General features: G+C 53.7%; 46 protein-coding genes (2 of these 46 cut by a window edge). 11 read left to right on the forward strand and 35 right to left on the reverse strand.

Annotated elements, in window-relative coordinates:
- The 9 genes from QVF59_RS13575 to QVF59_RS13615 form a co-directional block, all read right to left on the reverse strand.
- Positions 1 to 447, reverse strand: the 5' portion of a protein-coding gene (locus tag QVF59_RS13575; protein WP_159876817.1) for a hypothetical protein. Its footprint begins 438 nt before the window's first position; only the first 447 of its 885 coding nucleotides appear in the window; it begins with the start codon at positions 445 to 447; its stop codon lies beyond the left edge, outside the window.
- Entirely contained in the window at positions 444 to 2981 is a 2538-nt protein-coding gene (locus QVF59_RS13580; RefSeq protein ID WP_287880620.1) for a hypothetical protein, read from the reverse strand. Before QVF59_RS13580 ends, QVF59_RS13575 begins: the two co-directional genes overlap by 4 nt.
- A 1000-nt stretch (positions 2982 to 3981) precedes the next feature.
- A complete protein-coding gene (locus QVF59_RS13585) occupies positions 3982 to 4794 on the reverse strand; it encodes a hypothetical protein (protein ID WP_287880622.1) in 813 nt (270 codons plus the stop codon).
- Between the two features lie 275 nt (positions 4795 to 5069).
- Positions 5070 to 5306, reverse strand: coding sequence for a hypothetical protein (locus QVF59_RS13590; RefSeq protein ID WP_287880624.1), 237 nt, complete (start codon positions 5304 to 5306; stop codon positions 5070 to 5072).
- A 553-nt stretch (positions 5307 to 5859) separates the two neighbouring features.
- Positions 5860 to 6834: a hypothetical protein gene (locus tag QVF59_RS13595; RefSeq protein WP_287880626.1), complete on the reverse strand. Its 975-nt coding sequence runs from the start codon at positions 6832 to 6834 to the stop codon at positions 5860 to 5862.
- 371 nt (positions 6835 to 7205) lie between these two features.
- Positions 7206 to 8051: a DUF7281 domain-containing protein gene (locus QVF59_RS13600; protein WP_287880628.1), complete on the reverse strand. Its 846-nt coding sequence runs from the start codon at positions 8049 to 8051 to the stop codon at positions 7206 to 7208.
- The gene (locus QVF59_RS13605) at positions 8048 to 9283 is read right to left on the reverse strand and encodes a hypothetical protein (RefSeq protein WP_287880630.1); all 1236 of its coding nucleotides are present in this window, start codon (positions 9281 to 9283) and stop codon (positions 8048 to 8050) included. The genes QVF59_RS13600 and QVF59_RS13605 overlap by 4 nt, the downstream gene beginning before the upstream one ends.
- A gap of 4 nt (positions 9284 to 9287) precedes the next feature.
- Entirely contained in the window at positions 9288 to 9911 is a 624-nt protein-coding gene (locus QVF59_RS13610; protein WP_287880631.1) for a hypothetical protein, read from the reverse strand.
- Positions 9904 to 13590, reverse strand: coding sequence for an ATP-binding protein (locus QVF59_RS13615; RefSeq protein WP_287880632.1), 3687 nt, complete (start codon positions 13588 to 13590; stop codon positions 9904 to 9906). The genes QVF59_RS13610 and QVF59_RS13615 overlap by 8 nt, the downstream gene beginning before the upstream one ends.
- 150 nt (positions 13591 to 13740) lie before the next feature.
- On the opposite strand from QVF59_RS13615, the gene QVF59_RS13620 reads away from it, so the two are divergent.
- Positions 13741 to 14559: a helix-turn-helix transcriptional regulator gene (locus QVF59_RS13620; RefSeq protein WP_287880634.1), complete on the forward strand. Its 819-nt coding sequence runs from the start codon at positions 13741 to 13743 to the stop codon at positions 14557 to 14559.
- 171 nt (positions 14560 to 14730) lie between these two features.
- Positions 14731 to 15312 carry a hypothetical protein gene (locus tag QVF59_RS13625; protein ID WP_287880636.1) on the forward strand — a complete coding sequence of 194 codons (582 nt, stop codon included), beginning with the start codon at positions 14731 to 14733 and terminating at the stop codon, positions 15310 to 15312.
- Between the two features lie 83 nt (positions 15313 to 15395).
- On the opposite strand, the gene QVF59_RS13630 is transcribed toward QVF59_RS13625, so the two are convergent.
- The 5 genes from QVF59_RS13630 to QVF59_RS13650 form a co-directional block, all read right to left on the reverse strand.
- On the reverse strand, positions 15396 to 17642 hold the full coding sequence (locus QVF59_RS13630; RefSeq protein WP_287880638.1) for a TniQ family protein: 2247 nt from the start codon (positions 17640 to 17642) through the stop codon (positions 15396 to 15398).
- Positions 17639 to 18565 (reverse strand): TniB family NTP-binding protein, encoded by a 927-nt coding sequence (locus QVF59_RS13635; protein WP_287880640.1) that lies wholly within the window; start codon positions 18563 to 18565, stop codon positions 17639 to 17641. The genes QVF59_RS13630 and QVF59_RS13635 overlap by 4 nt, the downstream gene beginning before the upstream one ends.
- The gene (locus QVF59_RS13640; protein WP_287880641.1) at positions 18565 to 20532 is read right to left on the reverse strand and encodes a TnsB C-terminal domain-containing protein; all 1968 of its coding nucleotides are present in this window, start codon (positions 20530 to 20532) and stop codon (positions 18565 to 18567) included. The genes QVF59_RS13635 and QVF59_RS13640 overlap by 1 nt, the downstream gene beginning before the upstream one ends.
- Positions 20516 to 21484 carry a TnsA endonuclease N-terminal domain-containing protein gene (locus tag QVF59_RS13645; protein WP_287880642.1) on the reverse strand — a complete coding sequence of 323 codons (969 nt, stop codon included), beginning with the start codon at positions 21482 to 21484 and terminating at the stop codon, positions 20516 to 20518. Before QVF59_RS13645 ends, QVF59_RS13640 begins: the two co-directional genes overlap by 17 nt.
- 667 nt (positions 21485 to 22151) lie before the next feature.
- On the reverse strand, positions 22152 to 22427 hold the full coding sequence (locus QVF59_RS13650; RefSeq protein ID WP_287880644.1) for a hypothetical protein: 276 nt from the start codon (positions 22425 to 22427) through the stop codon (positions 22152 to 22154).
- Positions 22428 to 23434: 1007 nt separating this feature from the next.
- Here QVF59_RS13650 and QVF59_RS13655 point away from each other — a divergent pair.
- From QVF59_RS13655 to QVF59_RS13665, 3 genes are all read left to right on the forward strand, one after another.
- Complete coding sequence (locus tag QVF59_RS13655; protein ID WP_014087061.1) at positions 23435 to 23680, forward strand: helix-turn-helix domain-containing protein; 246 nt, start codon at positions 23435 to 23437, stop codon at positions 23678 to 23680.
- Positions 23681 to 23809: 129 nt separating this feature from the next.
- On the forward strand, positions 23810 to 24568 hold the full coding sequence (locus tag QVF59_RS13660) for a hypothetical protein (protein ID WP_287880648.1): 759 nt from the start codon (positions 23810 to 23812) through the stop codon (positions 24566 to 24568).
- On the forward strand, positions 24526 to 26802 hold the full coding sequence (locus QVF59_RS13665; RefSeq protein WP_287880649.1) for an MBL fold metallo-hydrolase: 2277 nt from the start codon (positions 24526 to 24528) through the stop codon (positions 26800 to 26802). The genes QVF59_RS13660 and QVF59_RS13665 overlap by 43 nt, the downstream gene beginning before the upstream one ends.
- A gap of 328 nt (positions 26803 to 27130) precedes the next feature.
- Here the strand turns inward: QVF59_RS13665 and QVF59_RS13670 are convergent, their stop codons facing one another.
- The 9 genes from QVF59_RS13670 to rluD all read right to left on the reverse strand — a co-directional run bounded on the left by QVF59_RS13670 (position 27131) and on the right by rluD (position 39904).
- Complete coding sequence (locus tag QVF59_RS13670) at positions 27131 to 28372, reverse strand: patatin-like phospholipase family protein (RefSeq protein ID WP_287880650.1); 1242 nt, start codon at positions 28370 to 28372, stop codon at positions 27131 to 27133.
- Positions 28369 to 30693, reverse strand: coding sequence for an anti-phage 6A-MBL system cap2_3 protein (gene cap2-3, locus QVF59_RS13675; protein ID WP_287880652.1), 2325 nt, complete (start codon positions 30691 to 30693; stop codon positions 28369 to 28371). The genes QVF59_RS13670 and cap2-3 overlap by 4 nt, the downstream gene beginning before the upstream one ends.
- Positions 30686 to 31879 (reverse strand): anti-phage 6A-MBL system MBL-fold protein, encoded by a 1194-nt coding sequence (gene mblB, locus QVF59_RS13680; protein ID WP_287880654.1) that lies wholly within the window; start codon positions 31877 to 31879, stop codon positions 30686 to 30688. The genes cap2-3 and mblB overlap by 8 nt, the downstream gene beginning before the upstream one ends.
- A gap of 511 nt (positions 31880 to 32390) precedes the next feature.
- Positions 32391 to 33470 (reverse strand): ribonucleotide-diphosphate reductase subunit beta, encoded by a 1080-nt coding sequence (locus QVF59_RS13685; RefSeq protein ID WP_159876810.1) that lies wholly within the window; start codon positions 33468 to 33470, stop codon positions 32391 to 32393.
- Between the two features lie 18 nt (positions 33471 to 33488).
- Positions 33489 to 33761, reverse strand: coding sequence for a hypothetical protein (locus QVF59_RS13690; RefSeq protein WP_287880655.1), 273 nt, complete (start codon positions 33759 to 33761; stop codon positions 33489 to 33491).
- Between the two features lie 74 nt (positions 33762 to 33835).
- On the reverse strand, positions 33836 to 34228 hold the full coding sequence (locus QVF59_RS13695) for a DUF6841 family protein (RefSeq protein ID WP_287880657.1): 393 nt from the start codon (positions 34226 to 34228) through the stop codon (positions 33836 to 33838).
- A 471-nt stretch (positions 34229 to 34699) separates the two neighbouring features.
- Positions 34700 to 37573, reverse strand: a complete 2874-nt coding sequence (locus QVF59_RS13700) for a ribonucleoside-diphosphate reductase subunit alpha (protein ID WP_287880659.1) — start codon at positions 37571 to 37573, stop codon at positions 34700 to 34702.
- 485 nt (positions 37574 to 38058) lie between these two features.
- The gene (gene pgeF, locus QVF59_RS13705; RefSeq protein WP_287880661.1) at positions 38059 to 38814 is read right to left on the reverse strand and encodes a peptidoglycan editing factor PgeF; all 756 of its coding nucleotides are present in this window, start codon (positions 38812 to 38814) and stop codon (positions 38059 to 38061) included.
- Entirely contained in the window at positions 38801 to 39904 is a 1104-nt protein-coding gene (gene rluD, locus QVF59_RS13710) for a 23S rRNA pseudouridine(1911/1915/1917) synthase RluD (protein WP_159876800.1), read from the reverse strand. Before rluD ends, pgeF begins: the two co-directional genes overlap by 14 nt.
- On the opposite strand from rluD, the gene QVF59_RS13715 reads away from it, so the two are divergent.
- Positions 39903 to 40694 (forward strand): outer membrane protein assembly factor BamD, encoded by a 792-nt coding sequence (locus QVF59_RS13715; RefSeq protein ID WP_159876798.1) that lies wholly within the window; start codon positions 39903 to 39905, stop codon positions 40692 to 40694. The genes rluD and QVF59_RS13715 overlap by 2 nt on opposite strands.
- An 89-nt stretch (positions 40695 to 40783) precedes the next feature.
- Here the strand turns inward: QVF59_RS13715 and QVF59_RS13720 are convergent, their stop codons facing one another.
- Positions 40784 to 41122: a P-II family nitrogen regulator gene (locus QVF59_RS13720; protein WP_045846995.1), complete on the reverse strand. Its 339-nt coding sequence runs from the start codon at positions 41120 to 41122 to the stop codon at positions 40784 to 40786.
- Between the two features lie 147 nt (positions 41123 to 41269).
- Between QVF59_RS13720 and purL the strand changes: the two genes are divergently transcribed.
- Entirely contained in the window at positions 41270 to 45229 is a 3960-nt protein-coding gene (purL, locus tag QVF59_RS13725; RefSeq protein WP_287880664.1) for a phosphoribosylformylglycinamidine synthase, read from the forward strand.
- A gap of 100 nt (positions 45230 to 45329) precedes the next feature.
- Here purL and QVF59_RS13730 read toward each other — a convergent pair whose 3' ends face one another.
- The 6 genes from QVF59_RS13730 to QVF59_RS13755 form a co-directional block, all read right to left on the reverse strand.
- Complete coding sequence (locus QVF59_RS13730; RefSeq protein WP_287880666.1) at positions 45330 to 45755, reverse strand: cytidine deaminase; 426 nt, start codon at positions 45753 to 45755, stop codon at positions 45330 to 45332.
- A gap of 78 nt (positions 45756 to 45833) precedes the next feature.
- A complete protein-coding gene (locus QVF59_RS13735) occupies positions 45834 to 46736 on the reverse strand; it encodes a LysR family transcriptional regulator ArgP (RefSeq protein WP_287880668.1) in 903 nt (300 codons plus the stop codon).
- A gap of 113 nt (positions 46737 to 46849) precedes the next feature.
- Complete coding sequence (locus QVF59_RS13740; RefSeq protein ID WP_287880669.1) at positions 46850 to 47746, reverse strand: pirin family protein; 897 nt, start codon at positions 47744 to 47746, stop codon at positions 46850 to 46852.
- A gap of 46 nt (positions 47747 to 47792) precedes the next feature.
- Positions 47793 to 48104: a putative quinol monooxygenase gene (locus tag QVF59_RS13745; protein ID WP_287880670.1), complete on the reverse strand. Its 312-nt coding sequence runs from the start codon at positions 48102 to 48104 to the stop codon at positions 47793 to 47795.
- A gap of 13 nt (positions 48105 to 48117) precedes the next feature.
- Positions 48118 to 48864: an SDR family NAD(P)-dependent oxidoreductase gene (locus QVF59_RS13750; protein WP_287880672.1), complete on the reverse strand. Its 747-nt coding sequence runs from the start codon at positions 48862 to 48864 to the stop codon at positions 48118 to 48120.
- Positions 48865 to 48947: 83 nt separating this feature from the next.
- Positions 48948 to 49676, reverse strand: a complete 729-nt coding sequence (locus QVF59_RS13755) for an isochorismatase family protein (RefSeq protein WP_287880674.1) — start codon at positions 49674 to 49676, stop codon at positions 48948 to 48950.
- A 199-nt stretch (positions 49677 to 49875) separates the two neighbouring features.
- Between QVF59_RS13755 and QVF59_RS13760 the strand changes: the two genes are divergently transcribed.
- Together QVF59_RS13760 and QVF59_RS13765 are read left to right on the forward strand one after the other, a co-directional pair.
- Complete coding sequence (locus QVF59_RS13760; protein WP_287880676.1) at positions 49876 to 50817, forward strand: LysR substrate-binding domain-containing protein; 942 nt, start codon at positions 49876 to 49878, stop codon at positions 50815 to 50817.
- A 124-nt stretch (positions 50818 to 50941) separates the two neighbouring features.
- Positions 50942 to 51565: a LysE/ArgO family amino acid transporter gene (locus QVF59_RS13765; RefSeq protein ID WP_045846986.1), complete on the forward strand. Its 624-nt coding sequence runs from the start codon at positions 50942 to 50944 to the stop codon at positions 51563 to 51565.
- A gap of 64 nt (positions 51566 to 51629) precedes the next feature.
- Here QVF59_RS13765 and prmB read toward each other — a convergent pair whose 3' ends face one another.
- From prmB to QVF59_RS20850, 5 genes are all read right to left on the reverse strand, one after another.
- On the reverse strand, positions 51630 to 52550 hold the full coding sequence (gene prmB, locus QVF59_RS13770; protein ID WP_045846985.1) for a 50S ribosomal protein L3 N(5)-glutamine methyltransferase: 921 nt from the start codon (positions 52548 to 52550) through the stop codon (positions 51630 to 51632).
- A gap of 195 nt (positions 52551 to 52745) precedes the next feature.
- Positions 52746 to 54122 carry a phosphomannomutase/phosphoglucomutase gene (locus QVF59_RS13775; protein ID WP_287880680.1) on the reverse strand — a complete coding sequence of 459 codons (1377 nt, stop codon included), beginning with the start codon at positions 54120 to 54122 and terminating at the stop codon, positions 52746 to 52748.
- A 78-nt stretch (positions 54123 to 54200) separates the two neighbouring features.
- Positions 54201 to 55229, reverse strand: a complete 1029-nt coding sequence (gene trpD, locus QVF59_RS13780; protein ID WP_287880682.1) for an anthranilate phosphoribosyltransferase — start codon at positions 55227 to 55229, stop codon at positions 54201 to 54203.
- Between the two features lie 89 nt (positions 55230 to 55318).
- Positions 55319 to 55888: an aminodeoxychorismate/anthranilate synthase component II gene (locus QVF59_RS13785; protein ID WP_287880684.1), complete on the reverse strand. Its 570-nt coding sequence runs from the start codon at positions 55886 to 55888 to the stop codon at positions 55319 to 55321.
- Between the two features lie 65 nt (positions 55889 to 55953).
- Entirely contained in the window at positions 55954 to 56157 is a 204-nt protein-coding gene (locus tag QVF59_RS20850; protein WP_353851344.1) for a helix-turn-helix transcriptional regulator, read from the reverse strand.
- Between the two features lie 606 nt (positions 56158 to 56763).
- Here QVF59_RS20850 and QVF59_RS13790 point away from each other — a divergent pair.
- Both QVF59_RS13790 and QVF59_RS13795 read left to right on the forward strand, forming a co-directional pair.
- A complete protein-coding gene (locus QVF59_RS13790; RefSeq protein ID WP_287880686.1) occupies positions 56764 to 56997 on the forward strand; it encodes a hypothetical protein in 234 nt (77 codons plus the stop codon).
- Between the two features lie 571 nt (positions 56998 to 57568).
- A protein-coding gene (locus QVF59_RS13795; protein ID WP_287880688.1) for a methyl-accepting chemotaxis protein crosses the window boundary here: on the forward strand, positions 57569 to 57671 show its 5' portion. The gene runs 1811 nt beyond the window's last position; 103 of the gene's 1914 nt are visible here — the first part of the coding sequence; its start codon is at positions 57569 to 57571; its stop codon lies off the right edge, out of view.

Genomic DNA, 57671 nt, shown 5'->3' on the forward strand with positions numbered 1-57671 from the left:
ATTGCCGTCTATGTTGGATGCAGTCCAGTCTACGCTATCAGTAATTGGCATCTCGGTTTTTGCTAATAAAATATACGATGACCGTTTTTGTGTTATTTCCAGTCCAAAAACACCAAGATAGAGTTCCGAGCTTTCGTTTGAGCAGCCATCTGCCGGAAGATTAAGTTGATGCCTTGAAATACCATCCTTTGTGGTGCAAAGTGCAACAATGAATTTTCCATTTTCCCCTGGCCACGGCTTGATGGCTGCACCAACAAATGCTGATTTGCCCTTTCGGGGCGCTATTGTTCGGATCAGGAAATCTGAACTCCAGCCTGTTGGCAATTTTTCTTCAAAAGATTTGTAAGGATTTTTGATAGGATTTTGGGTGACTTTGATTGTTTTGGCATGGTTAGGATTGCTCAGCATGGCAAAAAAAATCACACTGACTTTTATGAAGTGGTTCATTTTTCATTCCTTTGTGGAGAAAAATCAACGGTAATTGATTTTGTAATCAGATTTTTCCCACTATTTCTCGTTATGTGTTTAATAATGTTTCTATCAGCCAGTCTGCCGTTAAGCAAGAAGTTCGCAAGAAAAGTAGCGAAGCCTTGCCTGTCAAAATATCCATTTCCACCACCATTTATCATTACAGAAACACGGCCAACTGCATCACTCGATAGCCCTCTGTCCGCATGGCGTGATATATTGATCTGCCCAGTTTTTCCATTTATTGTCTTTGAAACCCAATACCACCCTCCGCTATCAGCGCTGTTGTAAGGAATTTCCACTAACTGGGCTGGGTCGTATCGCGGGTACCACTGTTTTGGTATTGCTTTCTTGTTGGTTCTTCTTTCTTCATCTTTTGGATTGCCCCAATAGTGGGTGCTGGATGTTGTTATTCTTTCATCGGCGTAAATGCCTTTCGTATTGTCTGGTAAATTTTTCTTGGATCTATAGTCTCCGTACTTTTCATAATTGTCAGGCCATGTAAGCTGCATATGCCCGCGACCGTAAAATGACTGATAATATTCCATTGCGGGTTGTGGCCATACCAAGTTGCCATTTTTCAATTGTTGGCGGCCTCTTCCAATTTCTTCAGTTGTTGATGCCATGAACATTTCTGTAAGTTCTTGTGCCAATAAATGGCTAAATCTGACGCGCTCTACCAAGCCATACTTTCTTACCATTTTATTGAAAGCATGGTTTCTATTTAAAATGTGGCAGATTCGATGAAGTGCAGTTGAATAGTTTAAAAGTCCTTTGCTTTCATTGCTCGCATTGTATGAGTAGTAAACTCTGGGTATTAGCTGTGCTAATTCATGATTGGATAGCCATGTGTTTTTATGGAAATGCGCAATAAATGAAGCAGGATTGAAGAAGAATAGCTCCTCTCCAAGTAGCGTGCTGTATCCTTTAGCGTAATTCTTGATTTCAGTATTTATGCTTTCTATGGATGCAGCCAGTTTTTTCCCGGCTTCATTGAGTTGGCTATTGTTGTTTTTGAACTTTTTAGTGATAACATTTTCTGGGTTTATCTGAAAACTACATAGTTTAGCTGCAGGAATTATTGTGTTGTTTCTTTCCATTAGCACTCGCCAGAAACAAAGTTTTAATGAGTCTGACTTGAAATTTCCATTGTATTCATTGATTGTCATTGGTTCAGGATTGGTTGAGGATTTGATGGTTCGCCAGTATTCCATCTTCATGATGTAATTTTCATTCCATTCACTGCGTCTTTTGCATATCATTTTCGAAAACTTCTTGTTCACTTCATGGTTCATTAATCTTTCTGCAATGGAACTTTTACTAATAGTCTGCCTATCTTTTTGTAATAAACTCAGAATTTCTGAATTTTTGCATTGACTTGTTGCATCTTGTGTTCCATCAATTAGCTTCCATCCCGTCCATGGCGGGAAGTCGCCATCACTAAATACCTTGATATCTGCCTGGTGCAAGTTAACCCATTTTTGACTTTTGTTCGGCATGGTTATCAAGTGCCAATGTGGGACATTGGCTGAAATGTTTGATTCATTCTCTCTATTAATGACACGACCAAAGCGTAATAATTCGTAGATGCTGTTGCATGCATTTTCAGGGTGCTTTCTTTGTAGTTCTCTGGCTAGGAGGTACATGTCATATTCGTAATCATGGTAGCTAAATGAATAATTTGTGATTGTATTGGCGGGTGGCTTTCCTGAGGCTCTTCTGTCTGCTGCTGGTAATATTTCTATATACTCATTATTTACTTTGATGCGTGTATGCAATTCAACCTGCCCCTTTGCAAAGCGCATGGTTAAAAACAGTTCAACCCCAATTTGAACTCCACCGGATGCTGGTTGGGCTTTATCCAGAGGGGGGATGTCATTTGTAAATGTGTATGCATTGGTCTTTGCAGGAATGTAGAAGTGCACATCTCCATATATTATATTCATGCGGCCATTTTTGTTTCTATAATCGAGGTCGCCACTGGTTCTGCCAGTTATCTTCTTTAAGTTGGCGTCTGTGCAAAATATTTCCATGTGTATGCCTGGTTGAGCGCCAACTCTTCCGGGATATCCTATCAACTCTTTTCTATAAATTGGCATTCCTAATTTTTGCGCTTTTTCAGATATTATTCCAAGGTGATGATATACAGAGTAGTAAACAATTTTACCTTCGTCTCCCTCGCCGATTTCAGTCTCGTGACGCAACACAACCACTCCGCGAGAATCAACTCTTCTGTACGTAGCTCCAGGTTCAGCATCTTCATTAACATCAGGTTGAATGTCACCACTATTTTGGCTGATCATGACGATTCCATCCGCAATCGCGCAAATATCAATTTCGCCCGTACGGCTACTGCCAACAATATTTGTTAGATGTAATCCAAGATGCCATTGCCCATATGAGCCAATTGGAAATCCCCCTCGCGCTGTCGATGGCATGAAGTGGTTTAACCACTCTTCGTAACTCTCATTTTCGCCTTGAGGAATATTTAATCGCGGTGGACTAATCAGCATGAGGGGCTCCTAGCACTTTATTGGTAATGCGGCATACGGTGCACGGCCTTGAGCGCCATTGCAATTGACCATAGGTGTAGTCTGGTCGTCGTTGCTCACATCTCAAGACGTGATAACGAGATTATTTTTTTGATTTGTAAGGCCGGTTCTACAGCCGTGAAAAATACTGCTTAAGAAGAAATATTGGTGATATGGAAGAAGTGGACTGATTTGAGCGGTTGTACGAGGCGGGAAACCGCTAATGGCATTACCATCGATTTCTGGAGGATGATGGGAAGAGTGATTTGAATTTGAGTCTTGTGACGTACCGTACGGATCACGCTACAAACACTGACAATCTGCTATTCGGTGGGCTAATTTGGAAAATGGAAAGTACAAGGCAGAAATTCGCTGCTCGGATGATGTTTTGTGTTGCCGTTTCCGCGCGGCGGCGGGGAAGGGGCCTTTGCTTGGCCAAGCCCTCCTTCACCTCCAAGGCCACCCGTCAAGCATGGCCTGCGGCTGCCCGACAGGGCCCGACCGGGGCGAGGCGCGCCTGAACTCGCGATTTGCTAACGTCAAATCGCTCAAACAAAGCAGGCGCTTAAAACCTCGCCCCGGCCACCCGTCGGCATGCTTGACGGGGCTAAGGGTGGCAACGGTACGATGGAAGCGATGTAAAAGGTAAAGGAACCCGGTTTTATCCGAGCGGGCTGTGGGTTCGAATCCCACGGACTTTTTTTTAAGGGTGGCCAGCACAAACCCGGCGCTACCTAGTCCCGTCAGCGCGAGCCGACGCAGACGTGCCGCTCAGGGTCTTAAGCGGTCGGCTGTTTGCAGCGGCGCGACGTTAGCGCGCCGCAAGTTCCGCCCGCGCCCTGGGCGGTGCGGCTGTGGCGGGAATTCGACGCGCTGCGGGTCGCCTTTTCTTTGGGTCCTTTCTTTTGGCGAAGCAAAAGCAAAGGACCTCGCCGGCGGGGCGAGACCCGCGAAGTTTACTTACGATCAAATGAAAGCTAATTTAAATTGCATTTTTTTTGCTTAAATTCAGTTCGTAAAGTTCCCTTATTGAACGGAATTTCATTATCCACCGTATGTAAAATAATAAATAGGGATCTAATATTTGTAGTCCTTTGTCATCATCCCACTCAATGTAGTCATTGAAATTGTCATACTTTTGCGCAATGGCTTGCATGTGCGTCAAGGATCTGAGTATGCTGCTTGTGTTTGGGGAATCGCTTTTTGTTAAAAATCCAACCCTATCTATAAGCTGAGATTTTTTAATTTCAAGCCAAGGAGGGTTTAGTGCAATAGCTGCCAAGATGCAGCCATAAACATCTAGAGTAGTTCCATCAATCATCTCGAAGCTCAATCGATCAGTGCCGTGTGTGGGTGGGCCTGCTTCGAGTCTTGTTACCAGTCTATCTCTGTCAATCGCTTCAATGCATGATGATATTACCGTACTGATGTCAATATTTTTTGCGTGAAATTGAATTTTTTCTTTTGAGACTGTGAGAGACTTGTTTTTAATGCATGCGGACAGGCAAATTGATTGCATGATTTGAGGGGAGCCCCCGGATTCTGTGGCAAATGCATCAACAATTGAATTGCTAACTTCGATATTTAATAGTTGAAACCCATGGGCGATTTTGGCGATATCTTCTCTTGACCATAAGTCAAAGTCTATATTGGTTAGTCGTCCAGTCAAGTCTGGGTTCATGCGTATTACAAGATCATTTTTATGGCGAACTTGTGCAACGCAAATTGAAAGAAGATCATGTTCGGCTGCGTGTTTTACTATTTCAGCAGTGGCTTTTTGATTTTCCTCTGACATGTAGTGAAAATCATCAATAAATAATGTTTTTCCATTGTCTTTTAGGCTTGAGACCGCTACTTGATAGTTGGATTGAAATGTATTGGATACTTCGCTTGATTTTTCATTTGCATCTTCCCCTGATATTCCTGCTGAGCCTTTCAGTAGTGGGTTTCCAATTTCAATTTTTGTATCAATTTTAATCGACTCTTTGTCGGTTTCTTTTTGGACTGTCTTTTTTTCAACTGGAATTTCTAGCTGTTCTAAGACTAGTAACCAAATGGAGTCGGGGTCTTTTATCTGAGCTCCGGATATTTTAACAATATTTTTTTACCGACAACAGTTTCAACAAGTGCTGTTTTGCCAGATTTTGACGGTCCGGCTATGCTCACAACCCTGCCGGGGATTGCTAATTGTTCAGAAAGCTTTTCTTCTGGATAGAATTTATTACCAGCCTTATCTGCTAATTCTCTTCTGACGTACGTTAATGTCGGAACCCCATTGGGTGTAAATATTTCGTATGCAGTTGACATCTTTATGTCCGTATAAATAAAGAGGGGTATTCTTAATACCCCTCTTGTTTACTGTTAGATGCACCAAAAATTGAAATTGAAACGACTGAAAAATCAAAGACTTATCCTGACGTTGATGTGTAATATTTTAAATGCCACAAAGCCAAAAATTGGCATTATCGTATTTTGAAGCCAAAGCTTGGAGTTTTTTGATCGTAGGGAGGTAAGATGACTCAACAGCCAATTTTCCAGGTTGGTCCAAACGGACCACTACAATTGGACGTTGCTTGGCGTTCATCAGTGTCTGAATTTTGCTCAGGGATGAAGAAAGCGGTTGGTAAGAATGCCAATAGCCAGTTACGCCCTTACCGATTGGGATGTACCTGCTATATTGCCTTTGATGTACGAGGGGAGGCCGGAGAGGTCAATGTGACTCTTGTCGAGAGTGGTGCTAACAGACTCCCGGACGCTGCAACCATTTGCAGCGTCCGGGAGGTAGAATGTGAGTTAGTCGATCTCATTGACGCTTACTACTTGGTAACAAGAGTTCTAGCCTCATTAGAGGCACTGTAGCCTACCGGGTAGCCTTATTTTTTGTTGGTCCCAATACAATAGCGAGATGACGCAAGTGTGATATCACGAGATTGAGGCCATCGCTCTCGCCTGGGGCTTCTTCAAAGTGCCCCAGTGCATAGACTCTAAGGAAGCGGACTTCATCCACTTTGGAGAGTATTCCATCAAGGTACTTTCTATGTCGGTACTCTTTCATCATGGCGGGGCTAACGTATAAAAAAACAGGCTTTCCTTCTACAGTGTCGTAAAATTTTAGCCGGAATCCTTGTCCATAGCGTTTATCCAAGATTGCACCGCCATATATAATCCGATGCGTCGACCAAGTTTTGGAATAGTTTAAACGCTGAAAATAATGTTTCAGCTTAATTTTGCCAATTCCTTTAACTTGCAGCTCTAAAGTGGAAAATTCTTCGTCAGAAAGTTTCTCCTTTGCATCCCTAAAGCTCTCTACTAATCGTTCCAAGTCATTGGTTCGATTTACTCCAGTCAACTCAGAGTCGTTGTTTCCCCGTGCCTGGCCGCCACCAGATACAGGTACACCAATACCTCCATAATCAATAGGGGACTTCTCTGTTTCTGCCGGTTTGGTTCCGTCGTGATCAGTCGGGTCAAAGACATCAATAAAGTCGTTCAACTTGCGGCGTGCTTTGCGTTTACGTGCGGTATCTTCAGACTCACCAGGGAGCAGGCCGTCAGGCCCCTCAGTGTCTTCCTCATGTTGCCATTCACAACCAGGCAGGTGCGTATCCTGCTCTCGGTAGTGTGCCGTTACGTGCTTAACTGATTCTTGAGCGTTCTCACGGTAATTCACGCCAATGACGCGCACTCCTTTCTCACGGCATTTTTCATCGGAACACAGGAAGTGGAACCTTGAGAGAAGGGGTTCTCTAGACAGAAATTCTATTCTGGCTTGAGTGATCGTAACTACTTCGCGGAGTTCGATGCAGTACGCACGCATGATACGGAGACTGGCCATTTATATTACTTCAACGTTATTGAAATGCTAAAAGAATAATTCGAGCCGACTTTCTTGTTGCTAGCTTGCTTACAAGCTCTCACCATCTATAGGGCAGGATTGCCTACAGGAGCCTGGGCAGCCCATTGGAGTACCCATGTTGTCAACAAAATGTGTGATGACCTTATAGGCGCGGTATAGAAACTGTGGTGAGGGATTAAAAAACATGTAAGCGACCTAACGTCTGAGATCACTGGCGCAGCGTGGCTTTATTGCGCAGCGCCCGGTGGATTGGTGGGTTAGTTGTGTGCTCATCTCTCACACGGTGTTCACACATAAATTAGGGTACGCCCCCCTTTTATGGAGTAGGCCACTGGTTGCAGTGGTAAGAGCTATCTATTGCGCTTACACAGCACCTCTTGGGGAAGAGCACTTTTGCTACCCAGCACAAGCCGCCAGAGCCGTTGGATATCTGGGTCGGGAGAGGCCTCAATGGTTGTTACGGAACCTGCCAATTGGCTATTGAAGCGTGCATGCAACCTGGACCTCCCAAGCAAAGTGCTCAGGATATCATCACCTGGTGCCAACACCCCGGTCAGGTTGGGTAATCTGGCTGCAATTGCCAGCCCGGCAGGATCGTAATCGGGCGCAGACCATACCGGGCGACCATAACTTTCAAGAAAACGTTGGGCAGCGCCAGTCGTCGAATTCAAGGAGCCGCCGCGCCACAGAATAAGTGGATTACTTGACACTCGACTGATATCAACCTGAAGGTCATCGATGTGCTCAAATGTCTCCCAATTTTCAACGAGAACCACATCCTCATGCTGAAGGTATTTGATAGCCTGCGGGTAACCCCATTCCAGATTGGCCCCCGGAGGAAGGAATAGGGGATTCACACCGACATTCAAGGGCTTCCCACGAAAGGTCTTGATGGCAATCCGCTCGCTTCTTACTGCAGCACCAGCCCACTTCTCATCGGGACCGATCTCCATGGAGTCCGAACGACTTGCACGCCCCCAGGCATCAGGTGAGGAATTTGGATCAACCTGTTCGGCTGCCAGCCATTTACGGATCCTCTCCTTATGGCCTTCGTTGAAAATGACCTTCCGACCACTTACCAGGCCTATACCGCTATCCAGCACAAACCGTCGCAGCACATCAGATACTGTGAACTCAACGCGTTCAGGAGCGCTCTGGACAACCCTGAGCAGACTGATGGCAGTGGTCTTATTCATGTCGAAATTCTCGATAGGCGGATATCGATCAAGGGGATGTTGCCGCACATGCGCGGTGTTAGCTGCGTGACATGCTCAAAACGGACATCGGCATTACGAGCGAGATCATTCTCTTCTTCACGCAGAAGGCACAGCAACCATATATCATCATCGATGGCAGCCAATTCCACCCGGTCAGCTTTCCATGCCAAGGCCGAGACTGGTTCAGTATCGAGCTCATTGAGCAATGCCAGGATAGCCAGTTCCCATGCTTGGATGGCCATCACGTTTTCATCGGCTTCGATCGGCGTGTCAGGAAGCAATGCCCCGATACGAGGGGGCGGCAACTCCTTGAGTTTGATATCCGGGATGCTGCGGGCAATCTTTAGTAGGGCCTCATCAAACTCGGGATTCTGCACGCAGGCATGTGCCTTCAATGGCAGGCTACGGGCCCGCATGGCGCAGTGAGGGAGCGCTATCGTATCGTCGAGCTCATCAGGCACAAAGCCTGGATTGCGTTTCAGAAAGAGCTCGAAGGCCCGCATTCGTCGGGCAACAAACTCAATTTGTCGGGTCTTGTGGAGATACGCCTGCAAGATAGCAGTGATGTCCAGCAACTGGGCTCGCCACTCCGGTAGATGTTTGGCGATCTGAGACTGATAAGTCTCCAGCATGCGCCCACCTTCTGGGGTGGTTTCCAGGTTATGTGTAAGGTTGCCGGACTGAATGGCACTCAGGGTCTCGCTGATCCGGCTTGCGCGCTCTAAGTAATACTCGTTTTGACGTCGCTTCTCAGCCAGCGTGCTCACGTTGGCGAAATTGTTGTCGCATTGGAACCGCAGGGTAAGCAAGACGCTCTGCACGCTATCTGCGATCTCGAAGACCCTGATATCGAACTCGTCGATGTAGTGGTCTACATCATCGTGTCTGCCTTCATAAGCCGCATCCGCCACCATATGGGAAATATCAGGTAAGCGTTGTGCCAGCTCAGAGAGATCGGCGCCGGACGAGGAGTACAGCCGCTCCTTTTGCAGGGTCTCATCCAGATGACGCATAAGCGACGACGACAAACGGTAGGTACCCTCGTTGCGCGGCAGTAGGATACCGGCCTGCTTGAGGGTCTCGATGCCCTTACCGCCAGCGGGATCGTCAGAACTGTCTACGGCCCCGTGGTGATAGGCAGCGGCTACCAGAACACGGTATTTAGACAGCGTTTCCAGATGGTGAAGTACGAGATCAGATTTGTTCGTCATGGCTTCAGATCAGCGAATCAGTGGGGTCCTGTTCTTCCACGATGTCATCGGAAATGTTGTTCGTGGTCATAAGGAATTGTGCCACCTCGGTCAGGTACTCGATCTTGCCTGTCACCTGGTAGATTTCCCGCTCCGCATTCGCCACGATCAGATAGCCATCATTGACCAGCTCCTTGAAATAGCTTGCCAACAACGAGCGTAGCTTCCCGTCACTGGTGCTGCCCCCCGTCAGCCTGCTGAGCGCCTGAAACTCGGCACGCAGCCCAGGGTTACCATCCACGGCCGCCATCAGCGCATGGAATTCGATTTTGTCGCCACGGGAGTAGTAATCCTCTTTATTCGAGGCTCGCATCGCCTTGCCAAAGAATTCCACCAGAAAACGGGTTCGTTGCCAGATCCGGGTGAACTCGGACTTGATCACTTTCCTTTCTTCATCGCCAATGGCTGAATATGCCGCGTACCACGATCCACCTTGCTCAGTGGATGCTAGCGTGCGGCCGATGCGGGTCAGGTAGGCATTGGCATCCTTCTGGTTAGCATCGCTAGCCAGGTACCGAAACGCATCGGGGTAGCGCACCTCACAAATAAATTCTCCCACCAGCAGCAGCGTCATTGTCTGATCAAACATGGCTCGCCTCCGTCGCCGCAATGGCCTTGACGCTCGACCAGCCATGCTGGTGAGCGGGTTCGTAAATTCGCCGGTCACTGCTAATCGCGCGCCGGCTCCTGAATGTGGCCAGAACATCCGGCTTCGGATCAGGGCAGGCCGTAACCAGCGTGATGTTGTTCCGCTTCAAAATATTGACCAATGTGACTGTATTGCCCGTATCTAGGGACCCGATCTCATCCAGCGCCCAAACGATGTTGACCGGAGCATCCCCACGGACCCGATTGATGAAGGCCATGAACAAGAGCACCATCACGATATAGGAGAGGCCGTTGGAGGAAATGTGCTCCAGATCCTCAGCTTTCTTGAATGGGCGTCGCTTGCCGTTCTCAATCACTTCGCCCTGGATGCGAACCAGATTGGTCAGCTCGGCCTGTATGCCCTCCCTGAGCTGCCAATGCTCCAGCAGATCTCGCAAGGCCAGTGCAAACTCAGGCGGGGGGAGGTCTGACAGGTCACCAGCCATCCAATCCAGACGAGATTCTGCAACCTTATCAACGGTAGGCCAGTATTCCAGCTCCCGAATGGAGGACACAATCTCAACCGTCAGGCCGCCAATACTCTTGAACCCTTGGTTGGCATTGATGTTGTCCTGCAGCTCACGGTTGAACTGTTGCACCTTGTTGTGGAACACCGCCATCCGGTCACGGAAGTCACCCACCGCATCCGCGATGGTTCTCGCCTCGATATGCAGCAGCCGGCGGCATTCCTTGTGGACCGTCTGGTACCATTCCTTGAAGGCTGGAACCCACTCGCGGGGATGCTCAGCCCGGTCTGGGCCGATCAGCTTGCGCTGGGACTCGTAATACTGGTCGGCAGGGGCGTGGCGGCTGGCACTGAACACCCGTTTGAGCACAGTAATGTCCTGCTTCAGGGCCTCCTCATGCTTATCCAGGTTCCTTAGCTGGTTGCCGGCCTGCTCAACCAGCACCTGCAGATTCCAGGAAGTATTGTGGTCAGGCAGTGCACCCAGATTGGGCGGGTAGTCAGCAAGCACTTGCCGCTGGCGAACAATGTGGCTCTGATCCTTCTCAATCTCGCTGATAGCCTGAGTCAGGATATGGATCGACTGCCTGCGTTGGTTTTGCTCGTCAAACCACGCCTTGCTCAGTTTGTCCTTGTCGCGGGAGAGGCTATCTTTGCGCTGGCTGGCCTGGTTCATCGATTGCTCGATTGCCGCCTTCATCGACCACTCGGATTCCAGCCACAGGCGCCATTGGGCAACCAGGTTGCGGGAAGTGTCGATTGTGGTCAGTTTGTCGGACACCGCGCCAATCTGCTGCTCAAGCGCCTGCAGGATCGCGGTATCGACACCGTTGTCTTTGAGTTTGGCCAGGCGCTCCGTCTCGATCTGCTTGCATTGGATTTCATGCTTTACCGCTGTATCGGTTTCAGCTTTATCGATGTGGGTCAGCGTTTCATTCAAGGCCGTTTGGTACTCCATCTGCCGCTCTTTCTGACGAAGCTGAATAGCCTGTATGTCTTTCTGCAGCTGGTTGCGATGGTTACGCAAAGCTTGTTTGGCCTGTTCCGCAATGTTGGCCGCATGAGCATACTGTTGTTTAGCCTGTTCGCCGGCGGACTCACGACTGCGGCGCACCGCAAGCCGGGCACCATGAAGTGCAATGTTTTCCGACTCCAGCGCTTTGCTTGCCAGTGAGGTATTGGCCGACATCTCAGACAGCTTGCTCTCCGCAGTTTTCAGGGCCCGGCTGAGCTCGGTCAACTCGGCTTCCTGCTCGGCTAGCCGGCTGTTGAGTTCCTTGATAGTGGTTCGCACCAGCTCAATTTCCGTCTGCAGGGCGGTTTCGTCTGCGACGAGCGGGCTGCTAAGCGAATCCAGATCAAGCTGCAGGCCATACAGGCTGTCCTGCATGGCAACCAAGGTCGGGGAAAGGTCGGTACGGGCTAACAGATCTTCCCGAACCACTTTGGCAATATCGTGAGTCCAGTCCGATCGGTTGCGACGGAGGTAGTACAGCAAGCTGTTCTCATCCGGGGCCGCCTTCTTGAGCAGGTCATTGAGCCGACCTTCCTCAACTTTGATCTGATGGCGCAAGCCATTCAGCACCAGCTCCGCTGCCCCGAATTTGTTGCGGGCCGAATTGAAAGTCTGCCGTACTTCGTCCTCCAGCGTGATTGCCGCCGCATGAGCCTTCCGGAAGCTCTCCACCTTATCTTCCTGCGCTTCAGCGGCGGCGACCAGGGTAGGGTCGGGCTGCGGGTTTGTCATCTTCTCTCGCGCCTCGCCAACGGTCTCGTTCGCCGTTTCGATTGCCAGCTCCAGCGCGGCCTCGTTCTCGGTAGACGCTTGCCGTACCGCCGCTTCCTCCTCCCAGCATTCTGCCTGGAGGGAGTTGGTTTTCACTTGATAATCGCCCTTCGCCGTCGAGCGTTCACGTTCGAACTTGGTCAGCCCCGTCTGGTGACTTAGCTTCAAGTTGTCGAGAATCTTCTGGTATTCCGCCTCAATGTTTGATTGTTGGTCCAGGAGGGTGGCTTTGCGGCTAGTCAGCTGTCCCAGCTCCTGCGAAAGGAGCTGCTCTTGACCCTGCAACTCAGCCAGGCCCTCGATATCCTTTTCCTTGAAGAGGCGTTGCCTTTTTGTCAGGTCTTCCAGCTTGAGGCGGTAGTCACCAATCTCCCTATCCAGGGAAGAGATCTGTTCAATAAGAATTGCTCTGGATTCCTTGAAGGCAGTCTCTGCATTCTCGAGTTCTTGCCTCGCCTGCCCAAGCGCCTTGGCTTTCTCCTCCTTCTGCTCATCCAGCGCTATATTGGATGCCGCAAACCGACCGTGGATATTGCGCAGCTCCTGCTCCGCCCCTAGTACATCGTCGTAGGATTGCTGGATGTCCTCCATGCGGGATGCTTCCTGCATGACGGTCAGGTAGCTATCGCAGGCATCCGGCCAAGCTTCAATTTTCTTGCGCTCGGCACCGAGAGAGATGTTGGTATTGGTATCGGTGACCGTCGAAACAATCATCCGCTGCAGGTCAGTGAAATTGGACTTGCGAGCAAACATCCCGAACACAATCCGCTCGATGTGGGGGAGCGGACGCGAGCTGGGGCAAAAGGCGTAATCGATGACATCCTGGCGATGCTGCTTCAGGCTTGAGCCATGAGCTCGTTTGCCCTGAATGATGGCCCTGTACTGATCAAGGGGCATCTTGCGCGAGCAATCTGCCCCCAGCTGCTTCAGGCGCTCCGGCAAGTTGCTGTTGGCTATTAGCATGCTGTCCTCGTTGTCCACAAACCAGTCACGCTGGTAGCCACTGCGAACAAATCGGTATTCAACGCCTTCGCCGGTTGGATCGGAAGTCAGCAAAGCGCAGCACAGGGTATTGTCACGCCGGTATTCAAAAACGATGTAGGAAGTCGAACGGGGAAGGTAATAGTGCGCAAAATTGCCCTGATTGCTCACCGGCTTGACGATCCGATCGGGGCGCTCGCCAAAGAAGGCCGGTATCAACTGTAGCAGTGAGGTTTTGCCCCGACCGTTCCCGCTGACTAGTGCAGTTCCACCCTCGATGGGTAGTTCAGTGATCCGCCCGTCAGTATAGGAGTCAACGAGAATGACTCTGATCAGCGCATATCGCGCCACCTGATCTACCGCGTGCGAGGCTGCCTGACGGTCCATTCCTACCCCCTAATTGCATAGGCAATCATTTGAGTTGATTTTGAACGAATGTAGCAATAAGCTACCTATAGTCAAAAGTAATAGTCTTGTATTCATTTGTCAACTACTGGTCTGGCCCGCGCCTCGGGGTTTTGGGGCAGGATGCAAAGAATGTCTAACGTACCCAATAAGGTAGCTTCGCCTAAGACCAGAGAATGGTCCCTGACCGTGATGAAGCGCATGCAGCACATTGAGCGCTGTTTGTTCTGGCGAGGTGAGTTGCAGCGGGCAGATCTGATCAATGAATTTGGCATCAACCCAATTCAGGCGGCTAAGGATTTCCGGGCGTACATGGAGCAATTTCCGGGAGCCATGGTGTACAGGGCTTCGATTCGGCGATATGTCCCGATGTCCGATTTCAAACCGAGTTTGATTTCACCTACTACGCTCGACGAATTCGTAGAGATGCAATCAACGTCGGTGCCAGTGACGGGCTGGCCGCTCCCGACTCGCAATGCAACACCATCGGTGTTGCAAGTAATGGTCTCCGCCGTGAGGGAGCACCAAATGATTGAAGTGAAGTACCAGTCCATGACGGGTGAGCGTCCTGAATGGCGATGGTTGTCCCCCCATGCGTTTGCCTCTGACGATGAGCGTTGGCATGTGCGAGCGTACTGCCATACGCGAGGTGCATTCCGGGATTTCGTGCTAGGGCGGATTCTTGAGACCAGAGGCCTCAAAGGCTCAGAGGTTCGTCATGAAGATGACCTTGACTGGCACACCCAAGTGGACGTGCTGATCATGCCAAATCCGAATCTGGCGTTGGATCAACGCAAGGCCATTGCGACCGAGTATCAGATCCCGCATGACAGCTTGGAGGTGATGTTGAAGGTCAAAAAATCTATGCTGTTTTATTTGATGTCCAAATTTGATCTGGCTAACCGGGGCAATCCGGCAGCACAGCAGCTATTTGTGACCATTCTGAAGTGAGAACAAACCTTGAGTTGAGGTCAGACGTAAGCATCATTTGTACCAATACTAGCCAGTCGTTCTGTTGGTGAGGGGGATTGAGAGTAAAATCTTGCTTGGGGAAATCTTGCAGGTTGCCAGCGCGTCTACTGGAACGATCCCTAAGTGCGTCGAGATATAACAGGATTAATCATGGAATTTAAGAGTTTGTATGAAAATGCAAATTTTTGCATTGATAGATTTAAATTAATTATTAGGTGGACTGCATCATCTAAACAAAGGGTATTGGGTGTTTTGCTAGCAATTGGATTTTTTCTGATTTCAATTGAACTTGGAGGGCCTCTTTACCTTTTGTATCAATCGGAAGCTGAAGCCAAGGCGCACATGGAAAGGCTTAATGAAAAATCAAAAATGGCAGAGTATGAATTGACGCTGGATGCAATAGATGCGTGTTTGAAGTCAAAAATAAATGAGCCACTATTGCATGAGTGGTATTGCCGCAGTGCCTCTGAGCAATATAGAAGACTCAATGCCCCAAGACTGCCGGCACGAGTTAATGAAGTAATTGAAAAACATGCTTATCTTGCGATGCATATTGATGTAAAGCACTATATAAGATCTATGGAGGTTAGCTCCATAATCAATGAGCCGGAAACCGCAAATGAAAAAATTATTAAAGTAATAACAAGTAAGACTTTCTTGGCGGGGTGGGTCATTTTTAGTATTTCTATTGTGTTTTCATTTTTGTCTTTAATGAAAAAGAAAGGTGGATAAGTAAAAATATTTAATTTCCCCTCGTTGGGAATTCATATTTTATGTAAATGGACCGTCACAAGGATCTGTGATGTTTATCGCAATTATTTTCCTGTGCGGCTACTCTGGGGGCTTCTCTGTTTTTTAAGTACAAATAGTGCTGCTTTTGGAAAAAATAGCTTAGGGTAGCTATTGCTTGTTCGAATTACTGTATCTGCAAGGCAGCCATATTTTGCTTCCCATCTGATCATTGCTTTGCAAATCCCGGATGCTTCCGAGAGCTGCTTTGTGCTAAAAATAGTGCTTCGATATTTAATGGCTTCGGCTAGCTGATCTTTGTAGACATATCGCACTATGCCATCAGTTATTGGCCTAATGAGTTCCAAATTTACAAGATCGTTCCAGAGGGTAGTACTTATTCGCATTTTTAATTTAACGTCCTCAATTCGGATGAGCATATTATTGTTCTTATAGTTTGCCAGATATTCCTCTAACTCTATTTTGTCAAGACATGGCTGACCTTCACTTAGCAGCTGTATTGGCATCAGAAATCCGAGATGGTACAGCCGATCAAGCTGACGGGGTTTAACGTCAAGAAATTTACAAGCGTCTGATGGCAATAGCAGATTAGGCGCCTGGCTTGTGAGTTGACTCTTATGACCTCGCCCACATCGGCTTTGGTAGTTGGACTGGGAAACAGTAACCAAGTCTAGAGTTTCAACTTCCTGCCGTCGGAAAACATATAACAATCCACCATCAATGCTGGGGCCATGCACAGGCATGACTCCTGCTGAAATAATTTTATCTGCTAAGTTTGTGGCATTGCAGCTTAACTTGTCTGCTATCTCACGCGTAAAAATAAAATCTTGATGAAATTTTCCTAGGTCATTAACATCGATTTTAATTTGACGTGCCAAGTGTGGGGTGTAAGGTAGTAACCCTGACTTGGCTACTCGGTAAATAGCATCTGGGTAAATTTTGAGAATTTTCGCTGCCTCACGTACGCTGAGGAATTTGGAACTTGCGGCTTGTTTTGTAGGAATTATCAATTCAAGGCTAGGAAGGCCAATGCACGGGTTGTAAGCTAGACTCGTTGCTTTGCCTTCTAGTAAATCATTTAACAAATTTAATCTTGTGGAAAAATCGATTCCATAATGATCAAAACTCACTGATTGCCCTTGTGTGGCTGAATTTTTCTGCACCAGAAAATGTTGTAGCTGGCTTAAGCTTTTGCCACTGACGAATAGATCTTTGCGTGAAAGTCGCGCAGTGTTTGCCAAGCAGCCAGATTCTGAAACGGATACAAGTACTTTTTTCTTGATCAAGCGATGAAGTATATGGTGGGAAACATTCAGAATGTACCCTGCGACTTCAATAGTTAGATTTTTCTGCGATTGCGGACTTCCTGTTTGTACGTGAATTTCTGCAATTACTTTATCCCTGGCCAGCCAGCGATTGGTAATTTTGATCAGTTCTTGATCAAAATTTTTATCAATTTTCAAACCCTGGGCCAATGGGGCGGTGGCATAACGTGGCCCAAGTGTTGGCTCGTTCCTGTACCTTTCTTCTAGGTGAAAATCGATAGCGTTATAAAAGGATTCATGGTCTCGTAAGCTTTGAGTCGATATTTGGCCAATTTTTAAATTTAACTCTTCTGGCGTAATTTCAGAAAGACTCTTTGTAGAAATAGCCCCGCTTGGGGTTTTTAGTATTAATAATGCAAGGATTATGTAACGCTGGATCTCTGTCGCTGTAAGTGTACATATTTCGATAGAATCATAATATTTTTCTACAGGTATAGATTGTGCCGTATGCAGTGGAAAACCACAGTTACAGCGATTAAGTGAGGCATAGCGCCAACTTACCCGCTTAAAGCATGCCGGACATCTATCAAGCAAAATCGTCTGATGCTTGTGACAGCAAGTGGATAGGTGCCAATCCCAGTCAGCCCGATGCATTAATCTTTCAGATAAGCAGTACGGGCACCAGGCACGATAGTCATGACGCAATAATTCAAGTGGCCAGGTTAGGCCTTGATAAAGAAACCGACGGTGTTTGCCGACGCGAATATCAAGTGGCCATGCCATTGCAACGATCTTTTCCAATGGCTGTTTCAGCTGTTGGGCAAGTGTTCCCAGCGAATACACTCCTAACTGTGGTGTTAGTGGAGCCCGGTAGATGGTTTCAGCTTTCTGTTCAAGGAAGTCTAAGAGCTCCTGTGGGTGCTGTAAGCAATTTAGATCCGCGACCCGGAGCAGATAGCCTGGCAACGTTTCGAAGTCTTGTGGTTGGGGATGGAACAGGAGTTGCCTAGTATTTTCTATCAATGTCTCAGGAAGCGTGCTCATCATTGGTTCTTCCTCAGTTGGTAGATCCAGCGTTCAATCGCTGTATTACTCTCCTGAAACGGATTGGCCCTTAAGCGCCGATTGGCCGCCAAGAGGGTGTTAAAACTACGAATCAAATGCTCCCGTTCAATCCGAGCGCAGTCTTGCATCAGTGCGGAACGCGATGCGTCGCGAATAAGTGTCGTGAAAGAGCGGAAATTGCCACCCGTAGCCAAGTAGAAGCGTGCTGGCATGGTCTCGTCGCCAAACCCACTGGGTTTGGCGAAGGGCAGCGCCTTCTCGAAGCAATTCAGCAGACGTTCAAAACTGGTGGGCTGCCCCAGCCAGTCGAACAAGGGGATCTCCACCGACAGGGGGAAGCGTCCAGCGAGTTGTGGGCTGTACTCAAGAACAGCACAGGCCGCGGGCATACCTACGAGGATGAAGGGTAGCGCTGTTTGGTTGATCAAGCTTTTGATTGCGTCGGCGACAGTTTCGATGCGTTGACGGGTGCCTCGCTCTACCAGGTGTTGGAACTCATCCAGGATGATCAAGCGTACATTGCAACGTTTGAGCAGTTCGAACAGTCGTAGACGCTTGTATTCGATCTTTCCCCGATCTGGAAAGGGAGCGCCTAGTGCTGTAAGTATGGATGTATATAGTGCGCCGATGGTTGCTGGTAGTGGGACAGAGGCTACCAGTACTGGTGTATTGACTTCTTCAGATGTTTTTATAGAAGGGTGGCGATCTGACATGGTTTTAATAATAGTGCTTTTGCCAACACCGGTATCGCCCGTGATGATCATGCAAAGTGGCTCAGCCAGATCGACCGACTCCTCAAGACAGCGTTCCATATTAGCTAAGATTGCGCTAAAAATTGGATAATGAACGCGAATCTCTTTTATTGCTTGTAGCTTCTGCTTAACATCCTCGTATTTTAGGTCCATCACCGTTCTCCTTTGGCTTTGGAGGTTTCGACAAACCAGTTATCGCAATCAATATTATCCATTTCGGAAGTAGAAGATTGAGGTGAACTAGGCTTCTTTTGGCTGATTGCTTGATTTTTGGGGCGATTTTTATATTTCTCCCGAGCCTTTTGTCGCGTTTTACGTTCAAGTTCATGCTCTGCATCTTGGTAAAGCTGATGCACCTTTCTACGAAGTTTGGCCTTCTCTTGACGAATGGTATCGACATGGGACTCCGAGTATTCCGGCGCATCAGAATTAGTTCTTTTGCGTGACTGTTGAAACACAATCCAGCTTGTGTTGGGCTCAACATCTGGCGTCAAGCATTTCAACTTGATTAGTGCTTTGTTAACTGGGTCAGCGATATAGGCTTGGGTTACGTCTTCAGGATCAATTCGAAGCATGATCAGCTGCTTTTCAGGTAGTTTTTCTTCCAGGTGAACCAAGTACGGGTGGTGATAGATCAAGCCTTTTGTGCCAATGCGTCCATTGCTGATCTTCCGCTGGAAAGTAAGACCGGTTTCCGCCTCTAAACTAAGGCTATCTGGTAAGGGAGGAATAGGGTGCTCCTCTATCAAGCGCTTCCAGCACTGGAGCGGTGTTTCCCCCAGTTCACTATGCCGTGTATTGTGATACTTAACGACAACCCATTGAAAAACGAGCTGCCGTAATTCATGCAACGTCAAGAACGCTAGCTTCTCTGATGGGTAGTCACCGCGTTCAACTGGGTTTGACCAAGTGGTGCCTGGTAGTCGGTGAATTAATTGATGGTTGAGGGTGCCAATAAATCGCTCAACCGCCGCCTTGTACCATGGTTTTCCCGGAGGGCAATATTGCATATCGGCATGCATGTCTGCACAGAACTGTTTGTGAGCATTGCCATGAAATTCGGGTCCGTTATCCATGCAAATCAACCTAAACTGACCGTCTACCGGCCAAGTTAGATTGATGTCAATTGCTAGACTATCGACGATTTCTTGCTTACCCATCACGGCTTGACGTAAACACATCAACACAGCTATGGATGATGGCGGCTCAAGATCTATATAAATCCCACAGACCATACGAGTCCTGCGATCGATGGCAACGGTACAAGTCGGTCGTCGTAAATACGCCTTTGTGATCGGATGGATTAGAATAATATCCAGTGTGGTATGGTCAATCTCCACCCGTTCTAAAGGAAATAGGGCAGAAGGGCCACGATCCCTTGTTCGGAAATACCGGCGTGCAGCTCGTTCGCCGAGTCGTCTTGCCATCACGATAAAGGGATCAAGCAGACGCTTGACTAACTTGCAGAAGCCGGTATAGCTAACGGTGCGGAGCCAATTTGTTTTGGACCGATTCTGATTGGCTTCAATCACTCGGTCAGCCAGTTCTGCATAGGCCTCTCTCAGACTTAGCCTGGCCTGGGTCAAGTAGTAGGTGTCGATGGTTTCATAGAATAGCTCGATTACATCTGGATCAATTTGGCCATGGCGTCTTCCGCAATTAGCCGTTAATGGAGCAAGAGACATAACATCTTCGCCACTCTGTACGTAGCGGTGGCACCAGCGATAAAGGGAGGAAGGGCTAGGAGGCTTGTCGTCATGAATTAACTTCGCGACAGACGCCGAAATGACCTTGAGTTCACGTGTACACGAGAATGTGGATGTTTGATTCAAGACAGCTCTGACATAGCACAGACTGCGTTGCAGTTTCAGTCTATGATGAGCAGGTAACGCAGCAGGAATAGGGGGCAAGCCATCCTCCCTAAACAAGATGTCTTGTCCCTCGATAATTTTCAGTAGCCCTTGCTGGCGGTAAGCTTCAATTTCATCATGTTTGAATGTTTTTGCATTCGAAGTTCGCTCATTTAGTAACGTCACAGTCCGGTCTGGCTGGATGTCAATAACTCGGAAGTGATGGCCATGCAAACTAACCGAGAAGCCTTCCCTAAACGGAATAGTCATTTCTCACCCCCTCCGCTAGATATACTTTTAACAGTGGGTTGATAATTTTTTGCTTGTCATATTCCAGCCAACCCTCCCAAAGAAGGTGATAGAGGCCGCAAAGGCTCAGATATTTACTGTTCAATCGAATCGTGAGCCAAGTCAGGGTGCATGGCCCTGCTTTTAGTAGATAATCGGCAATGAGCTGGCGGTCACGATGAGTAACAAAAACATCTGCGTAGTGTTTCAAATAATTTAAATTCTTTAAATTATTTCCATCTCGAATAATTTTGCGGTCAACAACAACAAATTCATAGCCTAGCTGCGCTAGTTGCACTCCTATTGCATTTGCCTTTTCATTAAATGCATTATCTGCCGATATCTCCTCTGGCTTGACTTCGTAAATGGTCGGCAATCTATTTAATGCATCCTTCCAATGCACTTCGAAGTCTGGAGTGTATAGGTGCCACTTGCCATTAAGACAATAATCAAATCGCTGTGGCTGGCTTTGGATGGTTTTGACTGATGGATTTGCTTCTAAATGTAGAAGCCAGTCACGCTCAAGTGTGCTTTCCCATGGAATAAGTCCATTCATCCTATGGCTATATGAGAACCCAATCACTTTGTCACTATTGTGGTTGTGAATCTTGCGTATAGATGGAATGAGCATGACGATTCCCCGATCATTATTACCGTTGTCACACTTAAAAAGCATGACGAGCTCGGTATGACTGATTAGCCTTGCTGCATTGTTATGAACAACAAGGACCCACGACTGAGCCAACACGTCGGGAGGAAGAGCGAGGCTAGCAAGAGCCTCTGTGAAGGCTTGTGGTCCGGCTAGGCAAGCGACAATTGGCTTAAGTGGGGAGGGTGACCATGAGCTGTGTCTATGGGCTTTGGTCTTGAAGTGGCGTAATAACTCGGGGCTAGGTCTGCTGTGCCTGAGGACAGGCAGGCGGCGATGTTTCATGGCTTTTCCTTTAGGGCACCGGTTCAGCAAGGGCTGAACCGGGATGCCAGGGTGTGTTGGGACAGCCCCGAGCAAAATGCCCTTGACTGTCCGCATCGGAAAAGCCAAGATGAGATTGACGAGAGCACAATCGAGTCAACTCATGAAGCCCCCTGGTTTTCGTAGAACCGTGGGGGCTTCGCTCTTCCGCCAGTAGTAATAACTTCAGGCGGCTATGGCATGTTCATCTCCTTCTCTGCTTTGGGTTTGTGAGTTCAGGTGTTCATTGCATCTGTATCGCGCTCAAATTTGCGCTCCAGCCATTCTTCTACCCGCTCAGGATCCCAGCGTCGTACTCTACCGAGCCAGATGTGCTTGGGGGCTGCATGTCGTGCAATGAGATCCTCAAGCAAGCGCAGGCTAATACCCAGTCGGTCTGCCAACTGCTTAGCATTAATAAGCCTCGGCATGCTCCCCTCCGTTTTGTTGCTTGATGCAGAGTCATGCAATCTGGAGCGCTCTGCAGAGTGGCGATGTGATTGTCTGAAGTCTATGCACGGAAATTTAAAATTACAAACAGTAACTTTTGTTCAATTTGTTTTTGCTATTTTAAAATAACGAAAGTCAAATTGAAAAAGGCAAGGCGAACCAAATCGACCTTGCCTTTTTAATGCACTGAACAGACGAGCTACTTCCGTGCGTGAATTTCTTCCATCAACGCCTCTGCCTGGTCGGTGAACCATTCAGCAAGTTGATGGTAGGTTTCATCACCAAACCCCTGTACGTCAATCATGTCTCCGCGTTCATGCGAGATGCCGCGCAGGTACCAAAAGCAGTCTGAAGTGTGCAGCTTTTGAAGAAACTCTTGGTACAGCGGCCAGAGCTCTGGGATCAGCTCTACGCTCCAGTACTGGTTAGGTTCTCGCGGTGGCTGCGCAAGAGCATTGTAATTTTCACTCCCCATGAATGTTCACCTTGCATGTGTTGGTTCAGCTTGCCCCTACAGTATTTCAGGGCTTGCGCTCTTCTGAGAGGAGGGAACCAAGAGACGTTCTAGCCGTTCTTCGGCTTTACTGAGGTTCCGCCGGTACTGTCCCGTTCGACGATGCTGCCACAGCGTACAGATGAGTAGAAATGATATACCAAGGCCATTCACCCAGAGCAGGGCATTACGTCGGTCTGCGGCGCGCGCTGCTGATAAAGCGGGATACAACTCTTGGGCCTGGCGCTCCAAATCACGACGAACGCGTTGGCTTGAGGCATCTATTGATTGATGCTCCAGGACGCGAATCTCATTCTGTACCTGTTCAGCCTTGCTGGGGGCGACTATTCCAAATCGGTAGGCCCCCATGGAAATGAGTAATGCCAATAACCAACTTACCAGGCCGAATGCAAGAATGCGGACTACCTTCGCGCTGATTGAGAAATCTAACCAACGGGGACGGGGTAGTACTGCAGCTTGGTGAAGCAGCTGCCCCCAGCTTGCCATCATTCTCTTGCGATGACCGGTATCCGTGTTTCGCACCTCGACCAGCCAGGATTGCCCATGTGCTTCGATGCCGGCGACTGTTACGCGATGTCCTACCCGGACCGCTATGCCTCCGTTGTGTAGCCGCAGCGGGATTTCTTTGCCATGCTCATCGCGCAGCCAGATTTCTTGCTGCTCCGAGACATGTGTAACTAGCTGAGGGGCATTGGCATAGCCCCCATACGGGCCAACATAACCGCCGCCACCTGATAGCTCGACCTTTGTTTTGCTCCACGTCTGCCGGTCGGCGACCTCCCAGGTATGACTCCGTACTGTGACCGATGTCCCATTGACATTCACACGCCCGCTAACACCCCTTGTAGCGCTACTGCTGTCCATAAGAGTCTTTCTATGCGGTATTGATAGCAAATATTCACTTATAGTTGTCTATTTTGCAACTATAGGCCGTCGAGCAAATTCGTGCGCAGCCGGATGCTCTCCGTATGGAAAAAGTATCCAAACCACATGCTGCACGGATGGTCTTTGCTAAAAACCTGCGGCAGGTACGACGCTTGAAAGAAGTGTCACAGGAGGCATTGGCTCTACAAGCCGGCCTGAGCCGAACGTATGTGTCAGAGGTTGAGCGCGGGGAGCGAAATGTCTCAATCGATAATATGGGGCTGCTGGCTGATGCGCTTGGAGTGAAGCTCAAAGATCTTCTTGACCCAGAAATGCTCAAGACGCTGTAGGTGCGTCTAATGCGGCTTCTGGAACTTCGGGCAGGGGGAGGGCTGGTTGCTCGCTCGGAAACCAATCGAGCTCGCATCCAGACAATGGCAAATGCTGACCGACTGCTGGCGACCGGCACGAACTGATTCATGGAAAAGACAATGCCCAACATCCGATCACTTGATGTGAAGCTTGTTGACGACCTCTTTGAGATGGGTGGCGGTTATGTGCTTGATTTTTCCGACCGCACAATGGCAGCCTTCTTCGCCGAGGAGCTGAACGTTGATATCAATGATCCCGCGTATCGGGAGCAGGGTACATCGAAGGCAAAACGGTTGCGGTGCTACCTGAACAAGGTTGAGTTGGCAGCGTCGATTAAGGCACTTAAGGCCTTGTGGGAATACCGCGAGGCTACCCGGAAGGGCCTCGAACGCGAAGAGTGGGTTCCCAATGCGGAGGGGCGCTTCTTCTCTTTGCTCAACCGTATGCAGGGCAAGCCTGATCAAATGCCCCCAGAGGGCGAGCCACCCAAACCTGCGTTTGATCGTCCGAAGCTCGTTGCCTTGAAGCAGCGGCTCATTGACCTCTCCGCCTTGGAGCCTCAGCCACGGGGCAATGCGTTCGAAACTTGGCTGCGAGACATGTTCGATCTATTTGGCCTCGCAGCCCGTGAGCCCTTTCGCCTTCGTGGCGAGCAGATCGACGGGAGCTTTATTTTGCAGGGTGAGACCTACCTGGTAGAGGCGAAGTGGCAGTCAGCACCGACCGGAGCGGCGGATCTTCATGCTTTTCATGGAAAGATTGAGCAGAAAGCTGCATGGGCTCGTGGTCTCCCGCACAGTAAATTAGAGGAAAAGAAAACTCAATGCCGAAAACAAGTAAGTCGTCCAATTCAACCATTAAAGTGAGAGATCGTATTGATGTCCTGACGTTTGGGGTGGGGCACGGAGACTGTCTACTTTTAGAATTCATCAAAAACGGCTCTGTAGCTTTTCGTCTTTTATATGATGGCGGCGCAAGACTGTCGCCGGCGCTTCTTGAGCATTTAAAGGATTCGAGACGGCAAGAAGATGCTGATGATCTTGATGTTGTCGTTCTAAGTCATGTAGACAACGATCACCAAGGTGGGCTCCATGAATTGCTTGCAGACGATACTGTAAGTATTGGAGAACTGTGGCTCCCCTGCCTTCCTGCATTTGAACGTTTGAGTTGGCTGTTTGCTGATCGAGTTGCTACTGCAGTTGCCAAAGCCAAAGATCTAGAAGAAGCGGCAGTTAAACGCGAAATTGAAGTAATTTACCCGATGGAGGGGCATGTACAGCGCTTTGTGGATGGCGCTGCGGTTACGGTTTCAGTTATATCTCCTGCGCGTCGATTACTTCAGCGGCTGTACTCAGGCTCTGAGGTGGAGGTCGAAGATATGCTGAATCGTATACCGCTACCGCTCGAATGGCTCATTCGCGGCGATTCAATTGGCGAAGGCGACAACCAAGGGGATATCGTAAGTTCTCCGTTCAATGGCACAACAGCTATGAGCCGTGAACTGCTGCCTGCTGTACGTAAGCTTAGTACTAATTCAGACTCTGCAATAAGAGAAAATAAGGTTGCGGAAGTTGCGCGTTCTGAAAAATTGGAGTTTGAGCCCAATTTTTTTGGGAATAGTGTTCTTAATGATACTTCCTTAGTTCTCGTCGTCGACGCAGTTCTTGATGGGCTATATCGGCGTCGGGTTGTATTATCTGGGGATCAAGAAAACTGGTCATATATCTGTTCAAAGCATCCCATGGGTCTGGGGCCTGATGTTTTGAAGGTACCTCACCATGGAGGGCATGTATATTTAGCCGATATCAATCGGATAAAAAAGGGCGAATTGCTGTCAAATGGACTTGGTCAGTTCTTTATTTGGATGCGACCCAGGATTGCAATCGTAAGTGCTAAAGGCATACATAACCTACCTAAAATAGAATTTCGTGAAGCTGCGCGCTTAATAGGCACAACATTAATATGTCCGAACAAACGGGGGCGGGAGGTGATTTTCTCTGGATCTGAGGCTTCAGATCAAAAATCTTGTTTTCAACAGTTCAATTGTGGACAAGAAGCGCAGCATGATCTGCTCAAACTAAGTCTCTCTGCGCAGCAGGAGGATCTCAATGCCTCGGCCTGCTTACAGGGGAGTTGCCATAGAGGCCCTTCGCCTGTAGTGGTAATGCAGCAAAGGCTCATTGAGCCTGACGAATCTTTTGTCCGTTGGACTTCGGCTGAAGTTCGGAAACAGGCGTACTGGCTCGAGGGGTTTCTACGCCGTGAACGCGTTGCGGTTCTTGACGCTACAGTGGAGTCAATATTAGCAAAACTTGATTTTCCATTGATAACTTGGAATCGCATTTATGCAGAAGCTAAAGCGGAAGGATTTGTGCAATTTGCAGCGAATCCTGAACCTGTACTTCGCTATGCTGCGGCACATGGTTTGATTTGGGGCGAAGATGAGCTACGTTGGGGGCGGCCATGTGACCTTGTTGCTGCACTTTCCGAAAAGGAGTACCAAAAATTGGTCAAGAAATTGCGGCAGTGTCAGGGCTTTTTGCTGCTTATTGAGAGTCTGGATCAGAATACACTGCAGCGTGGGGACTGGTTTGAATTGTTGAGTAGCGCTGACCTAAAACCCCTGATGCAACTCTGTGCTGCTTGGTCTGGAATTCCAGTCAAAATTTTTGACAGAGAGGTGCGGCCACGTCTTATTCGAGATTTTAAATTATTCTACGCAGGACGTCTGGCTTCTTTGAAATATCCTGACCGTGATGTAATAAATTCGAATGGACGAGCCTTGTTGCACCTTTACTCCAAAAGTACAGATGTTCAAGACTTTTTCGAGGAGGCCTGGCTAAGGATGATGCGAGGGGCATTTTACGCACTTGAGGAGCAGGAGCTGAAGCACATTCTTGATAGTGCAAAGGATATGGTTTTACCGCCTCTTTCCACAAAATGGTTGAGTAAAGGATTCTCACTTGATTTGAAGTGCCTCCATCCTTTTATTCGACCACCTTGGTTCAACTATAACAGTGAGGATATCTGCGTGGAACCCGGCGAATTCCCTGAAAAATTTGCTAAAGTGTATTGGAGGCAGCTTTGGGGGGGCACGTAGCAGGAAAAAACCGATGTCAGTCCAGTAGTACCTTGTGAACGCATTTTTGATTATTTTGCATACTGGGTTAACCTAAAAGTAATTTCTTGCCTAGCTTGGTGTCCAAGCGCTTGAGGTTATAATCTTCCTCAAGCAGCTTGGGACGACTAGCCTCCGACGCGCATACGGCCGAACCTTGAGCATCACATTGTATAATGTAGTTTAGGAAATACCAAACTTGCAGCACTGCTCTGCAGCCGACAGAGCTGTCTAGGCTTCCATGAGGATGGTAATAATCTGTTGTTCTGTGAAGCGGAACTTACTCCAGAAGGTCCCTTTGACTGTTATGCTAAATAATGTTTGGTATATCTGCTGGGTGGGTGGCTACCACCTCCTGCCAACTGAAAGCCCGTCGGTTTACTAGTGCCGTTTCATATCCATGTTGTTCGACCCGCTTGAAATCGGCTTCTGGCATCCTCCGTAGTCGTGTCGGGTAATCTTTTGCAGCCCGGCGCTCTTCACTGCTCAATTTCAAGCCACTCTCGTCGGCCCCTGGGGCATACTTGGCTAGGAATTTGAACGGGTCGGTTCCTATCTGCAGATACTGGCCACGCCCGACACCACCTTTCAGGTGGTTAACGAAAGCACGCACTCGTAACGCCCTTGTTTGCTCCGAAGCGATATCGAACATCCGCATAGCGGAAAACCATCCGGTCTTGCCCGGAGTAAAGGGCTTTCCTGCGTCGGACACCACCAAATAGTCGACATCTGATAGCTTGGGCAACTGGCTGCCGCAGTCGAAGAACGGTTCCAGGCCCAGATTGTCATACACTCCCCCGTCGTACAACTTGACAGAATCGAACTTGGGTAGTTTGGGGACCGCGCTACCATCGGCAATGGCGTCTACCAGATTGGCTTTCCACTTGAACCACTTTCCGTTGGGGGTAGGCAGTCGTAGTGGCCCGATGATGCCAGGGACTGCCGAGGAGACAGCCATTGCCTCCGCAAGTGGAAACTGTCCCGATAAGGCATACCCCAGTTCGTAGTCGCCCATGTCGTCGCGCTTGAAACGAAACCGTACCCCGTATTCCGCGGTTGTACCATTGATGCTCCACGTCGGCTTTGTGGGTAGCGACCCTAGTAAATCGGTCACTCCCCAGCAGCGACGATATGCGGCAGCCAAGCAGTGGGGGCGGGACCGGATAAGCCAAGGTCGCTTTACCAGCTCACGTATCGCGGTCCAGACAACGTCCTGAGGCGCCAGAGACTGCTGCAACGATGCCCGCGCTTTTGTTGGGCGCCCCTTGCACAGCCACCACAATGCCCGCCGCAGCGGCGTGCGATGACGGGTTAACAAGGAAGTCAGCTGGGGCCCGACATGGTTGAGATAGTCCAGGGAACTCGGCCATTGCCCTCCGGCCAGTTGCATGATCAGCCCCGCCACTAGGCTACCGCCCGATACTGTGGAGATTTGAACCACCTGTTCGAGCTCGCCGTGCTCGGCCATTTCGCGCAACACTCCCGCATGGAACACCATGGCGCGTATGCCGCCACCGGATAGTACTAGCCCGATGCGCCGTTCGCGTCTCATGATTGAACCTCGACCAGAACGGAAATATCACCTTCCTCGGCACCTACGATGATCATCACTGACGGCACACCATCCGGAGCCAGCGTCTTGGACAGCCCGACCAGCGTTTCCTGGTCTTGTGAAGAGGGGGCCGAGTCAGCAGGGTGGGTATGCCATTCGCCAAGGTAGCTGACTTGACCTTGACTGCAGTGGTAATACGTTGTCAGTTTTTCTTTCAGACCAACATTGCCGCGCTCAAAGGAAGTGTGGGTGGCTTTACTGTCAGGTGGTGCAGGTAGGGCATCTACCACGAACAGATGGTTGTGATTGAAGTCGTGGTAGCCGACTAGGATGCCGCCGGTTTCGTTCGGCAGCTGCTCCTGACGCCATTGGCGCATCTTGGCGAGAATGGCCTCGTCGATGACTAGTACGAACTCACTGCGATGGTCCTCGAACCTTCGAGTATGTGCCACAGCAATAACCTGAGTTGTAACTGTTCCGCTTGTTGGATCGAGAGACCAGACTCGCAGCGCCGCCTCGGGGGACCGGCTCAATTGCGGCAACTGACGGGCCAATGTACCGGCCAATACCGCGACGTCGGCCTTATTTAACACATGCGAGATATCGCTGCAGCCATAACCAGTCCGGAATCGGCCATCGGCCGGTAAAAGATGGGACTCCCCCCAGACCTCGTTGATGACCGCGCGCAAATATTGCGCTTCCAGACCATGGACTGGCACATGGCGATCCTGATCCTCCAGCATCAACACTGCAGCCGTTCCCCGCGGGTTGAAAAAAAGAGTCGTCAGACGTGGACGTTGACCAGCATACAAGCTAAGCGCCCGGGCTGCATCCAATGAGGCCGTGGCATCCACCACCAAGCTGGCTTCGTCAAACACCTGGGGAGGGGCCTCGGTCGCATCGAACACCCCCGTTTGGATCATTCGATTCGGAACCAGCAGGGCGGTCATTTCAGCTACGACTTCGGCCTTTGAGCGCCCTACCTGCGTAGCCAATGCGGTATGCCGGACCAGGTTGTGGGGTTTTAAGGTATCGGGGTCCACCAGGCGCCAGCGCCCCCAGCCCATACGCACCCAGTTGTCGAGCAGATGACTGCCGAGCGCCCCTAGCCCGAACAGTAGGCGAATCTCGTCGCCACCTGACTCGGGCAAACCGGAAAAACGACGCGCCATTGGTGCATCTAGCGCTCGCTGCACTTCCAACTGCAAGCAGGCCACCTTGCCCAAATCGGGCAGGCGCTCGAAAGCAGCCCCAGGTAACGGCAACAACGGAGCCCAACCAGAAGGGTCTGTATCCTTGGGGTTGGCACAGGCAACTACCCCTAAGTCCCTGCCCAATTCGGCGGGCGTCTGGATAAGTAGGAATGCGTACATCCGGACATCAAGCTCCGACCGGGACTCCGCAATCGTTGCGGCTTGACTGCGCAACAGCGGCGCTTTGATTAATAACAGCGTCAAGTCAAATGGTTTAGATGAGGAGGAAGTCTCTGGGGCTGGCTTGCGTAATGCACGCTCGAGATAACCCTCTGGGGCGGACTGCAGGTGCAGATACAAAGCTTCTTCGAGCGCCGCATACAGATCGAAGCCCCGCGATTGCAATGACGCGGCGAGGCCGCTCAGAGTCCACTCGGGAGCTTCTATCAGTCCGTGTTCGATAGTCGGAAGCTCGAGCAGAATCGGGCGGAGCCCCTTTTTCGACGGATCATCAGAGCAGAGGAGCGTTAAATCACCAGCCCGTTCCTGGCTGTACTGACTGGCTTTATTCACCGTGAAAGTCAGCGGAGGCATCTGTCTGCCTGTTACGCCATAATTGGTGGGTAGTACTACCGCCAATGACGACGGAAAGAACAACGGCTCCAACGGCTGGTCCGACGTATGCAAGGTACCGGTGGCCGTGGCCCGCAGCCAATGCTTGATACGTGCTAGGAAGCGCGGCGCGGTCAAACTACGCATCACCGCCGTAGGCGGTTCCTCGAATAAGCAAAGGCTACGCGGCGTTCCTGGCAGACTGTGATTCAAGTGCATCAGGTTCGGGAAGTCGCGTCGTAGCACCAAGGCTTCTGGCTGAGCCCGTTTACTACAACAGACCTGCAGGGCCAGCAGCTCCCGACAGCGAATCCCGAAGGGGTTACGGCTGGGAACTCCATCGGGCTGGGCGATTACCATTAGGAGCTCGAATTCCTCTTTGTCCTCGACATAATGACGAAGGCCGAGCAGCTCGAACTCGCTATCCTTGAGTACCGCGGCGAGTAGCTGCCGGCTCCAGGGGGAGCGCAAAGCCGATTCAGCTATCGGCTCCCCTAGCGAGAACTCTTCACTCATCACTGGCGCCAGAGCGAGGGTTGGCGTATACCGCTGCCTCCTGAGCGGCGCTAATGCCATGATGGCTTGCGGTCGATTTCTTCGCCGCAGGGAGCTTGGACAAACCGTACTGGCCTACTTCAAACACAAGCGGCTGCGGCTCATCAATCGAAGGATGCTCCATCGTTACCCAGAATGGTGCGTGCAGACCCACCGTCTCACGGTAACCTCGCTTGGCCTGGATGTGAGGTGGTAGGGTCCGGTTATGCGCTTCTTCGTCTTCACGGATCGGATTGCTAGAGCTCACCAAGTGCGGATTTGGTGCAGCATGCACTTTCAGCAGCTCACGAATATGCGCAGTCGGCAGGGTGATACGATCACCATCGCGCTCGGGGTCTTCCTTAGTCTGGTTCAGGCACTCGTAGCTGCAATGATGGGGAATACTCAACAGATCCCACTTCAGGCGGTCGGTATTGCCATTTCGCTTGGACAACAGGACGATATCGTCGATGGCGTCATATATGGAGTCGCCGAAAGCCATCAGATTGATCGGCTCCTCAGAAGCAAAACGAATTTGGAAAATCAGCGAATCTTCATTGCGATAGACGTTTTGGGCCGTACTCTCGGAATCCGAGAACGGCGAATGAGTAAAGAACTCGATTCCATCTCGGTCCAGTTGGAAGCAGTTGACCACTCTGCCGGCATACTCGAACAAATGCTCTCGATCTTCGTAGCTCAGACCGTCCTTTTCCATCCAGTCGAGTAACGCTTGCGGGCGGGAAAACACCTTGATGCCCTTGCCATCGCGAAAACGCTGACGCAACTCGCGACGCAGCACTTCGTAATCGTTCCCACGCTGCTTCTGTTTGACCTCCTCAAACAGCATCGCGGCTGGCACCCAGAACTCGTGCACCTTGATACGTCCATTGCCGGTGTATGTTTGGGGACCTGCACCAGGCAACTCGAAGAATTCGTGGCTATTGCGGATATGGTCGAGGTCAGCATGGGTGAATATCACCACGTCGAAATAATCACGTCCAGCTTCCTTCAGTTCCTCATTCAATCGTGCGGCCAAGTCGATGACCTTGGTACCTTCATCCTCCCCAGCGGTGAGGTGACGGAAGTCCATCAGGATACGGCGGCCGTCATCCAGCACAATCTGGCTTGTATCGCCCGTGCCAACGGGATAAAACGTAATAGTCGCCATCGATTTGTCCTCAATTAATAAAATTCTTGGATATGCCAGGCCTCGCACTAATGACACACCATGTGACCATGTCAGTATATTTGGATGCGATGCTCGATTTCTCAAGCACAAAGGCATGATTTTTTTATGTAAAAGGCTTGCCCATGCCCTCGTCAGACTCAGAGTCCTTACGGCGAATATTTCTGTAAACCGTGGGCAAAGTCTCACACCGCCCCAAGCTTTGCGCTAACTGCCCGCGCTACCAAAAGCCACTAAAGCGAACAACAAAGTCATTCGCTTCCCCGAGCTAAGCCCTGATGCGAGAGAGTGAGAGGCAGGAAAGCGTGACCAGAACCGTGAGCCGCTCACGGGATAGCTTGTTCAGAGCGCCACCAGCTTCACCAAGTCATGAAAAAAACCCTGCAACGCAGGGCCTTTCTCATGCATCCAAGCAATATTTCAGGCTTTGGCTATCGGAAATTGCAAACTTTGACTACAAAATTTCAACCTTTCCGATTTCTGACATTTACTATCAATCCCAGCTCAACGCCCCGCCAGTCTGATACTCCGTCACGCGGGTCTCGAAGAAGTTTTTCTCCTTCTTCAAGTCAATCATCTCGCTCATCCACGGGAATGGGTTGTTCACACCCGGGAACAACTGGTCCAGGCCAATCTGCTGCATGCGACGGTTGGCAATAAAGCGCAGGTATTCCTTGAACATGCTGGCGTTCAGGCCCAGCACGCCACGCGGCATGGTGTCTTCGGCGTAGGCGTATTCCAGTTCCACCGCCTGTTTGAACAGCTCGACGATTTCGGCCTTGAAGCTTTCGGTCCACAGCTGTGGGTTTTCCAGCTTGATGGTGTTGATCAGGTCGATACCGAAATTGCAGTGGCTGGATTCGTCACGCAGGATGTACTGGTATTGCTCGGCAGCGCCGGTCATCTTGTTCTGACGGCCCAGTGCCAGGATTTGCACGAAACCAACGTAGAAGAACAGGCCTTCCATGATGCAGGCAAACACGATCAGCGAGCGCAGCAGCTTCTGGTCGTTTTCCAGGGTGCCGGTCTTGAAGGCCGGGTCGCACAGTACGTCGATGAACGGAATCAGGAATTCGTCCTTGTCACGGATGGACTTGATTTCGTTGTAGGCGTTGAACACTTCGCCTTCGTCCAGGCCCAGGCTTTCCACGATGTACTGGTAGGCGTGGGTGTGGATGGCTTCGTCAAAAGCCTGACGCAGCAGGTACTGGCGGCATTCCGGGCTGGTGATCTGGCGGTAGGTGCCCAGCACGATGTTGTTGGCGGCCAAGCTGTCGGCGGTAACGAAGAAACCCAGGTTGCGCTTGACGATGCGCATTTCGTCTTCGGACAGTTGGCCGGTTTTCCACTGTTCGATGTCGCGCTGCATGTTCACTTCTTGCGGCATCCAGTGGTTGGCACATTGGGCCAGGTATTTTTCCCAGGCCCATTTGTGTTTGAACGGTACCAGCTGGTTGACGTCGGTGGTGCCGTTGATGACTTTCTTGTCCACGGCGTTGACGCGGCCTGCGCTGTTGCTGTCGGTAGGGGCTACGGCCGGTTTTTGTACCGGGGTGTCGTCAAAGCTCAACATGTATTGGATTCTCCGTGATTATTTGCCGGCCACGCCCATGGGGGTGGTCAGCTGGATGGTTTGGCCCGCGCCCGGCATGCTGTGCATGCTGGTTTCGGCGGCAGGCTGGCATGGGGGGTGTTCCAGCAGCATGGCGCTCTGGCGCATGATGCGGATGGCAGTGCGGGGAGTGGCCGGTGTATCGCGCAGTGGCTGCGGCAGGTCTACCAGCACCAGGCCCAGCTTGCGAAAGCGGTCTTGCTCCGGGTGCTGCGCTGCACGGCTGGCGGTGCAGAATAGGGTGGTGCTCATGCCGGTCTCCCCGTTGCTGTTGCGGTTTGCTTCTCAAGCCGGCTGTGGTCAACCGGCTTGAGAAGCCTGTCCGGTTATTGGGCCGGATGCCCGTGTTCTTCAAATTGCGCCAGGCCGTAAATGCGCCATGCGCCGTTTTCCCGTATCAGGTGGTAGGCGGTGGAGAATATCCACGGCTCGGCCTGCTGTCGCTGCGCTGTCCAGCGCACCTTGACGGTGGCCAGTTCGCTGCCAAAGGGCAGTACGTCTGTGATGCGGCAACTGGCGCTGCTTACGCCCTGGGCGCGGTAATACTCCAGAATGCCTACGGTGGCCTGGTAGAGCGCTTCGGTTTCATTGCTGCCGAAGGTGGCGATCTGGCCATGGTGTACCGCAGTAAATGGACGGGTAAACATGGCGTAGACCGCACGCGCATCCAGGGCGGAGTAGGCCTGGCTGTAACGGTTGAAAAATTCCTGAAGTGTCATGGGCATCTCTGATTGTTTGCGCCTTGTGGGCCTGGTTCAGATGATGGCTGGCCTTGGCGGGCTGCCATCTTGTTTGCTTTTACACTTCCCCATTCGGAAACCGCCTGCGGGCAAGCGGTTTGGAAATGGGCTGACCGGGTGAGCGGTCAGCTTGGTGCAGTTGTCTTGCTTGCCTGCTTGCTGACAGGCTTCACCAGCTTTTCAAGCTACCCTGCCGCAGAGCGACAGGGATCCGGGTTGTCGCTTCGCTTCAATCCATCCTGCTTGCTTGCCTTATTGGCAAGCTTCGCGCGCCCTGCGGGCTAGGCACCGTCGCTTTGCTCCGGTGCCATCCGGATTGTTGCTTCGCACCAACCACTGATTGCTCTGCTTGCCTTACTGGCAAGCCTCACCAGCTTTTCAAGCTGCCCTGTCGTGGCACGACAGGGGTCCGGGTTGTCGCTTCGCTTCAATCCATCCTGCTTGCTTGCCTTACTGGCAAGCTTCGCAGTCTGGATTGTCAATGCTGCAGAACTTGGCGTCGGTGGCCGGGGTGTTGTCCACCTCGGCTGCCGGGGCGCTTTGTTCGGCGGCAGCGTTGTAGGCCGGGTTCAGGCCGCTGGCTACTGCGTTCAGCTCGCCGCCCTTGCCAGTGGATTTTTCGGCACTGGAGGCTGCCAGGGTGCGCAGGTAGTAGGTGGTTTTCACACCGCGAATCCACGCCAGCTTGTACAGGTCGTCCAGCTTCTTGCCGGATGCACCAGCCATGTACAGGTTGAGCGACTGCGCCTGGTCGATCCACTTCTGGCGACGCGATGCCGCTTCCACCAGCCATTTCGGGTCGATTTCGAAGGCGGTGGCGTAAATGGCTTTCAGCTCGGCCGGAATGCGGTCGATGCGGCCCAGGCTGCCGTCGAAGTACTTGAGGTCGGCAACCATCACTTCGTCCCACAGGCCGGCTTTTTTCAGGTCGCGCACCAGGTATTCGTTGGTGACGGTGAATTCGCCGGACAGGTTGGATTTCACAAACAGGTTCTGGTAGGTCGGCTCGATGCTGGCAGACACACCAATGATGTTGGCGATGGTTGCGGTCGGGGCGATGGCCAGGGTGTTGGAGTTGCGCATGCCGTGTTGCTTGATGCGTTCACGCAGGGCGTTCCAGTCCAGGCGTTCGGTGCGGTCCATTTCCAGATAGCCGCCGCGTTCGGCTGCCAGCAGGTTGATGCTGTCTTGCGGCAGCAGGCCACGGTCCCACAGGCTGCCCTTGTACGACGGGTAGCGGCCACGTTCTTCGGCCAGTTCGGTGCCTGCCCAGTAGGCGTAGTAGGCCACCATTTCCATGGATTCGTCGGCAAATTCAACGGCTTCCTGCGAGGCGTACGGTACGCGCTTCATGTGCAGGCAGTCCTGGAAGCCCATGATGCCCATGCCTACCGGACGGTGCTTCAGGTTGGAATTGCGTGCCTTCTTCACCGGGTAGAAGTTGATGTCGATCACGTTGTCCAGCATGCGCAGGGCGATGCGGATGGTGCGTTGCAGCTTCTCGGCGTCCAGTTTGCCATCGGCACCCATGTGGGCGGCCAGGTTGACCGAACCCAGGTTACACACCGCGATTTCGTCGTCGTTGGTGTTCAGGGTGATTTCGGTGCACAGGTTGGAGCTGTGTACCACGCCCATGTGCTGCTGCGGGCTGCGGATATTGCACGGGTCCTTGAAAGTAACCCACGGGTGGCCGGTTTCAAACAGCATGGTCAGCATCTTGCGCCACAGGCTGAGGGCCGGGATGCGTTTGTACACCTTCATTTCGCCACGTTCGCCCATGGCTTCGTAGTGCTGGTAGCGCTTTTCGAAGGCGGAGCCGTACAGCTCGTGCAGGTCCGGGGTTTCGGACGGGGAGAACAGGCTCCATTCCGCGCCTTCCATCACGCGCTTCATGAACAGGTCCGGAATCCAGTTGGCGGTGTTCATGTCGTGGGTGCGGCGGCGATCGTCACCGGTGTTCTTGCGCAGTTCCAGGAACTCTTCCACGTCGGCGTGCCAGGTTTCCAGGTAGGCACATACCGCGCCCTTGCGCTTGCCACCCTGGTTGACGGCCACGGCGGTGTCGTTCACTACTTTCAGGAAGGGAACAATACCTTGCGACTTGCCGTTGGTACCCTTGATGTGGGAGCCCATGGCGCGCACCGGGGTCCAGTCGTTACCCAGGCCACCGGCAAACTTGGACAGCAGGGCATTTTCCTTCAGGCCTTCGTAAATGCCGTCCAGATCATCGGCAATGGTGGTCAGGTAGCAGCTGGACAGCTGGCTGCGACGGGTGCCGGAGTTGAACAGCGTCGGGGTGGACGACATGAAGTCGAAGCTGGACAGCACGTTGTAGAACTCGATGGCGCGGGCTTCGCGGTTCACTTCGTTCAGGGCCAGGCCCATGGCGACACGCATGTAGAAAGCCTGCGGCATTTCGATGCGGGTGCCGTCGATGTGCAGGAAGTAGCGGTCAAACAGGGTTTGCAGGCCCAGGTAGCCAAATTTCAGGTCGCGCTTGGCGTCCAGGGAGGCACCCAGTTTTTTCAGGTCGTACTCGGCCAGGCGTTCGTCCAGCAGCTCGGCCTGAATGCCTTTCTTGATGAATTGCGGGAAGTATTCCGCATAGCGCTCGGCCATTTCTTCCTGGCTGACCGATTCATCCAGGATTTCCAGGCGGATGCTGTCCATCAGCAGGCGGGCGGTGACGTAGTCGTAGGCCGGGTCCTGTTCGATCATGGAACGGGCGGCCAGAATGGCGGACTTGTTCACTTCGTCCAGCGGCACGCCGTCGTAAATGTTTTTCAGGGTTTCGGACAGGATGGCGTCGATATCGATGCCGGCCAGGCCCTGGGCAGCGGATTCAATGCCGGCGCGCAGGCGAGCAATGTCCAGCGGCTGCTTGCGGCCATCCTTGCGGATGACGTTGATCTGGATCTGGGTCAGCGCTTCGCCGCGTGCTGCGCGTTCTTGCGAGCGTTGTTCGCGGTACAGCACGTAGGCGCGGGCCACGTCGTGTTCGCCAAAGCGCATCAGGCTCAGTTCTACCTGGTCCTGGATGTCTTCGATATGGATGGCACCGCCTTCGGGCTTGCGGCGCATCAGGGCGTTGACCACCAGTTCGGTCAGCTGGGCAACCTTGTCACGAATGCTGGCGGAGGTGGCGCCTTGATGCCCCATCACGGCCAGGAATGCCTTGGTCATGGCGATGGAGATCTTGACCGGCTCGAATGCCACAACGGCACCATTGCGGCGAATGGTTTTGTAGTGGCTGAAGTCGGCCTGGGGGGCGGCGGCACGGCCGAGTTCGGCGGCGGTTTGCCCTTCAAAGGTGGTCAGTTGCATGGAGCCCTCTTTGGGTGGTTTGCGTCTTGGCCGATGCAGCCGGCAGGCGGCTGGACATGGGCTGTGGACAAGTCTGTTGAAAAGCTGTGTGTGTCTTGTGAATAAACACAATATATATGTTTGTACCGCACAGAAGACGCAAATTCTAGTGTTCTGCGAGCGGCGGAGCAAGTCTTGACAGGGCGGTGAAAAATGTGAAATCCGCGCCAGATAAGGCTTGCAGCGGCATAGGAATTTTTTGGGGCAGGGCTGCCTGCTTTTGGTGCCGGCAAGAAATCCTGTAAAGACAAGCATCTGGGTATTGATGCAGGGGTGCCACAATATCTGGTGTTTGGTGCTTGTTGCGCAGCCGCTACGCCTTTGGCATGAAAAATTGATGACGATTCATCTTTTTCAGCATGGCCTGCACAGACTGCGTTGCCGCCGCGGCATGAAAAACGGCAGCCGACACCATAGGGTGGGGGCTGCCGTGGATGCGTGACTGCTTAGCCTTGCGGCTGTAGCCAGATCAGGCTGGCCATGCGGCCGGTAATCTTGTCGCGGCGGTAGGAGAAAAAGCGTTCACGGTCGATGACCGTACAGAAGTCGCCGCCATACACCCGCTCAATACCCAGTGCCGCCAGGCGCTGGCGTGCCAGCATATAGATATCGGCCAGATACTTGTCTTCGCCGATGGCATCGAAGGCCTGATCGGCGGCGGGGTCGGCTGCCATGAAGGCGGCGCGTACTTCTGCACCCACCTCAAAGGCATCCGGGCCAATGGCCGGGCCCAGCCAGGCCATCAGGCTGGAAGGTTCTACCCCGGTGGCGGCTACGCTGGCTTCCAGCACCCCATCGCACAGGCCTCGCCAGCCGGCATGGGCGGCGGCCACTACGCTGCCAGTGTCGTTGCACAGCAGTACCGGCAGGCAGTCGGCAGTCATTACCACGCATACCGTGCCAGCCGTAACGCTGTAGCTGGCATCGGCATCCAGCAGGCTGTCGCCCACTTCGGTGGCATTTACCACGTGGGTGCCATGCACCTGGTTCAGCCAGGCCGGTTCGTTTGGCAGCTGGCTGCGCAGCAGTTCGCGGTTGGCGGCAACAGCCTCGGGATCATCCCCGACATGGGTGCCAAGGTTGAAGCTGTTGAAGGGCTGCAAGCTGCGGCCGCCCTGGCGCGTGGTGATGAGGGTGCGGACATTGGCTGGCGCAGGCCAGTCGGCCTGCAGCCAGTGGCTGGATGGTTCAGTCACGGACATAGATCACCTCGATGTCGCCATCGTCGTCGTCGTCATCTTCATCATCCCACTCTTCGCCGTCTTCCTCCTGGATGGCGGATGCCTGCTCCATGCGCTCACCACCTTCGCCGCGCAGGGTGTTGAGCAGGTGCATGAAGTCGTCTGGCAATGGTGCCTGCCAGCTGCGCTCCTCACCGGTACCCGGGTGCACCAGCGCCAGCTTGTAGGCGTGCAGGGCCTGGCGGGCCAGTGCCTTGACGGCGTCGGCCACGTATTCGTCCATCTTGTGACGCTGGTTGCCGTACAGTGCATCGCCGGCCAGCGGGTGGCGTGCCTCGCGCATGTGGACGCGAATCTGGTGGGTGCGGCCGGTTTCCAGCTTGCACTCGACATAGGAATGGCTGTCAAAGCGTTCCAGCACCCGTACGTGGGTGACGGCCGCTTTGCCGCCAAACTTCAGCACCGCCATTTTCAGGCGGTTGTGCGGGTCACGGCCAATCTGGGTGCTGATGGTGCCATCAAACGGCACCACGCCATCGGCAATGGCACGGTAGATACGCTTTACCGTACGGGCTTGCAGCTGGCGCACCAGTTCGGTCTGGGCCGGAATGGTCTTGGCCACCACCATCAGGCCACTGGTGTCCTTGTCCAGCCGGTGTACGATGCCGGCGCGCGGCACGTGGGCCAGGGCGGGGCAGTGGTGCAGCAGGCCGTTGAGCAGGGTGCCTGTCCAGTTGCCGCTGGCTGGATGAACCACCAGGCCGGCTGGTTTATTGACCACCAGGATGTGTTCATCTTCGTAAACAATGGGCAAATCCATGGCTTCCGGATGGAAAGCCATTTCTTCATTTGACTGAACAATGGTAACGTCCAGCTTTTCGCCACCCAGCAGTCTGGTTTTCGGGGGGACGACTTTGCCGTCCACCAGAACATGGCCATCCTTGATCCATTGGGTCAGGCGGCTGCGGGAGTAATCGGGGAGGAGTTTGGCAAGAGCTGCGTCAAGGCGTTCGCTACCCAAAGAGAGCGGAACCTCCAGCTGTTGTCGAGCAGATACCTCGTTTTCCGAGATATCGCTATAATCCTCCGAGTCAAAGTAAGGATCGGTCATGAAAAGATACGTTGTAGCAGCAATGTTGGTGATGGGGCTTGCCGGTTGTGCAACCACGGAAACCTACGACGAAACGCGCGGCTGGACCGTGGAAAAGCTCTACTCGGAAGCTCGGGATGAACTGAACAGCGGTAATTATACCCGTGCTGTCAAGCTGTACGAAACGCTGGAAGCGCGCTACCCCTATGGCCGCTATGCCCAGCAGGCCGAAATGGACCTGGCCTATACGCATTACAAGGATAATGAACCGGAACTGGCCGTGGCCGCTGCCGACCGTTTCATCAAGCTGCACCCGGCCCACGCCAACGTGGACTATGTGTATTACCTGAAGGGCCTGGTGTACTACAACGACGACCAGGGCATGTTGTCCAAGTGGGCCGGCCAGGACATGAGCGAGCGCGATCCGAAAGCCGCCCGCGAGTCCTTCCTTGCCTTCCGCGAGCTGACCACGCGCTTCCCGAACAGCAAGTATAGTGCGGATGCGCTGGAAAAGATGAACCGTCTGGTGGATGCACTGGGTGGTGGCGAAATGCACGTGGCGCGCTACTACATGAAGCGCGGTGCCTATCTGGCCGCTGCCAATCGCGCGCAGAACGTGGTGAAGGAATACTCCAACACCAAGTATCCGGAAGAAGCGTTGGCGCTGATGTCGGTTGCCTACGATAAGCTGGGCATGGCCCAGTTGGGTGGTGATGCCAAGCGCGTGCTGGCGCTGAACTATCCCAACAGCAAGTATCTGGCGCAGCCGTGGCAAGTGGAAGAAATGCCGTGGTGGAAGGTGTGGAAGTAATCGACTCCCTGCAACTGAGTACAAAAAAGGCCGCATAAGCGGCCTTTTTTCATGCAGATGGCAACAGGCGGGATATTGCCATCTACTGATCAAATGGCATCTTCGTTGGTTTCGCCGGTACGGATGCGCACCACCTGCTCTACGGCGGTGACAAAGATCTTGCCGTCACCAATCTTGCCGGTACGGGCAGCGGCCACGATGGCTTCGATGGCGCGATCCACCAGATCGTCAGCCAGAATCACTTCCACTTTTACCTTGGGCAGGAAGTCCACCACATACTCGGCACCGCGATACAGTTCGGTATGGCCTTTCTGGCGGCCAAAACCCTTGACCTCGGTAACGGTCAGGCCGTTGATGCCAAGGTCGGACAGCGCCTCGCGCACTTCATCCAGTTTGAAGGGTTTGATCACGGCTTCGATCTTTTTCATGCTCAGGTGCTCCTTGCGGTGACTTTATTGTTCCGTAAATGCGCTGTGGACGATTGATAGCCCGACATTCGCCGCAGAATGGCCTTAATGTACGGCCTGTTTTGCTGTATTATGACGCGCTTTCCTGATCCTTGTCGCGAGTGTTGCATGTCGACCATTCTCAAGCTGCGGGGCGGTGCTGCCCTGTCCCAGTTTCGTCTTGAAAAACTTCTCGCTGCCGCTGCAGAAGCCGGCCTGCCCGAGATCAGCCTGAAAGCCGAATTCTGGCATTTTGCCGAGAGCGAAAACGAACTCTCGACCGAACAGCAAGGCATTCTGGGCAAGCTGCTCAACTACGGCGAGGCTCCGTATGCCGAAGTGCCGCAGGGCGAATTGTTCCTGGTGACGCCACGACTGGGTACGCTGTCACCCTGGGCCTCCAAGGCTACCGATATTGCCCGCCATTGCGGGCTGGAACAAGTGCTGCGGATCGAGCGCGGCACCGCTTACTGGGTAAGCACCGCCGGAGTATCTTTAAGTGAAGAGGCTCGTCAGATTCTGGCGGGCCTCTTGCACGATCGCATGACCGAAACCGTACTGGGTTCGTTGGACGATGCCGACAAGCTGTTTGTCCACATGGACCCGCAGCCGCTGACCAGCGTGGATATCCTGGGTGGTGGCCGTGCGGCACTGGAAGCGGCCAACCGCTCGCTGGGCCTGGCCCTGTCCGAAGACGAAATCGTCTACCTAGTGGAAAACTTCACCCGCATGGGCCGCAATCCCACCGACGTTGAACTGATGATGTTTGCCCAGGCCAACTCGGAACATTGCCGTCACAAGATTTTCAATGCGCAGTTCGTGATCGACGGCGTAGAGCAGGGCAAGTCGCTGTTCCGCATGATTCGCGACACGCATGATGCACATCCGGAAGGCACACTGGTGGCCTACAAGGATAATGCCTCGGTGATTGAAGGTGCCTTCATCGACCGCTTCTACCCGGCACCGGAAACGGCCGAGTACGGTTTCACCACCGAACCGACCGACATCCTGATGAAGGTGGAAACCCATAACCACCCGACCGCCATTTCCCCGTTCCCGGGCGCTTCCACCGGTTCCGGTGGTGAAATCCGTGACGAAGGCGCCACCGGTCGTGGTTCGCGTCCCAAGGCTGGCCTCACCGGCTTTACCGTGTCCAACCTGAACATTCCGGGCTTTGTGCAGCCGTGGGAAGTGTATAGCGACAGCCAGGCCGAATACGGCCGTCCGGGCCGCATTGCCTCCGCCCTGCAAATCATGCTGGATGGCCCGATTGGTGGCGCTGCCTTCAATAATGAATTCGGTCGCCCCAACCTGACCGGCTACTTCCGTAGCTTTGAAGAAGTTGTCGATGGCGAAGTGCGCGGCTATCACAAGCCCATCATGATTGCCGGTGGCCTGGGCAGCATTCAGCAGCAACAGATCCACAAGAACGAAATTCCGGAAGGCGCTTTGCTGATCCAGCTGGGTGGCCCCAGCCTGCTGATCGGCCTGGGCGGTGGCGCAGCGTCCTCCATGGACACCGGTGCCAACAGCGAAAACCTGGACTTCGACTCGGTACAGCGTGGCAACCCGGAAATCGAACGCCGCTGTCAGGAAGTGATCGACCGTTGCTGGCAGTACGGTAGCAACAACCCCATCGTGTCCATCCACGACGTGGGTGCCGGTGGTCTGTCCAATGCCTTCCCGGAACTGGTGAACGACGCCGGTCGCGGTGCCATCTTCCATCTGCGCAAGGTGCACCTGGAAGAAAAGGGCATGACCCCGATGCAGATCTGGTCGAACGAATCGCAAGAGCGTTACGTGCTGGCCATCCTGCCGCAAGACCTGGAGCGCTTTACCGCCATCTGCGAGCGCGAGCGCTGTCCGTTTGCCGTACTGGGCGTGGCCACCGATGATGGCCACCTGCAAGTACGCGACGACCACTTCAACAACAACCCGGTGGACATGCCGCTGGAAGTGTTGCTGGGCAAGCCGCCGCGCATGACCCGCGACGTGAAGACCGTACCGCTGGAATTCCGCGTGTTCGACGCTTCGCGCTTCCCGCTGAAGGAAACCGCCTACCGCGTGCTGCGCAACCCGGCAGTGGCCGACAAGTCCTTCCTCATCACCATCGGCGACCGCTCGGTGGGCGGCATGACCGCGCGCGACCAGATGGTGGGTCCGTGGCAAGTGCCGGTGGCCGACGTTGCCGTCACCACCATGGGTTTCAACAGCTACCGTGGCGAAGCCATGGCCATGGGCGAGCGCACCCCGACTGCCTTGTTTAACGCCGCTGCTTCCGGCCGCATGGCCATTGGTGAATCGCTCACCAATATCGCCGCCAGCTTTGTCAGCCACATCGGTAATATCAAGCTGTCCGCCAACTGGATGGCCGCTGCCGGCCATCCGGGCGAAGAAGCGCGTCTGTACGAAACCGTGGACGCCGTATCCAAGCTGAGCCAGGATCTGGGTGTCAGCATTCCGGTGGGCAAGGACTCGCTGTCGATGAAAACCGTGTGGGACGATGCCGGCGAGAAAAAGTCGGTGACCGCACCGGTTTCCTTGATCGTCACCGCCTTCTCCCCGGTAGAGGACGTACGCAAGACCGTCACCCCGCAGCTGCGCGACGAAAAAGACACCGACATCATTCTGGTAGACCTGGGTTATGGCCGTTGCCGTCTGGGCGGCTCCATCTACGGTCAGGTGTGGAAAGCCATGGAAGGCCGTGCGCCGGACGTGGAAAGCCCGGCCCAGCTGGCTGCCTTCTTCAATACAGTGCAAACCCTGCTGCGTGACGACATGCTGCTGGCCTACCACGACCGTTCCGATGGCGGCTTGTTCGCTACGCTGGCGGAAATGATGTTTGCCGGTCATGTGGGCCTTACCGTGGACCTGCAGGAACTGGTGATCGAGCGCAAGAATACCCAGCGTCTGATCGACGACTTTGTACAGCCCACGCCGGAAGGTGCCACCCATGGCCGCATCATGCGCGTGCTGTTCAACGAAGAGCTGGGTGCCGTGTTGCAGGTCAAGAAGGCACACACTTCTGATGTAATTTCCCGCTTCATGGCTGCCGGTATTGGCCGTGAGCTGTTCGTGCTGGGCAAGATCAACAGCAAGGACCGCCTGATCATCAACCATCATGGCGAAGAGCTGTTCAGCGAAAGCCGTATCGATCTGCACAAGGCCTGGAGCGAAACCAGCTACCGCCTGCAGCGCATGCGTGACAATCCGGCCTGCGCCGACAGCGAGCACCTGCTGCTGTCCGACGCCAAGGCTCCGGGCCTGTCGGCCAAGCTGTCGTTTGATACCGAAGACAATCCGGCAGCACCGTTCATCGCTACCGGCGCACGTCCACGCATGGCCATCCTGCGTGAGCAGGGTGTGAATGGTCAACTGGAAATGGCTGCGGCATTCGACCGTGCCGGCTTCCAGGCGGTAGACGTGCACATGAGCGACATCATCAGCGGTCGCGTGGCACTGTCCGACTTCAAGGGCCTGGCCGCCTGCGGTGGCTTCAGCTACGGCGACGTCCTGGGTGCAGGCGAAGGCTGGGCCAAGAGCGTGCTGTTCAACCCGCGTGCCCGCGAGCAGTTTGAAGCCTTCTTCCAGCGTGGCGACACCTTCGCGCTGGGCGTGTGCAATGGTTGCCAGATGATGTCCAATCTGTCCGGCATCATTCCGGGGGCCCAGCATTGGCCCAAGTTCCAGCGCAATGCGTCCGAGCAGTTCGAAGCCCGCTTCACCATGGTGGAAGTCACCGAGTCGCCGTCCATCTTCCTGGCCGACATGGTGGGCAGCCAGCTGCCAGTCGTGGTCAGCCACGGTGAAGGCCGTGCCGTGTTTGCCCCGGATGCGCAGGATGGGGTAATCACCGCCCTGCGTTATGTGGATTTCAACGGCAAGCCGACCGAAACCTATCCGCTGAACCCGAACGGCTCGCCGGCAGGTATCACCGGTGTCACCACCGCCGATGGTCGCTTCACCATCATGATGCCGCACCCGGAACGTGTGTTCCGCACCGTGCAAAACAGCTGGCATCCGGAAGGTTGGGGCGAGAACGGTGCCTGGTTCCGCATGTTTGCCTCGGCACGCCGCTGGGTGGGCTAAGCAGACTGTGCAGTAGGCAGCAAAACCAAACGGAAGCCAGTGGCTTCCGTTTTTTCATGCCTGCTCCGGGCACGCCGCGTGGCGCAGCTTGGGTGGGAGCTCAGGCGTCGGCGAGGTTTTGCGGGCCGAAGGCATGCGGTAGCAGCTGGTCCAGCGTGGTGTCGATACGGTCAGTGCCGTCGCAGATGCTGCGCACCAGCATCTGCGGGCCAAATTCGTTCAGTACCTGACGGCAGGCTCCGCAAGGGGAGGTGGGTGTGGCTGTGGGGGTGTAGATGCAGACCGCTAGCACCTGTTGCAGACCATGCAGCACGCGGGCAGAAAATACCGCCGTACGTTCTGCACAATTACCCAGGCCATAGCTGGCATTTTCTACGTTGCAGCCCGGATGTATCCGTCCCTGCTCATCCAGAATGGCGGCACCAACGGCAAAGCGACTGTACGGGACATAGGCCTGACGGGCTGCGGCACGTGCAGCAGCTTCCAGTGTGGCCCATTGTTCTGGGCTGGGGATATCGGTTGCCATGGACTCTCCGGGTGGATCAAGCAGGGCGCGTGATCTTGCGCTGCGCGCCGCACACTGTCAACCGGCACCGTGAGCGAATCAGGGCTGATCGGGCTGACGCAAGACCTTGCCGGCATGGCCGAGCAGCGCAGCACTCAAGGCTTGTGCCAGCGAAGACTCCACCCGCCAGTGATGCCAGTAAAGCGGCATGTCCACATACTGACCCGGCAGCAGGTCCATCAGGCGGCCAGTTTGCAGGTCATCATCAATCATCAACTCCGGCAGCAGACTGTAGGCCAGCCCCAGTCGTGTTGCCTGCACAAAGCCTTGCGGTGTCGGCAGGGTGAGGTGGGGAGTGCTGCCTTCATAAGCCGCAAACTGTTGCAGGAATTCGCTGTGCAGATCGTCCTTGCCACTGAAAATGATGGCCGGAGCCTGGGCCAGTGCGGCCGGGGTAAAGCCATCGGCAAAATAGCGGGCGGCAAAGGCCGGGGTAGCCAGGCAGAGGTAGCGCATGCAGCCCAGAAAATGGCATTCGCCGCCCTGAATGGGGGTGGGGCGGGTGCCGACGCAGCCCACCACATGTCCGGCACGCATCAGTTCGTGGGTGTAGTCCTGATCATCCATCATTACGTCGATCAGCAGGCGGCGCTGCTGCATGACTCCTTGCACTGCAGGCAGAAACCAGGTGGCCAGACTGTCGGCATTCACACCCACGGCCAGCGTAGTGAAGCCGCTCTGTTCGGTATCAGGCTGCAGGGTGTTGAGTAACTCGCCCTCCATCAGGCTGAGCTGGCGGTAATGTTGCAGCAGCAAGCGGCCAGCCACGGTTGGGGCCGGCGGGCTGGTGCGGGTGAGTACCGGCTGGCCGAGATTCTCCTCCAGCTGGCGTATGCGCTGCGAAATGGCGGACTGGGTAAGAAACAGCTTGCGCGCGGCCTTGTCAAAACCGCCGGTTTCCACCACGGCTGACAAGGCTTCCAGTTGTTTTGGGTCCAGCAACGGGCGCTCCCGCTTGAACAAGGTGGCTCATGCTAATGGCTACGCGGCCGCATGGCAAACAGTATGGAGACGAACAAAGCTTCAGCGAAGCCAGTGAGGTGCTCAGGCAAGATTCATGCTGACGGACGGCCATTGCGCAGCCAGTCCTCGGTCAATTGTCCGAACTCGCCGCGTTGATACGCCCAGATGCGATCGTTGATTTCCTCGCTGCTATTCATCACGAAGGGGCCGTGTTTAACCAGTGGCTCGTTCAGCGCCAGGCCGGACAGCAAGACAAAGTGACAGCCGGCCTCAGCATGGATCTGCAGCCGGGCAGCGTGTGCCGCCGAATCAGCCAGAGCAATGCCAACGGCTGCTCCGGCCGGGATGTTGCTGCTTTGTCCATCGCCTGTCAGTTGTAGTGGGGCGTCGATGGCATAGAGCATGGCATTCCAGCCTGGCTCCAGCGCATGCGTGAAGCGCTGGCCGGCATCAATAAAGCCATCCAGCAAGGTAAAGGCTTCCGGCAATGCCGAGGTGTGGGCCGCGTGGATGCCGTTACTGCTGCCGGCTGCAATACGTACCCGCACGCCCGGTGCCTGGTATTCCGGAATGTCGGCGGGATCGGCATGCACGGCAAACGGGGCCTGCATTTTCTTGCTGGCCGGCAGGTTGACGAAAATCTGCAGTGCATGCACGTGCGGATTTGCGCCTTCCGGCTGCTCGGTATGCACCGCACCGCGTCCGGCTGCCAGCCAGTGCAGGGCACCCGGCACGATGGGGCCCTGATTGCCCATGGAGTCGTAATTGACATGCGGGCTGCTGGCGTCCTCGAACACATAGGTCACTGCAGAAATCCCGGCGTGTGGATGTGGCTCGAAGGTAGGGGCCGTCATGTGGAAGTGGTCCACCATCACTACCGGGTCGATCAGCCCGTGGAACATCTGTTCACCAAAATGCTGGGCCTGAAAGCCACTGCCAATGGTGAGCGGCTGGCCGTGGACCGGTGCGGAAATCTTCAATTGTGTCATCTTGCTTGTGTCCTGATTGCCGCCGGGCCAGTTGGCCGCAGCGTGGTTAAACGTCAGCGGCAAAACCTGCTGCGTCATTCCAGTGCCGTAGCAGGCGCTCTGCCGCAAACATGGTTTGCACCCTGGCGAAATAGGGCTGGTAGTACGCGCGCTGCAATTGCACATCTTCCAGATGTCGCCGGCTGCTCCAGCCCTCCAGCAGCAGGATGCGGCAGGGGTCGTCATCGTCCTGGAAGATTTCAAAGCGCAGGCAGTCTGCCTCTTGCTGCAGAATGAAGCGGCTGAACTGCTGTAGTTCTTGCAGGAAATCAGCCACACACCCCGGTTTGATGGTGAGTTCAACCGTCAGTACATGCATGTCCGCGGCTGCCTTACAGGGCATCGGTCAGGCCGCCATCGGCCAGCAGGGTGCGGCCGGTAATCCAGCGGGCATCGTCACTGGCCAGAAAAGCCACTACGTCGGCGATGTCTTCCGGCTGCGCCACCCGCCCCAGTGGTGTGCCATTGGCCACGGCTTCGCGCCGGGTCAGGGGTGTGGCTGCGGTCATGTCGGTTTCGGTCATGGCCGGGGCAACTGCATTCACCGTGATATTGCGACGGCCCAGTTCCAGTGCGTAGGCATGGGTCAATACCGAAACGGCGGCCTTGCTGGCCGAGTAAATGGCCGTGCCAATGCGCGGCGAGTAGATCAGATTGCTGGACAGGTTGACGATGCGTCCGCCGTGCTCCGGGAAAAACGGCAGCGCATGGCGGGTCATCAGCAGCATGCTGCCCATATTGCCGTCGAAGACACGGGCAATATGTTCGGCATCCACTTCGCTCAGGCTGCGTCCTTCAAATACCCCGGCATTGTTGATCAGGATGTCGATGCGGCCAAAACGGGTGGCAATGGTGGACAGCACATCGCGCACGGCCGGTTCCTGGCTGACATCGGCTGCATAAGCCACCGCCTTGCCGCCCTGGCTGATGATGTCGGCGACGACATGCTCTGCCTGTTGCTGATTGCTGCGATACACAATCACCACCTGCGCGCCCTGATGAGCCAGTTTGCGGGCGATGGCTGCGCCAATGCCGCGCGAACCGCCGGTGACAATGGCTACTTTGTCTACGTGTTTCATCTTGAGTCTGCCCTGTCGGACTGCCTGGAGAGGCAGGCTGTCGGCACCGTCGAGACGGTACCGACAGTTGCCGGCTTAAGGTATTACTTCTTGCTAAAACCGCTTTGCATCTGCCATACCAGGGTGGCAAACGGCATGTCCAGATCGCCATATACCTGTCCGGCCTTGGGGTCGACATTGCTACGCAGCATCTCCACGGCAGCGGTGGCATAGTCAGTCACCGGGATGCCGGCACCCAGCAGGCGTTGCAGGCCGGCAGTGCGCTTGGCTTCATTGAAAGTGCCGGAGGCATCCAGCACGACACGGGTGTCATAGCCGGCAGCCTTGGCCGACAGGGCCGGGAAGCTGGCACAGATTTCCAGCGATACGCCAGCCACGATGATTTGCTTGCGGCCGGTTTTTTCAATGGCGGCGCGTACTTTCGGGTCTTCCCAGGCATTGATCACGGTGCGGCTGATCACTTGCACGCCGGGCAGGGCTGCGGTCAGTTCCGGCATGGTCGGGCCCCACATACCGTCCGGCATGGTGGCCGTCACGATAACCGGCACACCCAAGGTGCGGGCGGCTTTGGCCAGGGCAACCACATTGTGTTTCAGATCGCCAACCGTAGTGTCGCGTACGCCACTGATCAGGCCCACCTGATGATCCACCAGCAGCAGCACGGCATTGTCACGCGACAGCATGCTGAGATTGGCGTTTTGCTGCATGCTTGCCGCGCTTGTGCTTGCGGCAGCAGCAGGCGTAGCACTGCCGAGGGTGGCCAGGGTGGCAAGACCGAGCAGCGTGGCAGAAAACAGTTGGCGGATTTTCATGGCTTATTCCTTTGAGTGGTGGTTGCGCAATCGCATCGTTTATTGCTGCAAGCAGCGTGGATTTGGCATTAACTGTACTAAAGGCTTGATTGCGTGGAAGTATTATGAGCAAAGCCAAGTCCATGAAAATATAGGAAAAATCTCATTTATCGTTCTATTGGCAGAACGATAAGATGTTGATTCAACAAGTGGGAGCGATATGAGCACGCTGGCACTGGATCTGAATGATCTGTATCTGTTTTCCCAAGTGGTGCAGCGCCAGGGGTTCAGTGCGGCAGCGCGAGCGCTGGGCCTGCCCAAATCAAGGCTGTCCCGCCGTGTCAGTTTGCTGGAAGAACGACTGGATACGCGCTTGTTACAGCGAGGGCCGCGTGCGCTGAGTATGACCGACGCGGGTGAGGCCCTTTACGTGCACTGCCTGGCCATGCTGGCCGAGGCCCGCGCCGGTGAAGAGGCCGTGAGGCAGCGCCAGCACGAACCAAGCGGCACGGTACGGCTGAGTGTGCCGGTAGCAATTGCCGATGCGGTGCTGTCACGCCTGTTGCCGCAGTTCATGCTGCATTACCCCAAAGTGCGCCTGGCCGTACAGGCTTGCAATCGCCAGGTGGACTTGCTGGAAGAGGGGGTGGATGTGGTGGTGCGCGGTATCAATCATGCCTTGCTACCCTCCAGCCTGATCCAGGTTCCCTTGTGCACCGCACGCTGGGGCTTGCTGGCTGCGCCTGGTCTGGCATTGGGTGGTGTTCTGCAGCCGCAACAGTTGGCGGGGTGCAATGCCTTGCTGTTTGCGCCGCAAGGAGAGGGCAGTGATGTCTTGCGTTTACGCAGTCATGCTGGTCTCAGTTGCGATGTGCAGATGAATGCCTTGCTGCGTAGCGACCATATTCCCACCCTGAAACAGGCAGCACTTGCCGGCATCGGCATTGCCGACCTGCCCTTGTATGCCTGCACCCAGGAGCTGGCCAGCGGGCGGTTGCAACTATTGCTGCCAGACTGGCATAGCCGCGATGGACGACTGGTGATGCTCTACCCCAGCCGGCGTGGCCTGTCGCCAGCGGTGCGGGTGTTGATCGACTTCGTGAAGCGTGAATTGCCTGCGCTGCTGGAGTACCACACGGTTGAGTCTGTGATTGAAAATTAGAAATATTTATTACATATAAAAATTATTAGTTTAACTTTTTATCGCCGTCGCATTAGTCTGTGGGCATTGTCAATCAAGCAGGTCTGGCCGGCAGGCGGGCAGACCACAGTGCAACGGGAAATCCATGTTCAATCTGAGTGTTTATCTGGCCGCGCTGGGCCTTTCCGGTAGTCAGATCGTGGGAATTGGTCCGCAGAATGCTTTCATCATCAGGCAGGGAATAGGGCGCAGCCACATTCTGCCCATCGTGCTGATCTGTATTGTGGCGGATGTCATCCTGATCAGCTGCGGCGTATTGGGCATGGGCAAGATCATTGGTGCCATTCCCGGTTTTGTGCAGACCGTTGCCTGGCTGGGTGCCGGTTTCTTGCTGTGGCTGGGTTTCAAATCTTTCCGGGCTGCGCTGCACCCGGGTGCGCTGAAACTGGATGGCTCGGTGGAGCGGGACAGGAAAAAGGCGATTCGTACCATTTTGCTGGTAACCCTGCTGAACCCCTATGTATGGCTGGATACGGTCATCCTGATTGGCAGCGTCGCGTCGGTGTATGGCAGTCAGTCTGCACCGTCTTTTATTCTGGGGAGCATCACTGCCTCGGTCAGCTGGTTTGTCGGTATCGGTTTTTTTGCCAGCAAACTGGCGCCGCTGTTTCAGCAGGAGCGTAGCTGGCGCATTCTGGACTGTGCCATTGGCCTGATCATGTTGTTTACCAGTAGCTTGCTGGTCTGGAATTACGGCTTTACACACTAGGCCGCTGTTGCAGAATGCAAAAAAGCCGGACGCTGTCCGGCTTTTTCATTGGCTGTGATCTGGCTTATTCAGCGGCAGCGTCCAGCTCCAGTCCCTTGATCAGGTCGTCGCGGGTCAGCAGGAAGACAAAGCCATCGCCGCTGGCGGTTTCCATCCACATGAAGGGCAGGTTGGGGAAGCATTCTTCCAGCATGTCACGGTTATGGCCGATTTCCACCAGCAATACACCATGCTCGGTCAGCAGGTCCGGTGCGCGGCGCAGGATTTCGCGGGTGGCATCCAGGCCGTCTTCGCCCGAACCCAGTGCAATTTCCGGCTCGTGCAGGTATTCCTGCGGTAGCGCGTCCACTGATTCGGCATCCACATACGGCGGGTTGGCGATGATCAGGTCGTAGGGTTCTTCCAGGCCTTCGCACAGGTCGCTGTGAATCAGCTGGATCTGGTCTTCCAGGCCGTAGTTCTGCACGTTGATGGCCGCTACTTCCAGCGCATCCAGCGAAATGTCCACAGCGTCGATTTCGGCATCCGGGTAATGGTGTGCCAGCTGAATGGCCAGGCAACCGGAGCCGGTGCACAAGTCCAGCGCGCGATGTACCAGTTCGGGATGTTCAATCCACGGTTGCAGCGGTTCACCCAGCAGTTCGTAGATGAAAGAGCGCGGCACCAGCACACGTTCGTCCACATAGAAGCTGAATTCACCTTGCCAGGCTTCATGGGTGAGATAGGCCACCGGTACTTTTTCTTCGGCACGGCGTTCGATCAGGTCTACCACATCCTTGACTTCGGTCGGCAGCAGGCGGGCATCCAGATAGGGTTCCAGCCGGTCGATCGGCAGCTTCAGCGTGGTGAGGATGAGGTAGGCGGCTTCATCGTGGGCATTGTCGGTGCCGTGGCCATAGGTGAGGCCGGCCTGGTTGAAACGCGACACCGCAAAACGCAGCAGATCGCGTACGGTGCTAAAGCTGCTGGCAGCCTGTGCGTACATGCTTGTCCTTTCTGGACAGGGTAGGGTTTCGCCCTGTCGGTAATGACAAGGGACATGGCTTTGCATGTCCCTTGTGGTCTGGTTCGGTCGCCATTATAGCCAAGCGACCAGTGCTGCACTATATCGGTGAATATCTGCGTGGGCTTGATTGCGGTGGCAGACAGTATTGCGCCACCGTCATGCAATCAGTTCCGCTCAGAACGGTAGTGCGGCGTCCGTGGCGGCAGAAAGTACGCGGCGGAAGTCGGCCTTGATGCGTTCCAGTGCCTCGGCATTGTCTGCTTCAAAACGCAGCACGATCACCGGCGTGGTGTTGGAAGCACGCGCCAGGCCAAAACCGTCTGCGTACTCGACACGCAGGCCATCCAGTGTATTCACCTCGTCAGCACCTTCGAACTTGGCCGATGCCTGCAGCTTGGCAATCAGCGCATGGTTCTCGCCTTCGGCTTTCATCTTGAGGTTGAGTTCCGGGGTGGAAATGGCGTTCGGCAGTGCATTGAGCACGGCGCTGGGGTCTTCCACGCGTGACAGCACTTCCAGCAGGCGCACACCGGCGTACATGCCGTCATCAAAACCGTACCAGCGTTCCTTGAAGAATACGTGGCCGCTCATTTCGCCAGCCAGCAGGGCGCCGGTTTCCTTGATCTTGGCCTTGATGAAGCTGTGGCCGGTACGGGCCATCACCGGCTCGCCGCCGTTTTCCAGAATCCACGGCTTGAGCAGACGGGTGGATTTGACGTCGTAGATGATCTTGGCTTTGGGGTTGCGCTCCAGCACATCGGCGGCAAACAGCATCAGCTGACGGTCCGGCCAGATGATGTTGCCATCCTTGGTGACCACACCCAGGCGGTCGCCGTCGCCATCAAACGCCAGGCCCAGTTCGGAGTCGGTCTTGGCCAGGGCTTCAATCACGTCCTGCAGGTTTTCCGGTTTGGCCGGGTCCGGATGGTGGTTGGGGAAGGTGCCATCCACTTCGCAGAACAGTTCGCGTACGCGGCAGCCCAGGCGGCGGAACAGCACCGGAGCAAAGGCACCGGCCACACCGTTACCGCAATCCACCACGATATTCATATTGCGTTCCAGCTTGATATCGCTGGTGATACGGTCCAGATAGGCATCAACAATGTCATGAGTGCGATAGCCGCCTTCACCCTGGCTCAGATCCTTGTCCTTGATGCGCTGGTACAGGCGCTGGATGTCGTCACCGGCCAGCGTGTCACCAGCCAGCATCATCTTGAAGCCGTTGTAGTCCGGCGGGTTGTGGCTGCCGGTCACCATGACGCCGGACAGGGTGCCCAGTTCGTAAGCGGCAAAATACAGCATGGGTGTGGCCACGCGGCCTACATCAATCACATCTACGCCGGCGGCACGGATGCCGGCACCCAGCGCTTCACTCAGATCCGGGCCGGACAGGCGGCCATCACGGCCAATCACGATGGCTTTTACCTTGCGGGCCTGTGCTTCGGAGCCGATGGCGTGGCCGATCTGCCGGGCTACTTCAACGGTCAAGGTCTTGCCGACGATGCCACGGATATCGTAGGCCTTGAAAATGTCTTTGGACGGTGTGCTCATGATGGTGGTCAAAATCTCGTAAGCGGAAATCAGTAGAAATCAGCCCATCAATTGAGACGGGCGCAAAATGGGGTTTTATCAGCTTGCCAGTGACTGGCTCAGGCTGATCAGCTGTTCCAGCTTCTGGCGTGCCTTGCCTTCGGCCAGCACCTTACGGGCAAGCGCAATCCCTTCCGGCAGGGTGGCGCAAAGGTCGGCAGTATAAATGGCTGCACCGGCATTGAGTACGACAATGTCGTGGGCCGGGCCGGGCTGGTTATCCAGCACCGACAGCAGGATGTCGCGCGAGGCAGCCGCGCTGGTGGCCTGGATGTCCTTGAGTTCGAAGAAGCTGAAGCCCAGCTCGCGCGGGTCCAACAGGTATTCTTCGATCTGGCCGTGCTTCAGTTCGGCCACCATGGTGCGGTCGCTGAGGGTGATTTCATCCAGCCCGTCCAGGCCGTGCACGATCATCACGTGCTTGCTGCCCAGTTGCTTGAGTACGCGCGACTGGATGCCCACCAGGTCGGGATGGAAGACGCCCATGATCTGGTGATCGGCATTGGCCGGGTTGGTCAACGGCCCCAGGATGTTGAAAATGGTGCGTGCGCCCAGTTCCTTGCGGATGGGTGCCACATGCTTCATCGCGCTATGGTGATTGGGAGCGAACATGAAGCCGACCCCGATTTCGTCGATGCAGCGGCCAACTTGCTCTGGCGTCAGGTTCAGATTCACGCCCAGCAGTTCCAGTACATCGGCGCTGCCGGAGCTGGATGACACCGAGCGACCGCCGTGCTTGGCTACGCGGGCCCCGGCAGCCGCCACCACGAAAGCCGCCGTGGTGGAAATATTGAAAGTATGGCTTTTGTCCCCGCCCGTGCCGCAGGTGTCAATCAGGTGTTCGCGCTGACTCACCGGCACCGGCGTGGCAAATTCGCGCATCACCGTGGCGGCAGCAGCAATTTCGGAAACGCTCTCCACCTTGGTGCGCAGGCCGATCAGGATGGCGGCAGTCTGGGCTGGCGTCAGTTCTCCACGCATGATCTGGCGCATCAGATCCAGCATTTCGTCAAAAAACAGTTCGTTGCCGTCAATCAGCCGGTTCAGTGCGGCTTGTGGGGTAAGCATGATGGGGTCCTTGAAGCACGGGTACGTTGCCGTTTGTTGATGGGCATTGCAAGCAAAAACCTGCCGCAAGGGCAGGGGCTCGGGCAAGCTCAGGCAAATTCCTTGAGGAAGTTATCCAGCATCTGGTGGCCATGCTGGGTCAGGATGGATTCCGGGTGGAACTGCACGCCTTCGATGGGCAGTGTCTTGTGGCGCACGCCCATGATTTCGCCATCATCAGTCCAGGCGGTGATGTCCAGACAGTCCGGCAGTGTTTCACGCTCGATCACCAGCGAGTGATAACGGGTGCAGCTAACCGGATTGGGCAGGTCACGGAACATGCCGACATTGTGATGATGTACCGGTGACACCTTGCCATGCATCAGCTGCTTGGCGTGGATGATCTTGCCGCCAAACGCCTGGCCAATGCCCTGATGACCAAGACAAACCCCCATGATGGGCAGCTTGCCGGCAAAGTGCTTGATGGCGGCGACCGAAATGCCTGCCTCATTAGGCGTGCATGGTCCGGGGGAAATTACCAGATATTGCGGCTGCAAAGCCTCTATCTGCTCCAGCGTGATTTCGTCATTGCGAAACACCTTCACCTCCTGCTTCAGCTCGCCGAAGTATTGCACCAGGTTGTAGGTAAAAGAGTCATAGTTATCAATCATGAGCAACATATTTAGCCTAACGCCTTGTATCCATTGACTTGTATTGTCGATATTGCAGCCCGTTACTCACATCATCACTCACATTGCTGCGCGATGGGCCTGCTCTGCCGTTTGAGGGAGATCTCTTCTGGCCATCGAAATGAGAATTCGTACTTAACCGGGGCCGGGAAAGTTTTGTCCTCAATCTTACGGTAGATGGTGCTCTTGTGCCAGCCGGTCAGTTTCGCGATTTGCCTGATGGCAAGTGGCTTTCCACGCATTTTCAAGGTCTTGGCAATGTCATTTTTCTGATCAGTAACCTAGTGCCGAATGCTGGTTTTCACGTATCTGGCGCAGGCCGGTTCCGATGTTGAGCGGGCTTTACCAGGCCTGGCAAGGTAGGCAGAAGCTGGACCGGCTTGATCAGTTGGAGGAGGTGCCGGGCAGTGGTGTAGGCCGTACTTTGTTCCGTTACCGTTTACATGACTAAGCGTTGCTTGCAGGGGCGATTCAGCCAGCAAAATAAAAACCACTGCAAGTTATTGAATTTGCTATAAATCATTGCAGGTCTGGCTATTTGACGCCCGTAAAGCCAACCGCTTCTGAGCGGTAGCTCGGCGGCTAAGCGAACAGGTGAAAAAACCGGTTGCCATGCGGCACATACAAGCCCGAATGCTTGTCAAAGCCTGTGCACAGACGATGAGGCACCGGCCCTGACGGCACCGTGTGGATAAACTATAGATAATGCTGTGCAAAGAATAACAAACAGTACTGCCCAGGTTTCGGCCTGGTCTGTGCTGGCTAGAGATTGTCAGCGCCTATTCCTGTATTGAAGGACATTATTGATCATCGGAAAGGCAAGGCGTTCAACGCCGATCGTGCCTACCCACCGAAGGAGATATGACATGGAACCTGTCTACGCCATGATGGCTACCCCCGCCTATCTCGGCATCGGTTTGCTGCTGGCACTGGCCGTGGTGAGCTATGTTGCCTATGAGGACTACTTCCATGTGGTGGGCGATACGATTAACGCTGCCATCGTGATGATGTTCTGGCCGTTGGTGCTGGCCGTGCTGATTTACATCAAACTGCAGTCCTTAGTAGAAAGCATGTTGACGCCTACCCATCACGCTGAATGATAGCTGACCTTGCCGCTGTCCCTTCACGGGGATGGCGACGCCGCCAGTCCAGCGATTGCCGGCACTACGCGGGGTAGCGCCTATCCACATGCGAACACCACAGCCGCCTACGGGCGGCTTGGTTTATTGCAAGACCCTCCAGCTTAATACCATCATTGTCTGTAACGGCAATATTTCACTGTTTCAACGGATGCTTTACCCCAAAGTGGGTGCGTCATGCACGGCTGACTGGCAATCTTGTTGCGCAGCAATATCGTTCACAGAAAATGGTCGGTATTTTTCGTGTTTTTGTGACGTGATTTTATATTGATTTTGATCAATAGCTGTCCGGTTTTGCCACTGAAATGAGGCGAAACCATATTATGATGCGCCGGAAAAATAGACCAATGTACTAGGCGGCAGACCCTGACTGCCCACTCATACCCACCGGCCATCCAATATGTCAAAACCATCTACCACACTGCGCGGTTCACTTAGCATTGCAACCAAGTTAAATCTGGCTCTTTCCATTTTGTTGACTGTCGTTCTCGGCATTGCCGCCACCTGGCTTACGCATTGGCAGGGCGAGCGCATGCAGATTCAGATGCAGCAGGAAATGCAGCAGGCCAACCGGCAGGTCATCGACATGATGGACGCCTATGCTGCTCAGTTGGAGCGCTCTGCCGTGCTGGCAG

The sequence above is a fragment of the Aquitalea sp. genome (assembly GCF_030150775.1).
Lineage (GTDB): Bacteria > Pseudomonadota > Gammaproteobacteria > Burkholderiales > Chromobacteriaceae > Aquitalea > Aquitalea denitrificans.

Coding starts and splice junctions, on each gene's coding strand:
- QVF59_RS13790 (WP_287880686.1), top strand. CDS start 56,764: ATGGAACCTGTCTACGCCATGATGGCTACCCCCGCCTATCTCGGCATC.
- QVF59_RS13660 (WP_287880648.1), top strand. CDS start 23,810: ATGGAAAAGACAATGCCCAACATCCGATCACTTGATGTGAAGCTTGTT.
- QVF59_RS13775 (WP_287880680.1), bottom strand. CDS start 54,122: ATGAGCACACCGTCCAAAGACATTTTCAAGGCCTACGATATCCGTGGC.
- QVF59_RS13700 (WP_287880659.1), bottom strand. CDS start 37,573: ATGCAACTGACCACCTTTGAAGGGCAAACCGCCGCCGAACTCGGCCGT.
- QVF59_RS13645 (WP_287880642.1), bottom strand. CDS start 21,484: ATGAAACATCGCCGCCTGCCTGTCCTCAGGCACAGCAGACCTAGCCCC.
- QVF59_RS13590 (WP_287880624.1), bottom strand. CDS start 5,306: ATGTCAACTGCATACGAAATATTTACACCCAATGGGGTTCCGACATTA.
- QVF59_RS13715 (WP_159876798.1), top strand. CDS start 39,903: ATGAAAAGATACGTTGTAGCAGCAATGTTGGTGATGGGGCTTGCCGGT.
- QVF59_RS13640 (WP_287880641.1), bottom strand. CDS start 20,532: ATGACTATTCCGTTTAGGGAAGGCTTCTCGGTTAGTTTGCATGGCCAT.
- QVF59_RS13730 (WP_287880666.1), bottom strand. CDS start 45,755: ATGGCAACCGATATCCCCAGCCCAGAACAATGGGCCACACTGGAAGCT.
- QVF59_RS13585 (WP_287880622.1), bottom strand. CDS start 4,794: ATGTCAGAGGAAAATCAAAAAGCCACTGCTGAAATAGTAAAACACGCA.
- pgeF (WP_287880661.1), bottom strand. CDS start 38,814: ATGTCCGTGACTGAACCATCCAGCCACTGGCTGCAGGCCGACTGGCCT.
- QVF59_RS13665 (WP_287880649.1), top strand. CDS start 24,526: ATGCCGAAAACAAGTAAGTCGTCCAATTCAACCATTAAAGTGAGAGAT.
- QVF59_RS13580 (WP_287880620.1), bottom strand. CDS start 2,981: ATGCTGATTAGTCCACCGCGATTAAATATTCCTCAAGGCGAAAATGAG.
- QVF59_RS13760 (WP_287880676.1), top strand. CDS start 49,876: ATGAGCACGCTGGCACTGGATCTGAATGATCTGTATCTGTTTTCCCAA.
- QVF59_RS13610 (WP_287880631.1), bottom strand. CDS start 9,911: ATGTTTGATCAGACAATGACGCTGCTGCTGGTGGGAGAATTTATTTGT.
- cap2-3 (WP_287880652.1), bottom strand. CDS start 30,693: ATGAGTGAAGAGTTCTCGCTAGGGGAGCCGATAGCTGAATCGGCTTTG.
- QVF59_RS13605 (WP_287880630.1), bottom strand. CDS start 9,283: ATGACGAACAAATCTGATCTCGTACTTCACCATCTGGAAACGCTGTCT.
- QVF59_RS13765 (WP_045846986.1), top strand. CDS start 50,942: ATGTTCAATCTGAGTGTTTATCTGGCCGCGCTGGGCCTTTCCGGTAGT.
- trpD (WP_287880682.1), bottom strand. CDS start 55,229: ATGCTTACCCCACAAGCCGCACTGAACCGGCTGATTGACGGCAACGAA.
- QVF59_RS13750 (WP_287880672.1), bottom strand. CDS start 48,864: ATGAAACACGTAGACAAAGTAGCCATTGTCACCGGCGGTTCGCGCGGC.
- QVF59_RS13695 (WP_287880657.1), bottom strand. CDS start 34,228: ATGACACTTCAGGAATTTTTCAACCGTTACAGCCAGGCCTACTCCGCC.
- QVF59_RS13670 (WP_287880650.1), bottom strand. CDS start 28,372: ATGAGACGCGAACGGCGCATCGGGCTAGTACTATCCGGTGGCGGCATA.
- QVF59_RS13615 (WP_287880632.1), bottom strand. CDS start 13,590: ATGGACCGTCAGGCAGCCTCGCACGCGGTAGATCAGGTGGCGCGATAT.
- QVF59_RS13625 (WP_287880636.1), top strand. CDS start 14,731: ATGGAATTTAAGAGTTTGTATGAAAATGCAAATTTTTGCATTGATAGA.
- QVF59_RS13600 (WP_287880628.1), bottom strand. CDS start 8,051: ATGAATAAGACCACTGCCATCAGTCTGCTCAGGGTTGTCCAGAGCGCT.
- QVF59_RS13720 (WP_045846995.1), bottom strand. CDS start 41,122: ATGAAAAAGATCGAAGCCGTGATCAAACCCTTCAAACTGGATGAAGTG.
- rluD (WP_159876800.1), bottom strand. CDS start 39,904: ATGACCGATCCTTACTTTGACTCGGAGGATTATAGCGATATCTCGGAA.
- QVF59_RS13740 (WP_287880669.1), bottom strand. CDS start 47,746: ATGACACAATTGAAGATTTCCGCACCGGTCCACGGCCAGCCGCTCACC.
- QVF59_RS13595 (WP_287880626.1), bottom strand. CDS start 6,834: ATGGCCAGTCTCCGTATCATGCGTGCGTACTGCATCGAACTCCGCGAA.
- QVF59_RS13650 (WP_287880644.1), bottom strand. CDS start 22,427: ATGGGGAGTGAAAATTACAATGCTCTTGCGCAGCCACCGCGAGAACCT.
- prmB (WP_045846985.1), bottom strand. CDS start 52,550: ATGTACGCACAGGCTGCCAGCAGCTTTAGCACCGTACGCGATCTGCTG.
- QVF59_RS13655 (WP_014087061.1), top strand. CDS start 23,435: ATGGAAAAAGTATCCAAACCACATGCTGCACGGATGGTCTTTGCTAAA.
- QVF59_RS13785 (WP_287880684.1), bottom strand. CDS start 55,888: ATGTTGCTCATGATTGATAACTATGACTCTTTTACCTACAACCTGGTG.
- mblB (WP_287880654.1), bottom strand. CDS start 31,879: ATGGCGACTATTACGTTTTATCCCGTTGGCACGGGCGATACAAGCCAG.
- QVF59_RS13620 (WP_287880634.1), top strand. CDS start 13,741: ATGTCTAACGTACCCAATAAGGTAGCTTCGCCTAAGACCAGAGAATGG.
- purL (WP_287880664.1), top strand. CDS start 41,270: ATGTCGACCATTCTCAAGCTGCGGGGCGGTGCTGCCCTGTCCCAGTTT.
- QVF59_RS13635 (WP_287880640.1), bottom strand. CDS start 18,565: ATGGACCTAAAATACGAGGATGTTAAGCAGAAGCTACAAGCAATAAAA.
- QVF59_RS13745 (WP_287880670.1), bottom strand. CDS start 48,104: ATGCATGTACTGACGGTTGAACTCACCATCAAACCGGGGTGTGTGGCT.
- QVF59_RS13755 (WP_287880674.1), bottom strand. CDS start 49,676: ATGAAAATCCGCCAACTGTTTTCTGCCACGCTGCTCGGTCTTGCCACC.
- QVF59_RS13630 (WP_287880638.1), bottom strand. CDS start 17,642: ATGATGAGCACGCTTCCTGAGACATTGATAGAAAATACTAGGCAACTC.
- QVF59_RS13690 (WP_287880655.1), bottom strand. CDS start 33,761: ATGAGCACCACCCTATTCTGCACCGCCAGCCGTGCAGCGCAGCACCCG.
- QVF59_RS13685 (WP_159876810.1), bottom strand. CDS start 33,470: ATGTTGAGCTTTGACGACACCCCGGTACAAAAACCGGCCGTAGCCCCT.